We start from the raw sequence: 57,671 nt of genomic DNA, 5'->3' as shown, positions 1-57,671 counted from the left end.
CCACCGGAATAGCCGCGGATGTCCTTCATAAAAGTATCCCGCCTCAGGCTTCCTTTGGCGATCTTTGACAGGCGCATTTCCCAGTCTGCCGTCATCTCCGGTTTCTTCAGATCTTCCGGAACCAGCTCTAACAGCTGTTTTGCCTTTCCCGTAAGATAGATATCCTTTCCCCGCCTTTCAAGCAGGAAACTGGAAAATAATTTTTCAATAATATCCGCTCTGGTGGCAACCGTGCCCAGTCCCCCGGTCTCGCCCAAGGTCTTTGCCATGGCTTTATCCTGGTTTTCCAAGTAAGCGCTGGGATTTTCCATGGCGGATAAAAGGGTGGCTTCCGTAAATGGAGCCGGAGGCTTCGTTTTCCCCTCTGTCAGACGGAACTGGAGCCCTGAAATCTTCTGTCCCTTTTTCAGATCAGGAAGTGTCTGGCTTTTTACGTCTTCTTCCTCATCCTCGTCCTCCGCTTCCCCTTCATAAACGGCCTTCCAGCCCAGGCTCTTTACAATCGCACCACGGGCCGTAAAGTCCTCGCCTCCGATTGAACACGTCATAGTCGTCTGCTCGTATTCGTATGCAGGATACAGAACGGCCAGGAACCGGCGCACCACCAGGTCGTAGATTCTCCGCTCGTCAATGGTCATATGATCCAGCTGGACAAACTGCTCCGTCGGAATAATGGCATGATGATCGGATACTTTGCTGTCATTTACATATGCCGCTTTTGTGGAAAATGTAGTCTGCATCAGTTTTCCGGCCAGCTTTCTGTAAGGCCCCACCCCGCAGGCATCCAGCCTTTCCTTCAATGTGGGCACAATATCGCTGCTCAAATATCTGGAATCCGTTCTGGGATAGGTGAGCACCTTATGGTTTTCATAAAGCCTCTGCATGATATTGAGCGTTTCCTTCGCCGAATAGTCAAACCGCTTGTTGGCGTCCCTTTGAAGCTCCGTCAGATCATAGAGCATGGGGGCAAATGATTTTTTCGGCACTTTCTTAATCTCAGTGACAACCGCACTCTCTCCCTGAAGGGAACGGAATAAGGTTTCCATCCTCTCTTTATCGAAAGACCGGCTGCTTTTCGTCTTTTTATCCTGCCAGGTTAAAGACAGGGCCGGGTTTAAGCTTTTCGCGCCGATTCCGTAATAGGGCTGAGGCTTAAATTCCCTGATCTGCGCTTCCCTTTTTGCGATCATGGCCAAAGTCGGTGTCTGAACGCGGCCGCAGGAAAGCTGGGCGTTGTATTTGCAGGTCAGCGCCCTGGTGGCGTTGATTCCAACCAGCCAGTCCGCTTCCGCCCTGCACATGGCGGCGTCATACAGACTTTCATATTCCTTTCCATCCTTCAGATGGGCAAACCCTTCCCGGATGGCCTTATCCGTAACAGAAGAAATCCAGAGGCGCTTTAACGGCTTCTGGCTTCCTGCTTTTTTAAGAATCAGCCGGGCCACCAGTTCCCCTTCTCTTCCCGCATCCGTGGCAATGATGATCTGTCCCACATCTTTTCTGTGAATCTGGGATTTCACCGCCTGGTACTGCTTTGTGGTCTGTTTGATGACTTCCAGCTTAAATTCCTTAGGTATCATCGGAAGATGATCCATCTTCCATTCTTTATATTTCGTATCATAATCCTCCGGATCAGCCAGGGTCACTAGGTGGCCCAAGCCCCAGGTGACGATGTACTGGCTTCCTTCTATATAACCATTTCCCTTCTGGCCGCATTTGAGCACGCGGGCGATGTCCCGGGCTACCGAAGGTTTTTCCGCAATAACCAATGATTTCATTCAAATCCTCCTCACTATCCACTTCATTCTAGCATAGATTTCCGGAAATGTTAACCCTGCCACAAAAGCTTGCTCACCGTGGTTTCGGTTGAAAAGCCTGGAATCTGATATAAAATCAAAAGATTGGTCACCCCGTTTTCCTTTAGAAATCCTTCTATTCCCGCATTGAAATACCTTAAATCCACCATATAAACCGTCTCAAAATGGTTGGCTGCAAAAGGTGCAAAGCTGTGGGCAAAAGAATCCTTTACAATTAAAAGCTTTCTCCCTTCGTTCTGTAACGACTGGTTCTGAATCACGGTCAGTCCATGGTTCCCGTCCAGATAGACCGCATACTGATCCTTCCCCTCCAGCGCCTTTAAACTGTACAGGCTGTCGTATACCTTTGGAAGACCGTCGTAGGTCACCTGATATTCCTGTTCCTCCTTCGGCAGAAAAAGCTGTATGCTGTCCGGGCGGGTTGTCACGTTCACTTTGGAATACACAGTGCCCAGAAAATCCTCCGATACCGTTTCCACGGTAAACTTATCTTTTCCCCAAGGTTCCATGCCCATGGACTGCGCCCATGCCTGATATCCGTAATAAGCGCCTTCTGCCGTCCAATGATGGTCGGTTCTGTAAAAGATATCTTCTTCATTATGGCTGTCCAGCCAACTCAGAACCGGCACCATCATTTCTTTTCCGGCCCCTTCTTCCAAAAGCTTTTCTTCCATATTCCGTATAATGATTTCCTGGTCATAAGGTGCTGCAAACCGAGGCAGCTTATCCGTTAAAATCTGAGATGCGGACGGAACCATCATCACCCGCACCCGGTTCTGCCCCAGCTCCATTTCCATGCGTGAAGCAAACTTCGCCACTGCGTCCAGGTTCTTGTCAAGCTGCCCACCTTCCAGGTCCTCCCTCTCAAACTTCTCGATCAGATATCCGTCCTTTGCCAGATAAACGCCGTTTACGTCCCGTCTGAGCTGGGCCTGCTCCACCCTCACTTTAAGGCCGACCCAATGATCCCTCATAGGAAACTGATCCCCTAAGTAGGCTTCATACGCTTTCCCATAACTTCCGTCCGCCAGGCTTTGCAGGGAAAATTCCGGCTTTTTCTGCAGATACCGGTTTTCCGACTGGGAAAAGCCTTTCTCAGGCCAGAAAATACCGGCCGCCGATACGCCCAGCAAAAAGACCAGAAACACTCCTGTTATCAGCCTGCTGCCGCTTTTATTCATCCGCTTCACCTCCTTAAAAACGGAAATACAGGAATGGATTATACCCTGCATTTACCAGATAAGCGGTGGTTACGATGAGAACCGCCGCCGCAAACAGAGATATGGCCAGACCTTTTTGCAGAGAGAGACCTTCTTCAATCTCCCCATCCCCTGCAATTCCGGACAGCCGTCCCGCGATCCGGCTCATACAGCCGGTAGCTCCGGCCGCGCAGCAGATCATTAACGGCAGATTGGACCAAAACAGATACCAGGTCCGTCCCGTGGCCTTTAAGGAAACTCCTGACCCGAACAATTCTCCCAGGAACCGGATTCCCGCCCCCATGTCCTCATGTACAAACAATACCCAGCCCAGATACACCAGAAACATCGCATATCCATGGCGGAGCAAAGAGGGCCATTTCTCAAGAAAACGGTTCAAAAACAGCTTTTCTATCAAAAGCAGCACGCCGAAATAAACGCCCCACAGCAGATAATTCATCCCTGCGCCGTGCCAGATTCCGGTCAGCGTCCAGACAATCATGATGTTAAAGACCTGCCTCATTTTCCCCTTTTTATTGCCGCCTAACGGAATGTAGACGTATTCCTTAAACCAGGTTCCCAGAGAAATATGCCATCTTCTCCAAAAATCCGTGATGCTCTCAGCCATATAAGGATAGTTGAAATTCTTAGGAAAATGAAATCCGAACATATGGCCGAGTCCCACGGCCATATCCGAATATCCGGAAAAATCATAATAAATCTGCATTCCAAATGCAAAAATACCGATCCAGGCCATGAAAACGGAACGGTCCGGCTGCATCACACCCTGAATCTCCGTCCACAGCGCCCCCATCTGATTGGCTAAAAGCACCTTTTTCCCAAGGCCGATCACAAAATACCGGACACCCAGCGCGAATTGGGATACGCTTTCCTTCCTGCCCGTCAGTTCCTCTTCGATGGTGCTGTAGCGCACGATAGGCCCGGCTATCAGCTGCGGGAACATGGACACATAAGCGCCGAATGCGATGATATTATTCTGTACCTTCGCATTTCCCCGGTATACGTCTATGGTATAGGACATGGTCTGAAATGTATAAAATGAAATCCCCACCGGAAGAGGAAGCCCTGAAAAATATTTAAAAAATCCCAATAAGCCCAGATTAATCACCACAGAGGACAATAAAACCGCCCGGGCAAAAGCAGTCCTTCCCTCTTCCTTAAACCGCCCGATCAGCTTGCCGTGGGTGAAATCCACCGCCGTTGAAAACAGCAGAAGCACGATATAAACCGGTTCGCCCCAGCCATAAAAGAAGAGACTCCCAAGGAATAAAATCCCATTGCGAAGTCTCCCCGGCGCAGCGAAATATGCAATTAACATCACCGGCAAAAACCGGAATAAAAACAATAAGCTGCTGAATACCATATGATCTCCTGTTTATTTATGAAAAGAATCCGTCGATAATATCAATGGCTATCTGATTATTCTTTTTCGCGGATTCCAAAGCTTCCTCTTCTCCTTTGAGTTCCGCATCCTCATCCGGAGTTCCCAGCATCACAAAGAACACATAATCCCCGTGGCGCACAACCTGAGAGGAAGAAACCTTAGGAAGATTCATAGGATACTGAACCGAATCATTCACCTGTTTGTCACGGTAAGCGGTCAGCGCCTCTTCCACCGCATCAGCCTTTCCTTCCGCAGCTTTTACGGCTACAAATGTATCCACATGGACGCTGATCATCGGTCCCTGGGCGATATACTGCTCATACATATCCTCACCGATTCCAAATAAATCATTCATGGCCTGCCCATCGTAATCCATGCTTGGAATATAGGCCTCACCATATGCTTCCTGTATCTTTTTCTGTATTTCACTTATATCCACGTCTTTTTTCACTTCTTCGGAAGAGGCCTCCACAGTAGTCTCCTGTGCAGACGATTCCTGATTCTGAGTGGTCTTTGGCTGGCATGCGGTAACTGAAACTGCAATCAAGCCTGCCAGTACAATTAAATACGATTTTTTCATTCTTTACATTCTCCTCAAAAATTATTGATGAAACAACACTTTTATATTATAATGGGTTGTTAGATGCCAGTCAATTTACGATTCGCTTACATTGACCGTAAGATTTTCCTCTTTTTCTGGAAATCCGGGCGGTCCATAACGGCACAGCGAAAGAATGAGAGGGAAAAATGGGATTCCAATTCGTTAATAAATTACCAACCCCGGACGAAATCCGGGAACAGTTTCCGGTTCCAAAGGACGTAGCTTCAGCGAAACTGATAAGAGATGAAGAAATTAAAAAAGTATTTACAGGGGAAAGTGATAAGTTCATTGTCGTAATCGGCCCTTGTTCCGCAGACAACGAAGACTCCGTCTGCGATTACACCAGCCGCCTGGCTCCTGTTCAGGAAAAGGTTAAGGATAAGCTCATTCTTATCCCCCGTGTATACACCAACAAGCCAAGAACCACAGGCGAAGGCTATAAAGGCATGGTTCACCAACCCGATCCGGAGAAGAAACCGGATATGTACGAGGGAATCTTAGCCATCCGCAGAATGCATATGCGGGTTATCCAGGAAACCGGCTTAACCACGGCGGACGAGATGCTCTATCCGGAAAACTTAAATTATCTGTCCGATCTGATGTCCTATATCGCAGTAGGCGCCCGTTCGGTTGAAAACCAGCAGCACCGTTTAACCGTCAGCGGATGTGAAGTCCCTGTCGGCATGAAGAATCCTACCAGCGGAGACCTGTCCGTTATGCTCAACTCCGTGGTTGCAGCTCAGCAGGGCCATGATTTTATCTTCCGCGGCTGGGAAGTGAAGACAGAGGGCAACCCTCTGACCCATACCATTTTAAGGGGAGCGGTGAATAAGCATGGCCAGTGCCTGCCCAACTACCATTACGAGGACCTGATTCTGCTTCACCACTTATACAGCCAGAGAAATCTGAAGAATCCGGCCTGCATCGTGGACGCAAACCACTCCAATTCCAACAAACAGTATCAGGAGCAGATTCGTATTGTAAAAGAAGTGCTTCACAGCAGACGCCATTCCGCAGAGCTCAGCAATTTTGTCAAAGGCGTTATGATCGAAAGCTATATCGAGCCGGGCGGCCAGAAGGTTGGCGAACATTGTTACGGAAAATCCATCACCGATCCATGTCTGGGATGGGAAGATTCTGAGCGCCTGATCTATGAGATCGCCGAAGGTCTTGTATAAGGAACTGCCTGACGCGGCGGAGTTTCCTGATTTATAAACGAAATTCTTAGAGGATATGAAATTTTAATTAATTTTTACAAAAATTTCATATTCTCTTTTTCTTTTGGAACTTTATCAATATATTCTAAATTTTCAAACCAGTTTTGGGAATATTTTTGTCATTGGCTCTTTATTTTATTAAGACTTTATGAATTTTACATATATTTCCAGATATCGCTTGTACATTTTCCACAAAAGTGATAGAATTGTAATAGAAGTAGTTATAAATACTACGTTACTACTTTAAAGCGCTGTTACTTGTTAATGGATAGTTGCTATCCCCGGTTAAAAGGAGGTTGGGGTATGGTAAAAAGACGGGTAGACACGTTACAGAGATACAATCCGGTTCCTATATCTATGCTGATTAACACAGCGAACTCCTTTGCATGCGACATCTTTGTTGAATGCGGTAAAAACAAAGTGAATGCAAAGAATTATGACGAGATGAAGCGAAACCTTGTAACTCAATACGGACATTTATTATTTTATTTCAATGGAGTAGACGAAGATGATGCAGGGAAAAAGATCGAGCAGATGTTCCTGCCGTAGAAGAATGAGCAGGCATTAAAAAAGAAGGAAAACAGGCATTTAACCAGTTCCTTCTTTTTTATTTGTTTTTTATGAAACTGCCGATGTGATACCAAAATAAATCAATACAATAACACCCAGAACGATTCTGTAATATCCAAAGAACTTAAAGTCATTTTTTCTGATATATCCCATCAAAAACTTGATCGAATAAACGGAAACCACAAACGCGATCACCATTCCCAACAGCAGATAAAACATCTCCACCCCTGAAAAATGCAGGCCATGTTTTAAAAGCTTTAATAAACTTGCCCCAAACATAACCGGAATTCCAAGGAAAAATGAAAATTCTGCCGCAACGCTTCTGGAGCATCCCAACAGCATCGCCCCCAGAATCGTAGCGCCTGATCTGGAAGTCCCCGGCACCAGGGCCAGCACCTGAAACAATCCGATGTATAAAGCGGTCTGGTAATTCAGCTGTGTTGTCTTTGTAATCATGGGTTCCCTATACTGGTTTCTCATCTCGATTACGATGAAAAGCGCTCCGTAGAGGATCAGCATCGCCGCCACCACATAAGAGTTCATCAGATGCGCTTCCATCCACTCATCGATCAAAAATCCGAATATGGCCGCCGGAATACAAGCCACCACAATCTTGAGCCACAAAAACATGGTAGCTCTCTTCTGGCTGGGCTTTTTCGACCGGTCAAAAGGATTTAGTTTCTTAAAATATAAAACTACCACAGCCAGAATCGCGCCCAGCTGAATCACTACTAAAAAAACATTTCTGAATTCTTCCGTAATATTGAAATGAATGATCTCATCCACCAGAATCATATGTCCGGTACTGCTGATCGGAAGCCATTCGGTAAAGCCCTCCACGATGCCGAGCACGATCACCTTTAATATCTCAATCACTGACATATCTTCCCTCCTGTTCTTCTCTATGTATTTCCTGCATATCCTGTCTGCGGGCACTGAGGCCCCAGATTTTACAAGTTTTCAATCTGCCAGTCGATCGGTTCTGCACCGTTGGCCTTTAAAAATTCATTGGCCTGGCTGAAATGCTTGCATCCGAAGAATCCACGGTATGCGGACAGAGGGCTTGGATGAGACGCCTTCAAAATCAAATGTTTCGGGTTGGTTAACATCGGCGCCTTAGACTGAGCCGGTCTTCCCCAAAGCATATAAACGATGGGACGGTCCTGTTCGTTCACCGCATGGATGACCGCATCGGTAAACTGTTCCCATCCTCTCCCCTGATGGGAATTGGCCTGATGTGCGCGCACGGTCAGAACCGTGTTCAGCATCAGCACGCCCTGATCCGCCCATTTTTTCAGATAGCCGTTGTTTGGCATATAACAGCCCAGATCATCCTGTAATTCCTGATAGATATTGATTAAGGACGGAGGAATCTCCTTCTGCTCCGGCTTCACTGAAAAGCTGAGCCCATGCGCCTGGTTTACATTGTGGTAAGGGTCCTGTCCCAGGATCACGACCTTAACCTTGCTCAGCGGGGTAAAATGAAATGCATTAAATATGTCGTCTGCCGGGGGGTATATGACCCGGGTGCTGTATTCGTCTTTTACAAACTGATAGAGCTTTGCATAATATGGTTTCCTGAATTCACTGCCGATCTTATCTATCCAGTCATTCTGTATCATTCCCATGGTGTTATCTCTCCTCTGCGAATTAATTCAGTTACATTATATGCTATTTGACGACACATTTCAACAGGACAAATCCTAAAACCCCGCTTCTCCCCCAATCTCGCTTCTGATCTGCAGTTTTTCAATAGCAACCGTCATCTCGTCCCCGGTATCATACGGAAATTGATACACCGCTTCCTTCACGGTTTTATGATCATCCTCCATTCTGTAATAAGTGTACCCCAAAGATAAGGAAAACTCATCTCCGCCTGCGCCGCAGCCGTGGCTGGTATGAGCCTCATCCGACAAGCTGCCTCCTGATAGAACTCCCAAACTGGTATCCGGTTCGAAAAAGAGCGTTATATGATCTTCTTCACTTCTCTCGATTCTTTTCAGCCTCAGTTCCAGCCCGTCCACGGAAAGAATGTCGTCAGTCAGCAGATATCCCCCTCTTTCCGGAACACGGAATGTATAGGTCAAAAGCGCTCCATCTGTATTATACAGCTCATAAACAAGGCCCTCCGTTCCAAATCCCACAACGGCTTCCTGAGGCTTTTCAACGGCTTTCCATACTTGGTTTCCCTCCCCTATGCTTTCCGCCTCATATCTTCTTCCGCTCTCTCCAATAAAAGATGGCTGAAAAAGCTCCACACTGCATTGATTTTTTCCGGTTCCCCATACGTGATCCGTCTCCATGATGATTCCCACCATACTTTTGTCCGGTGTTAATGGAAAAACCGTCCACTGCACGCCCGATGTGTTCACGGTCATATCCTGGTTCAGAGCAGTTCGAAACGGCGCTTCTAAGCGGACCGTCACACTTTGTCCCTCCACCAAAAAGGTCATGTCACTGCTCATTTCCACCCCTGTGAAATGACACTGAAGCTCACTTTTTCCCTTCACCTCCTGTTCGGAGCCAGGCACTTGTTCCACCACAGTCATTCCTCTGCTGCTATTATCTGATTCTTCATAAGACCTGCCATTTACCACCAAGCTGGCTTTCCCGACTCCATCCGCATTGTTCCTGCTTATCACCGCATAAACGTCGCTCCCATCCCTGTATGCGAGTTCTAAACAATAGCTGCCGTCTGTTCCAAATGTCACGGCTTCTCTCAATACATAATAACCGTCTGTTTCCGATTCCGTAACCCTTCCTCCAAACAGAAATGCCGCAAGCCCCTTTGCTGCCGCAGTAATGCCGTTAACATTCCAGATGGCTAAGATAAAAAGCAGGCAGGCTGCGGCAGCCATCCCTTTTCCGGCGGTATTTTTCCAGATTCTCCCTCTCTTAGTTTTGGACAGACTCAGAGGTTTTTCCGGAAAAATATCTTTGGAAAGCAGCAATACCAGATCATCGTCTATGTAATTTTCTAATGATTCGAATTCTTTCATGTTATACCTCCTGTTTCCTGTTTTCCCGGATGGTGATTCCTTCCTCCGAGAAGATTTTTTCCAGTTTTTTTCTCAGGCGGCTGATCCTGATATCCACTGCGGCCCGGGAGGAACCGGACTGTTCTGCTATTTCTTCAATTGTCATGTGGTATAAAAATCTCATAGAAAACAGCTTTTGTTCTTTTGGTTTTAAAGACTTTAATATCTGTTTTATGAGATCCTTTAATTCCTCCCATTCCACCGCCCGGTTATCTTCCAGGCCGATTTCCAATACGCCTTCCATCGGAACCATTTTCAGCCGCGACAGCTTTTTTACCATGTTCAAAGCCCGGCTGCGGGCCACCACGGCCACATATGTTTTAAAGCTGGCCCTGCATTCATCATACTTTTCCGGGCAGGTTAAAAGTTCACACATCACATCCTGCACCACCTCTTCCACATCCTCCTTCGTTCCCAAAGGATACAGGATTCTTTGGCAGACCAGGCGGGCAGCCGGTGCATATGTGCGGTACAGTTCTTCCTGATCCATTCCTGATATCTGATAATCCACATTTCTTTTCCCGTCGTCCGGTAATTTGATTTTATTCTGTTTCATAGGTTTTTTGATTCCCTTTCGAGATATTGGTTTCAGCTGAAGGTTTATATAATACTATACCAGCAAAAAAGAAGATTTCTTTCACTTTTTCCCTTACTTTTTAATGAATTTCTTCTTCCCATTCAACGGATTCCTCCAACTGAAATGCCAATATTGACGCACGAAAAAAGCGTGGGCATGTATCAGGAGGCGGTAAACCCGCTTTCCTTCCTACAAATCCACGCTATTAAATCGGATCAATACACATCCAATCTCTTTATCTATATTCTGACATCCGCAGACAGCATTTCTTTGCTTCTGTCAATATCCAATAAACAGATCATCCTGTCATGTTTCCAATAAATCCCTTTGGCCGCCCACCGTTCGGGAATCACTGCGCCCGAATGATCTTTGGCAAGGTGTTTCTCTTCCACACTTTCCATCCACGGAGAACCGGGCAGAAGAATTCCGAACAAATCCGGCTTTCCTTTAACCACTAAAACCGTCGCATTTCCATCCGGCATTTCCTCTCTGCGTCCGCCCAGCCGCACCACGGGAACAATCATTCCTTTATAATAAAATACGCCGCAAAAATGTTCCGGCTGGCGGGGCACAAACTGTAACCTGATATGGATGCAGATTTCCACTATATCCAGAAAATCAACCGCATAATATGCGCCGTCAGAGGAAAAACACAGCAACTCCCTGGCCGTTTCAATTTCCATTCTGCATCCCTCCTTTTCCCTGTTCATATCCTGCAAGGGAAATCAAAGTCTCCACGTCGATGGACATGCATATGCTTCCATTTCCCAGCACGCTGCAGCCGTTCAATGCGGTCTGCCGTTGAAATCCGTTTCCGAACAAGTCGGGAAGCGGTTTCTGCACCAGTTTTTCTTCCCCATAGACCTTGTCTACCAGCAGGCACGCCTCTTTTTCCACACCTTTTATATGAATCAAAGTCTTTTTTGCCTCCGGATTATTCTTCAGTCCATAAAAGTCCGCAAGATCGATCACCGGAAAGATCTGGTTATCGTACAGGATAACCTGGCGCCCATACTCCTCATGAACCGCAGAATCGTCCGGCCGGTATTCAAAAAAGCGGCACACCTGATGGGAAAGCACGCTGAATATAGATCCGTCCACCTTAAAACGGATTGCCTCCACAATGGTATGTGCAAGGGGAAGATCCAGGATGATAGACGTTCCCTTCCCTTTTTTGCTCTCAATCCGCAGGTGGCCTCCATTGTCTTCCGTTATCTTTCTTACGATATCCATTCCGACCCCGCGGCCGGAATATTCGTCTGCCTGCTTTCTGGTGGACAGGCCCGGCAGAGTGGAGAGTTCGAAAATCTCTTCCAGCGTATACTCTTCTTCCGGTTTGGTAAACAGCTGTTTTTCTCTGGCTTTTTTTCTCAGCTGCTCTTCATCCATGCCCTGCCCGTCATCGCTGATCCTCACGATCATCTCGCCGCCGGAACTTTCCACGGAAAATGAAATGGTTCCAAAATCCGTTTTTCCGGCCTTTTTCCGCGCCTCTGCCGTCTCAATTCCATGATCGGCCGCATTGCGGATAACGTGCATGCTGGCCTCATACAGCTGCTCCACAATGTATTTGTCCGCTTCCACGTCCTGACCGGAAACGATAAACTCGATCTTCTTTCCCTGTTTCCTCCCCAAATCCCGGACAATGCGTTTCAGCTTGGGAATGATCTGAGCCACCGGCACCATTCTCATATGCATCACCGTCTTTTCCAAATCGCCCAAAATCTGTCCTGCCGAATATCCGTACAGTTCTTCCAGTTCCGCATATTCCGGTTTTCTCAGCTCATTGCGGAATGCCGACATCAGGATGATCAATTCTCCGGTCAGGTTCTGCAAATCGTCCAGACGGTCCAGGCGGACGCTGACATACTCCGTATCCACTCTGGACTGCGTTTCCACGTTCTCCCTGGTCTGCTGTGCATGGTCACTCTGTTCTTTCTGCCCTTTTTCCGTTTTCTCCCGTTCTTTATCCGCTTTCACAAAACCGGTATCCGGATTGCCGTGATCCGCGTCTGACTTCACAGGAGCTGCTTCCGGTTCCTGCGCCTCTTCCAGTTCACACCGGCTGACGAATAATCCTTTCTTTATCAATTCCAGTGCTTCGCTGACCCGCTCCTGCCCGATCCGTATCCTCAGTCCTTTTTCCCTGATGTCGTTCTCGGCTCCGGCGTCCTTTTCCGGACTTTCCGGAATACTGGCCGCTTCCGGAATCTGTTCCTTCAGCTGACGCATCAGCATATATGCCCGTATATGCTCCATCTTGCAGTCCGCTTCAAAAAAAACTTTGATCCAGGTGCCGGACGGCCCCTTCTGCTCTGTTTTCTCTGCCTCCGCCTGAACCTGAGAATCCAAGCGCACTTTGAGCTGGGCTAAAACGGAGGATATCTCCTGTTTCATCTCTTCCGGCGAGGTGGGATCATACTCCTCCTGAACCATCAATTCCAGCTCTTTTTGTATAAAGTCAGATGCAAAAAACAGCAAATTAAACAGTTCCGTCTGCTTCCCTTCCGCCAGGCAGAGATTATCCCGGAGTATGGCAAACAGATCCTCCAGGTTATGAGCGATCTCCGATAGCCCCGACAGCCCCATCATGGCGGATGAACTCTTTATCGTATGCATGATACGAAAAATGTGATTGATATCTTCTGCAGAAAATGTGGCTGTTTTTTCTCCTTCCATCAGAATCTCATCCAGGTTCTCCATGAGCTGTCTGGTTTCCAGCAGATAAATGTCCAACATTGCCAGTGTATCGCTGTCAAAATACCCCATACCGGTTTACTCCTCTAATCGTTTTTCATACCAGACACTGCAATTTTTCTGATGCCTCTTTCCATAGTACAGCGCTTTATCCGTGCGGGCGATATTTTCCTCCATGCTTACACTCCTGTCATAGGAATTAAGTCCCATGGTAATCGTGCACCGGAATCCCACGCCGTTGTGGGCAAACGGAAATTCCTCAATCTGTTTCCTTATCTTTTCACTGATATCAAAGGCCTCTTCCTCGGTCACGGAAAAAAGTACCAGCAAAAATTCCTCTCCGCCCCAGCGGATCACCTTATGGCGCTTGCAGACAGATTCCATAATATTGGAAATACAGACAAGAACCATATCTCCCGCCTCATGGCCATACTGGTCATTGACACGCTTAAAATTATCCACATCCGCCATAACGATCACATTGCTCACATTTTCCCGGCTTTCGTCCTCTATCTGATCCATTAAGTCATCCTGCACATAGCGCCGGTTGTATAAACCGGTAAGGCCGTCCCGAAATGCCATGTAATTCAGCTTTTCCATATTCATCTGCAGTTCTTTATTCATACGGTCCAGTTCGTCTTTCTGCTTCTTCATCTTGAGATGGGCCATAACTCTGGAACGCAGCTCCTCTTTTCCAAACGGTTTTTTAATATAATCACAAGCCCCCATGGAGAATCCCTTCACAACGTCCTCATCACTGTCCTTGGAGGTTATGAAGATAATCGCTGCATGGTTCTGGTCCTGTGCCTTGATCATCTGGCACAGCTCATATCCTTCCGTATCCGGAAGCACAACGTCCAGCAGGATCAGATCCGGCTTACACCGTTTCAGCTCCATTATAGCCTCCTCTCCGGAATGCGCCTCCGCAAGGATCAGATTCTCATCTTTCAGAATCATCTTAATCTGTCCGCATATGAATATGCTGTCATCCACTATTAAAACCGTTTGTTTATCCGCTTCACTCATAACCACTCCTCCAATAAGAGTATTTTTATAATCTTAGAATCTTTCCGCCTACCCGTTTCACTTCCAGTTCACCCGTTTCGGCAGAAAAACAGATGGTGCGCCCGTGATGGGCTCCCGTATCTTCCGCAGAGATGGGAATTCCGGCCAGACAGAGGGCCTCTTTCGCCGCATTGATATTGCGCTCCCCGATCTTCATATGAGCGCCGGCATGCTGAAACATCTCCGCTCCGCCCGCGATTTTTGCTGTCATTCTGGATCGTTGTCCTCCCAGGCTCTCCATCTCCTTTATCAGGGACAGCACGCCCGTATCTGCAAATTTATAAACATTATTCTGATTTACCGCACCACTTTGGTATGGCAGAAGAATATGAGCCATTCCCGCTATCTTGACGAGAGGATCATATAAACAGATGCCAACACAGGAACCCAATGCATATGATACCAGTTTGCCTGGATTTTTTACTGTTTTCCCATCTGCAATACCCACAATAACCGCGTCCATATCACACACCAAGAACTTTCAGTATTTTATCAAGGGATTCCAATTCCGGCAGGAACAACACATGGCTTGTAAACGATAACTGCTCAGCGCTGAACTTATTCTTAATCATCAGCAGCTCCTCGCTGACATTTACAAAATGTATCATGGGAACGCTTAAAATAGCGCCCGCCATGTCGCTGCAGATAGAAGGAACCGAAACATGGATTTTTACATTCATCAGTCTGGCAAGCGCATTGATATAAGCGCAGCACACCACATTGCCAACCTCGCAGACAGCCGACCGGCACATCTCGTCCATAGCCGTCAGATCCCTTACTTCCTCACCTAAAAGGGCATTCAGCACACTCTTTGTAAATTCTTCATCCAGCAAAAACATAAAAATACCCGACAAGTCTCCGCTGATCTCCAGCATAATTCCTGTTTCAAATACTTCCGCTCCGCCTAACAGCTCAGGAACATCCCTATATTCCACCAGCTCCACCTGGGGCAGCTCTACGTCAAACGTAAATCCCACCATGCTGGATAAAGAGGTGATTGCATTGCCGGTTCCGATATTGCCCAATTCTTTCAGAATATCCTGTGACATCTCGTCCAGTTCCGAATACTGTTTCATATCTCTATTCCACCTCCGTAATTCCCAGAGCAGCCTTTATGGATCTTATGATCTGTTCCGGCTTAAACGGCTTCACTATAAACTCATAAGCTCCGGCATCCATCGCTTCTATAATCATGGCCTCCTGGCCAACCGCAGAACACATAATCACCAACGCTTCAGGATCTCTCTTTTTTATCCGTTTCAGCGCCTCAATTCCGTTCAGTTTTGGCATGGAAATATCCATCAGAACCAGATCCGGCTTCTCTTTTTCATATACGAGGTCTGCTTCTTCACCATCTACAGCCTCTATTACCTGGTCAAAACCGGCTTCATTTAAAACTTTCTTCAGCATTGCTCTCATGAACAGCGCATCATCCACCACCAATATCTTTTTATCCATTCCTGTTTCTCCCTTATTCGTCAATTTCGAACTTCTCCACCAGATCTTTCAGAAGGTGAGCCTGTGCGGACAGCTCTTCGCTGGCAGCCGCGCTCTCTTCCGCAGTGGCCGAATTGCCCTGCACAATATCGGAGATCTGTTCAATGCTCTTTCTAATCTGGACAATGGCATCCGCCTGCTGCACCGATGCCTCGGAAATACGGTCTACCATGGATGTGACATCCTGCATGCCGTCCACCACTTTCATCAAAGACTGCGCCGTATCATCGGCCTCCTGCATTCCCTCGTCCACGGTTTCCGTATTCTTTAACGCAAGATCGGAAGTCAGTTTGGAAGCGCTGGATGTTTTCGATGCAAGCCTCCTTATCTCATTTGCCACCACGGAAAATCCCCGTCCTGCTTCACCGGCCCGGGCAGCTTCTACGGATGCATTCAGAGCCAGAATATTGGTCTGAAATGCGATGTCCTCTATCTCTTTTACGATTCCGCTGATCTCACCGGAATTCTTCTTTATCGCTTCAATTACCGCTATCATGCGCTTCATCTGCTGATTGCTGTCTAAAACCTGATTGCCCACCTGGTCCGCAAGCTGGCTGGATTTCACCGCATTCTCCGCATTGCTGTTTACGCCTTCAGAGATTTCGTTGATGCTTGCCGCCAGTTCTTCGATGGACGCGGCCTGCTCCGAAGCCCCCTGTGATAAAACCTGTGCTCCGTTGGACAGCTGTTCCGCTCCAACAGACAGCTGCTCCGCACTGCTTCCAATCTGCTGCATAGATCCCTGAAGAAGATTCTTAATGCTTTCAACCGCCTGGTTCAGCGTCACAAATTCACCCCTGAATTCCGAAGCCAGTTTGTATTTCAGCTGCCCATTTCCTACCGCTACAAGGGCTTTTTCGATTTCAGATACATAATCGTGGAGAGTGCTCACCGTAATACGGATATTTTCCGCCAGCTCTCCCAGCTCATCATCCGCCTGATAGGTAAGATTCGGGTGAAGATCTCCTGCCGCCACCTGTCTGGCTGCCCTTTGGATCTCTTTCACAGGAATCGTAATGCTTCTGGTGGTTATCATCCATACGATCACAGAAACGGTCATTACAACAGCAGCCAATACCAGAATGAAGGTATTCATAAGCATCTGCACTTCTTTTCCCGAATGGAGGTAATCATCCGCCTCTTTGGCAGAGCTTTCCACAAGCAGGTTAAGAGCGGCCCTGGCCTCTACAGCCATAGGTTCATAATCATTCCGGTAAACCTCCAGCGCCTGCTGCTTTTTACCTTCTTCCAAAAGCTCTATCACCTGATCCCTGTAAGGTTTCAGCTTAGTTACCTTTGCTTCCACATCCATGATAATTGTATTATCACCGGCTTCATTATCCAATAACTGAGGGATGCCGCTTTCAATCACCTTGGCAAACTCTCTCGCCTCATCCAGATACTTATGTCCTTCCTTTTCGTCCTCTATGACAATAAAACAGAGCAGATTCCTTCCAACTCCCTGGATGGAAGCCTGCATCCTTCGGGCCATTCCCACCACCTGATACGGTTTGTCATAGAAATTCTGCATGGCGGCCGAAATGCTGCGGATGGCGGTCAGTGCACCGATAATCGTAATAATATATAACAAGAAAATGCATGCAAATGATGACAGCAGCTTTTTTCCCACTTTCATATTCTTGTACTTCGTTTTCATCTTATAGTCCCCCGCGCATCCAAATTTCAACTCTGTTCCAGATACTTTTGCGCAATTGATACAATGCGCTCTCTCTGAAAGGGTTTCACAATAAAGTCAACTGCTCCGGCATGTGTGGCTCTTCGTATGGTTTCCTCCTGTCCGATGGAAGAACACATAACCACCTTTATATCAGGCTTAATCTCCAAAAGTTCTTTTAAAACCTCCATGCCCGATTTCCCCGGCATGGTAATATCTAAAAATACCAGAGACGGCCTTTGGTTTCTGCAGATTTTTACCGCTTCTTCTCCGTCCTTTGCCTCCAAAAGATTCTCAAACCCCTGCTCCTGCAGGCTCTCTCTGATAATGCGTCTCATAAACATCGCATCATCCACAATCAAAATTTCTTTTCCCATAATCTTTTAATCCTCTCTTCCGGAAAAGCTCAATATCTGATCCACGATCTGTTCCGGTGTACATTCTATTCTCACTGCTCCGGCTTTTTTCGCCTCATAAGGCATTCCGTAAACCGGGCTGCTGGCCTGATCCTGTCCGATGGTAAGTGCTCCTGCCTGATACATCTTAAAAAGGCCGTCCGCGCCGTCTCTTCCCATACCGCTCAGGATAATTCCCATGCCGTCTTTGCCCGCGCATGCAGCTGACGAAAACAGCACATCCGCAGATGGGCAGACTCCATTTCTCAGATCGCTGCCGCCGCATTTCAGATAGTATCCTTGGCCGCCCTTCATAATGCTCAGATGGGTTCCGCCGGAGGCAACATATACGGTTCCATTACAAACCGGTTCCAGATTCGCCGCTTCCTTCACCTTTATACGGCACTGGCTGTTCAGGAATTCGGACAGCCAGGCGGTAAAACCCTGGCTCAGATGCTGGACTACCACGATGCCGGGCACCGTTGCCGGCAGCTGTCTCAATATGCCCAGCAGAATGCCGGGGCCTCCCGCGGACGCCCCTATTGCAATCACCTTGCTGCTCAATACAACTGCACTGCCCTCATCCTTCTCCCGATCCATAAGCTACTCCTTTTTATAAACGGCCGGACCCACGCACATCAGAGACGTATTGCCCCTGGACAGCAGTTCCGAATGGCCTACAAGCAGATACCCGCCCTTTTTCAGACTGTCCTCCAGATTCTTAACAACGGCCTGCCTCACTTCCGAATCAAAATAAATCATAACATTCCGGCACAGAACCAAATCGTATTTCCTGAACTGCCGGAACGATTCCATCAAATTCTGTTTCCGGAACTGAATTTTTTCTCTTAACCTTTTCACCATCTGAAACGTGCCGTCATCCAATACGGTACAATATTTCTTCTGCCAGGAAACAGGAAATGCTTTCATCTCCTTCATCGGATAGACGCCTGTTTTGGCCTGTTCCAGCACCGCCGCCGACACGTCCGTGGCCACAATCTGATACGGGGGCAGATGGCCTCCCATATCCTTATAATCCTCCAAAACCATGGCTAACGTATAGCTTTCCTCTCCGGTGGCGCAGCCGGCGCACCAGATATAATAACTGTCTCCCGGACCATTTTTTTCCACCTCAGGAAGAATCTTATCTCTGATGAAGTCAAAATGAAGGGATTCCCGTAAAAAATATGTATAATGTGTCGTGAGACGGTGGATCATCTCGTCGGCCATCTTTTTACTCTTGTCGGCTTCCACCATCTGAAAATACGTTCCAAATGAATCCGCCCCGCATTTTTCCAGCTCTTTTTTCAGCCTGCATTCGATGAGAACCCTTTTCTTCTCCAGGGCGATCCCATAGTTATCCTTTACAAACTGAACAATATATGAAAATTCTCTGTCCGACAGCCTTATCACAACAGCAATTCCCTCCAAATTTGATATTTCAACCCTTCTGACTGTTCTTCCAGCGCCTGATGGGAAATCTCTGAAAGATCGCCTATCTCATCAACAGCCATTCCAATCTCTCTTCCATCCCTCTGTTTCAGTAAAATTCCGCATTTTACAGGCTGAAATTCCATCTCCTCCGCATCCAGATACAGATATGGGACGGTTTTTCCCTGGTGTATGGCAATTCCGATCACTTCCTCCGGTGAATCCGGCACCGGCATTACCACAGGGGCTGTCTGAATCGTCTCTATAAGGTTAAACGGCACTAAATAGGTGTGATCCCTGCATCTTACAGAAATCACGGATAGCCGTTTTTCCTCTGCCGCAGCGCTTTCACTCATATTCCCCTCCTTAAATATATGAAACGGTATTCACTTTTCTCACATCCAATAGGATGGTTCTGTTTCCACCGCTTTCTTATATAATTCCAATACATTCACGCAGTATGCCGCAGGGCATTCTTCCCTGTCTATGGGAACCGCCGCTTCCAGATACTGATTCGCCCTGCATCTCACTTCCTCCGGCAAAAACAATTGATCCGTATCCTTCACGTTTAAAAGCCCCTCGGCCATCTCGACCGCAATCCCGAACTTCGCGTCCCCGGCATTCAAAAGAAGAACGTATTCATTTTCCCCATCTCCCGTTAAGCCGCACAAACGGTCTAATAAAAAAACCGGAACTTCGCCGCTCATTCTCTTCTGACGGGACACCACGGCTTCGATCCGGTCTGTTTCTATCAGGAAATATAAATTTCCCGTATAAATCAACATATATGGAGTTTCCATATCTCTCCTTTATTCCCGATTATTTGCTTACTTATAAGTGTACTAAATTCGCCGCATAAGAGCAAGCAGTCTTTCTCCTTTCAAGGGAAGGCCCGGTTAGTATTCACGGCCCCGGGAACCTCTGCCGTGAATACTAACAAGGCCCGGCTGCCGCAAATCCGGTCAGGCTTTTATTGCCCATCTCATCTTAGTGGACTTGGCCCGGCTGTTCAGGCTGCATTCCTCTGCCGACGGCCTGATAACATCCTTAGCGATTTCGCTGTAAACTCCCTCGCGGAAAAACCGTTTAAAGAACTGCTTCACAAGCCGGTCCTCTCCTGAATGAAAGGTCAAAATCGCCACACGCCCGCCCGGAGCCAACACCCCCGGAAGCTTTTCCAGAAACTCTTCCAACACTTCAAATTCGCTGTTTACATCAATCCGCAGCGCCTGAAATGTTCTCTGGCAGGATTTTTTCACCGCTTCTTTCCTCTTATCTTCCGGAATAAAATGAAGCGCGTCCTCAATTACCTGCTGAAGCCTTGTGGTTGTGGAAATCTCTCTTCCCTTTTTTAACTCCGACATCACGGCACGCGCAATCTCTTTCGCATAAGGCTCATCCGAATTTTCTGTCAGCATTCCTTCCAGTTCTTCCCGGTCAAGCTCTTTTAACCGTTCCGCCGCTGAAATTCCTTTTTGGGGATTCAGCCTAAGATCCAGAGGGCCTTCGTGTTTATAAGAAAATCCCCGTTCCGGATTATCAATCTGCATGGAAGAAACGCCCAGATCAGCCAGCACGAAATCAAAGGGGCCGCCTTCGGCCGCCACTTCGTCGATATTGGCAAAATTAATCTGCTTGATGGTCAGAATCTCAGGGCCGTATCCTTTGTCCGCCAGACGTTTTCTGGTCTTTTCCAGCTCTATAGGGTCCACATCCAGCGCGTAGATATGGCCTTTGGATTCCAGGCATTTTAACATCTCCAACGTGTGCCCTCCATATCCCAAGGTGGCGTCCAAACCGGTTTGTCCCGGTTTTATCTGTAGAAATTCCAGAATTTCTTTCACGCATATGGAGATATGCATGCCGGCAGGAGTACTTCCCTTTTTTATTACTTTTTCAATTGTATCCGCATATTTCTGCGGCTGGAGTTCTTTATATTTTTCTTGATATTTTTTAGGATGGGTGCCTTTATAGCGCACGCGCCTCTTGTGTTTTTGCTCCTGTTCCTGATTATCCATTCTTTACCTCACTGATTTCACTTACTTCGATATTATGACTACTATTATATTCTAAATTCTGAGATTTTCCAAACACTTTAAAAAATATCTGTTAAAAGACGAAATCGAACTGAAATCTTCTTGACGTACCCTTCGTTCTGAACTATGTTTATATTATAGGAAAGTGAATTTTAAACGGGAGTTAAAGGAGGTATTCATTTATCATGGAACAGACATTCAACGCGATTTTAATCCATCCGGAAGACAATGTGGCTACGGTGACGGAAGAACTGCACGACGGAGACTTGGTCTGCTACCGGAACGGCGTCGATATATGTACGCTGACAACCAGCGGAGTTCCCATCTATCACAAGGTTGCGGTAACGGATATTCCGGAGGGACAGCCGGTTCTAAAATATGGGGAAATCATGGCGGTGGCTACGAAACATATCGCCAAAGGCAGCCATGTACATACGCATAATGCGGCCAGCGCCGTTTCGTAAAGAAAGGATGGAACTTATATGAAATTTATGGGATACCGCCGGCCGGACGGCACGGTGGGAATTAGAAATCATGTTTTAATTATGGCTACCGTGGGATGTGCGGCAGAAGTTGCCAGAAAAACAGCCGACGGCCTATACGGAGCCGTATCATTTATCAACCAGAACGGCTGCGGGGAAACCGCCAAAAATCTTCAGCGCACCAGGGATATTATCGTAGGCCTCTGCGCCAATCCGAATATATACGGGGTAGTTGCCATCGGCTTAGGTTGTGAACTGAACAAAATGGAGGATTTTCTGGCCTTGGTAAGACAGCGGACCAAAAAACCGATTGAAGGACTGCTGATCCAGCAGGAAGGCGGCACTATCAACACCATCGCCAAAGCGACTCATATCGCACAGAAGATGATCACCGATGCGTCCACCTGCATGCGTGAAGAATGCGACATCTCCGAGCTGATGCTGGGCGTGGAATGCGGCGGTTCGGATGCCACCTCAGGTCTCGTGGCAAATCCGGTTATGGGTCTTGTAAGCGACCGTCTGATCGGTATGGGCGGAATCTCCATGTTCAGTGAAACCGTGGAAATGATCGGCGCCGAACACCTTCTCGCCAAACGCGCCGCTACGCCGGAGCTTGGACAGCGGATTCTGGATATCGTCCATGGACGGGAACAGGAGCAGATCGACGCCGGTGAGGATATCCGGAAAACGCAGCCTTCTCCCGGCAACCAAGATGGCGGAATCACCACTTTGGAAGAAAAATCCCTGGGCTGTATTCACAAAGGCGGACATACGCCGATTATGGAGATGGTGGATTACGCCCAGCCGCCTACAAAAAAGGGCCTGATTCTGATGGATACCCCATGTTATGACATGATCTCCACCACAGCCAAGATAGCGGCCGGCTGCCAGCTGGTAGTCTTCACCACAGGCCGTGGCAATTCTATCGGCAATCCGGTTGCTCCGGTTTTAAAAGTGACCGGAAACGGGGAAACCTACCGCCGCATGGAGGATAACCATGATATCAATATGGGAGATGTGCTGGAAAAACATGTGTCTTTAGAAGAGATGGCCGATTTCACCATGAAGGAAATCGTGGCCACTTTAAATGGAAAGCTGACGAAAGCGGAAATCTACGGTTTTGGATATTCAGACGTAATTATCAGTAGAGCCTGCGAATACTGCTGACGGCAGGCTCTGATAATAATAAATAGATTGGCAGGAACTATTTTCTCCATTCGATGATGTCATTCAGGTTCTTTCGGGGTCTCGGATGAGGTGACTCATCGGCATAGCCGATTGTCATGGCCGCATATAGCTGGCCTTCTGAGGATAACCAACTGCACAGCTCCTTATAGGCAAAATAGGTATCGCAGATCCAGAGGCTTCCAAGGCCCAGTTCAGCCGCCGTTAATGTCATGTTTTCTATGGCTGCGCCGATTGACTGGGCATTGCAGATTTCATATATCCTCTGTTCGGCGTTAAGCGGAGTGTTCAGGTCCTGGCCCAAAGTGTTCATGATAAAAATGACGGCCGGGGCCTGTTTCATTATGTTTAATGTATATTCTGCTCCTTTCAGATGTTCTGCGCTTTCGGGAAGGAGGGGATCGCTTTTTTCTCTTTCTAATCCTCTCTCCATGGCCGAAAGCATATCTTCTTTTGAATCGCCTGTAACGATTATGAACTTCCACGGCTGCCTGTTTTTTGAAGACGGTGCCAGTGTTCCTGCTCTCACGATTTCTTCAATTACGGACCGGGGCACGCTGTCCGGTTTGTATTTACGAATGCTGCGTCTGTCCGATATGGCTTTTATCATCTTAAATTCCTCTCTTCTTCCTGGCGTTTTTCTGATATTAAAAATTACTAACCAAGCAATTTCTCAGCCATCTCCATCCGCTCTGCCACCGGAACTCCAAATGGGCACCGTTCCTCGCATCCTTTGCATCCGATACAGTCTTTTGCGTTTACGGTAAGGCATTCATAATGAGCGCGGATCGTGGCAGGCACTTCCTCCTGCATGGTGGCAAGATCGTACAGCTTATTCACCATAGCGATATCAATTCCCACCGGACACGGCGCACAATGACCGCAGTAAGTGCACTGGCCGAAATACGCGTGGCGCGGTGCGCCTGCCAGCACGCTGGCATAATCTTTTTCTTCTTCCGAAGCGGTTTCGTAAGCCACAGCGGCGTCCACATGCTCCGTGGTGTCATATCCGACCATAATGCTGGCTACCGCAGGGCGCGTCAGGGCGTAGTGAATACACTGAACAGGAGTTAACGCCACTCCAAATGGCGAGGCTTCTGCTGAAAAAAGCCTTCCCCCCGCATATCCTTTCATAACCGTAATTCCAACGCCTTCCCGCTCGCAGATCCGGTAAAGCTCCGACCGCTCCGGCGCAATTCCGCCCACTTCTTCCGCATAGGTATCTTTAAAATACTCGCTCAGGTCTTCGCTGGCAGGCAGCATATCGAACGCCGGATTAATACTGAAGAGAATCATCTCGATCTCCCCATGAAGCGCAGCCATCTTGGCCACATCCGGATTATGTGTGCTGAGGCCGACATGACGGATAACTCCCTTACTCTTCAATTCCCTTATGTAATCCATAAATTCGCCGCCGGTAATCCGCTCAAATTCCGCCTTTTCGTCCACAAAATGAATCATTCCCAAATCCACGTAATCGGTCTGAAGACGCGTCAGAAGATCCTGAAATGCTTCCTTCACCTTCGGCAGCTCACGGGTTCTGACATATTGGCCATCCTGCCAGGTAGATCCCAGATGCCCCTGTATGATCCAATGATCCCGATGTTCCTTTATGGCCGCTCCGATATTCGAACGGACATTAGGCTCAGACATCCAGCAGTCCAGGATATTGATTCCAGATTTCCTGCAATGCTCAATTACTTCTTTAACTTCTTCCGCATTATGGCGCTCTAACCATTCGGCGCCCAGACCGATCTCACTGACCCTGAGACCTGTTTTTCCTAATTCTCTGTACTGCATAGCGATTGCTCCTTTCCTATTGCCTGTGTCATCCGCATTTTTAATGATAATGAGTATATTATATCATTAACGCCGGAAACCTTCCTCACCTTTTATTCCACTATTACATATTTTTCCTAAGCCACTCCTCCAGCGCCTCCGACTGATCCATATCCTCCCGCAAATTATAGCGTTCCAAATCTTCACTCATGGGAAATGCTTCCATAAACGCCTCCGCTAATCCCTCATTTTTACTCATAAACAGGGTACAGCTGCTGTCCCATGCCACAATCTCTATTTCCGCCAGAGGATGCTGGATGCCGGCCGGATTGTTCCAAAAATCAGGATTTCCGTCCGCATAAGGAAGCTCATATCTTAAAATGTCACTCAACGTGACACTCTTATGAAAACCTGACAAAACGGCCCAAACCCATTGCTCCCGGTTCGTCCCTGCAACGGCAGTGAGCTCTTCTCCTGTCATCCAGCAGTATTTGCGCCTCCCGTGCATTTTACTATCCGCCTCTATCTGCCCGGGCACCCCGTCCCAGTCCGTAATCAGCCAGTTGTAATTACTTTGCGCCTGGCCGATTCCATGAAAAACATCGGATAAAATGGTGTAGTATGGTTCACCTTTTTCAAGAATTACGGCTTTCATTTTTCCATTTCCTCTCCCGCCGGTTGTTCTCTCCCCATATACAAAGCTCATCCAGAATTTTCATCAGGCTTTGGCCTCTGGGGCTTAAACTGTACTCCACTTTAGGCGGAATCTGCGGATATTCTTTGCGTATGATCAGCTCATCCGCCTCCAATTCCTTTAAGGACAGGCTCAGCGTCTTGTCGGATATGGTGCCAATGGAACGTTTCAGTTCATTGTACCTTATCACGTTGAACTCCATAACACAGTAGAGGATCACCATCTTATACTTACCGCTAATCAATGACAGCGTATAGCTGAAACCGGTATCCTGGAAGTTAAATTTCTCCAAACAGTCGTTTCGCATTTATACTTTCCTTTCAGTTAGTACCTTACAATAATGTGGGTACTTGTTTATTATCAGGTTTATAGTTACAATAAATCACAGATAGCTAAATGTCAATCATTCTTCATCAATCAGGAGGCATACAATGGGTAAAAAGATTATCATTTTAAATGGCAGTCCAAGGCCAAACGGCAATACAGCCGCACTAATCGAAGCATTTAAAAAGGGAGCTGAAAAAAGCGGGCATACGGTACAGCGCATCGACCTGCAAAAGATGAATATTCATCCTTGCCTGGGGTGCTGCGGAGGTGGAAAGAACCCTGACAGTCCCTGTGTTCAAAAGGACGATATGGATATGATCTATCCTGTATACAAAGAAGCCGACGTCGTTGTTTTCGCCTCTCCCCTCTACTATTGGACCATCAGCGGCCAATTAAAATGCGCTATAGACCGGTTATTTGCAGTGGCCGAATGCATTGCAGATTATGCCAATCCTCAAAAGGAAAGCGTCTTGTTAATGGCTGCAGAAGGCCATGATTTTGAAGAATCCGTCTATTGGTATGAACGCCTTATGGGACATCTGGGCTGGAAGAATCTGGGCAAAGTTCTGTGCGGAGGTGTGATGAATATAGGTGATATCGATGGAAATCCCAAACTTTTAGAAGCGGAAGAATTGGGACGCTGCATCTAATTAAAAAAGGGAGCGGCGGATGAAAATGCAGAATCTTCACAGATTTACATACTCATGCGTCACTCCCTGACAAATACTTCCCTATTCAGTTATCCACAGGACGGACAATTCCTATTTTTTAAGCATCTGGCTGAATTCTATCCGTTCATGGTTCGGTCCCAGAATCGTGAAGAACCGGACTCCCGCTTCCCAAAATGGCAGAAAGCGGATCTCAGGATCAAGCATCTCATATCCCAAAGTTTTCACCCAGGAAAATGCCTCTTCAATGTCCAGCACATCCAGCGCTATATGATCCACAGCCCCGTCTTTTCCGACAGCCTGGTGATTCTCATAAGCCTCTACCACCAGATTTTTGCATCTTAAAAATACAACCTTTTCCCCTGCTTCTTCATTGATCGTCTCAAAAGCGGTTTCAAATCCCAGCGCATGATAAAATTCCAATGTTTTTTCCATATCATTGGTTGGTATCCCTATATGCTGAACTCCTGTAATATTCTCTGACTTCATAGCCGATCCCCCTTTATTCCTGAACGTTAATGATAACCTTCATGGTGCTTTCCCTGTTTTCATCTATGTACTGATATGCCTTCAGGTAATCCTGGAACGCAAAATGCTGGGAGATAAGCGGTTCCAAAACCACTTTTTTCTCATTAACCAGGCGGATGGCATCCAGATAATCCTCATTGCGGTACATCATACTGGTGTTTAAATCAAGCTCATGGTCATTGAGCACTGCCAGATCAATCTGTCCTAAATCAGCGAACACAGCTACCAGGATGATAGTGCTTCCTTTTCGTGCGTATTTCACCGCCTGGCCCATGGTAATATTGTTTCCTGCACAGTCGTAGATAACATCCGCCTTATCCGGCCCGAAATTCTGAAGCATCGCCTCTCCAAAATCTTTATTTCTGGTGTTCACACAGAAATCCACGCCGCATTCTTTTGCTTTTTCCAGACGCAGATCGCTGACATCTGTGATCATAACGCTCTCCGCTCCCAGTCCCTTGGCGGTCTGGGCTACCAGGATGCCGATAGGCCCTGCTCCTAAAACCGCGATTTTCGCTCCCTTTACGTCCCCGGCTCTCTTCACAGCATGAACCGCAACTGCCAAAGGTTCAATCATCGCGCCCTCATCAAAGCTCATCTCTTCCGGAAGAGGCGTCACCTTAGCCGCATCCACCGCAAAGTAGTGAGATGCCATTCCGGTTGTCTGAAATCCCATCACCTTCAGCTCTTCACACAGATTATATTTGCCGTGACGGCAGGGATAGCATTCTCCGCAGACAACCTGAGGCTGGATGGTAACCTTCTGGCCCTCTGCTAAACCCGTCACCTCGCCGCCTGTCTTCACCACTTCCCCCGACACTTCATGTCCCTGGGTTACAGGATAGCTGGTAAATGGGTGCTCACCATGATAGACATGGATATCGGAACCGCATACGCCAATTTTAATAATTTTAACTAACACTTCATTCGGTTTGATTTCCGGTACCGGGATTTCATGGAATTCGATTTTGCCCGGAGCCGTCATTACTTGCTGTAACATGGCACATTCTCCTTTTCTTGTTCGCACATTTCTATTGGTTTGAATCTTTCATAAAATGTTTTATTAAAGTATTTATATTATTGCACTTTCCCATGCCGTTTGTCAATAACCTTATTCAATTTTTATATTCTTTTTATAGGATTCGCCGTGCTGCACAGCCTTGGTAATCTCCGCCGAAAAACGGCTGTGACCACATAATTTATAGAAATGCCATTGAATCTATGGTAAAATGGGGCATTATCAGAAGAAAAGAAACGGGCTGAAAGAAAGCGTTGTTTCATCAACGCCTTAGAAGGAGCAGAACATGGATTATATCAAAAGCAATAAAGAAGCTTGGGAAGAAGCATTCGACCATAGACAGGAAGGATGGGGAGAAGAAAACCATATCCGTCTGAAGAATGAAAATCTCCCCTTTTTCTGTGCCGATGCGGCGGCCAAACTCAGGGAAATCGATTTTAACGGTAAAAGAATTGCCCAGTTTTGCTGCAATAACGGACGGGAATTATTATCCCTCATGCAGCTGGGCGCAAAAGACGGCGTCGGTTTCGATATCGCCGAAAACATCATTAAGCAGGCGGAAGACACGGCAAAAAAAGCCGGCATTCAAAACTGCCGTTTTCTCTCCTGTAATATTTTGGACATCGACGAAACATATAACGGTCAATTTGATTTCATCCTGTTTACAATCGGCGCGATTACATGGTTTAAAGATTTGAAACCGCTCTTTCAAAAAGCGGCGGACTGTCTGAAACCGGGCGGAATTTTATTCATCCATGATTTTCATCCGATGATGAATATGCTGCCGATGCCCGGAGAACCGGAATTTGATGAAAACCAGTTGGACCGGATCGCCTATTCGTATTTCAGAAAGGAACCCTGGATTGAAAATGAGGGAATGGGATATATGTCCGTATCATATCCTTCCAAAACATTTACCAGCTTTTCCCATACCATGTCCGGCATAATTAATTCGGTCTGCGATTCACAGATGAGAATCGTCAGTTTGGATGAATTTGACTATGATATCGGCTTATCCGAAGTGTATGATGGTAAAGGATTTCCCCTGTCTTACCTTCTTGTGGCGGAAAAGCAGCAAACGTTCTGACCCGTTAAAGCATAATCGATCCCGGTCTTTCGAACCGGAATCGATTATGCAAAACCTATTAAGGCCCCTTTATGAAAGCCTCCTGTGAAAACTCAGATCCATCCTCTTCCCTATATGATCACGTCAAAATACTCCTCCAAAAATGTCATCGCAATCCCCACCGCAGAAGCCTCTTTTTCATAAATACAATTTCTCAGATAAAGCGCATCGTTGTCAAACTTATTATACTCCAGCACCTTAGCGCCCAATTTTGACATATGATTTTTCAGATAACCGCCCACATAACCGCCTAAGACAATATCGCAGTCAAACGCCATTCTGATATTTGTGACCACAATTGCCAGATCATCCAGATACTTGTCCCATACTTTCACGGCTTCCGGCTCATTCTGATCCACAGCATAGAAAAATTCCGCCAGATCCGCATCCTCTCCGATATAGGAAGTCAGCACTCTTGCGGAGCAATAGGCGTCCGCACAGCCGCATTTTCCGCAGTAACAGGCCTTTCCTCCGGGATTGATGATCATATGCCCAAATTCCGCGCTTCTGAAATGATCTCCCACATAAATATCATTGTTCAGATAGATGGACCCCCCAACCGTATTGCTGAGGGAGAGAAAAACAGCATTCTGATCCATACCCTGAAGTTCTGCAATGGCCGCGCTGTTGGCGTCATTTTCAAAATGAACCGGATAGGGAATCAGCCTGCTGATGGATACTAGATTAATATCACGAACCTGTAAAATGTGAGAGCGCAGGAGCTTTTGATTTTCTTTATCGATAATTCCCGGCAAAGAAATCCCAACGCCCAAAACCTTCTGCCTGTCCACCCGGTTTTCATCCAGAAAACAGTCCAGCCCTTTAACCACCTCTTCATAATATCCCGGCAGATTTGCATATCTTTGCCGGCTCCGTTTCAGGCAGACCGTGTCTCCTTTTAAATTGATCACCACATAGCTGACATGATTGGCCGTAATATCAATGCCCGCCGCATATTTGATATCGCTGACCACGGATAATGCTTTTGCTTTTCTACCGCCTGTGGATTCGTATTCTCCTACTTCCTCCACAATCCCGTCTTCCATCAGTTCTTTCACATTTTGAAGCACCGTGGGCATGCTGATTCTCAGCTCCGACGCCAGTTCCGGCCTGGATATCTGCTTTCTGTGAAGAATATGGCGGGCGATTCTTATCTTATTCTGGAGTTTCTTTTCACCTGGTTTTTCATTCATTTTCATTGTTGGAAGCTGCTCACTTTCATAAAGTCTTTCATAAAAGTAATCATACATTTTTTATGCAGCTATTGCAACCCTGATTATAATTTTTCCGCTTTGGCTAATTTTACAATCCGGCTGGTTCCTAAACGGTCCGCGCCCAATTCCATGAATTTTTCAGCGTCTTCAAAAGAGCTGATTCCGCCTGCCGCCTTGATCTTCACTCCATTTCCCACATGTTCTGCAAATAATCTGATATCCTCAAAAGTGGCTCCTGCCGTTGAAAACCCTGTGGAAGTTTTGATAAAATCCGCTCCTGCATCCGTAACGGCCCTGCACATGCATATCTTCTCTTCATCCGTCAGAAGACAGGTCTCTATAATCACTTTCAGCACTTTATCACCGCATGCTGCTTTTACTGCTTTTATCTCTTCTGCCGCCAGATCATACCGGCCCGATTTGACGTGGCCTATGTTTATCACCATATCGATCTCATCCGCGCCGTTTTTTATGGCGTCTTCGGTTTCAAATACTTTTACGGCCGTCGTATTGTATCCGTTTGGGAATCCGATTACCGTACAGATTTCCATCTGATCCTTCACATATTCCTTGGCCTGTTTTACAAAGGAGGGAGGGATACAGACGGAAGCCGTCCGGTAAGTTATTGCATCGTCGCATATCTGTTTAATCTCGTCCCACACAGCCGTTTGGGCCAGCAATGTGTGATCCACCGCATGAAAAATTTTCTCTTTATCCATTTTTTCTCCATTCCTGATTTTATTTCTGTCTCATCTGCGGCCTGCAGACCGGGCCGCAGCGGCCGCAGTCATTTTCAATTAAACCATTCTTCAGGAGACCGGTTAAAGTAATGGGCCTCAAATTCCGTCACCTTATATTCCTGTATTCCAAATACCTTAAACGGCTCGTTTTGCAGATATGTCTCTATCTTTTCAATGGAATCCGACTTCATGATGAAGATTCCTCCGCTCATATCTTCTTTTAACCCGGACAACAGAACCATGCCGTCATCCATAGCTTTTTGCGTGTATGCCATATGGGTTTTCATAATGTCATCGCTCATCTTATCCGCATCCAATATGGTTCCTTCAACCATAAAATATTTCATTCGTTTTACCTCTTCCTCTATATTTTTAGTAACGGAATCCGTTCCTGCCGTTCGCCTTTATTCAGATTCCAACAGCCATTTCACGATTCCCCGCTGCGCCTTTTCGTCATAGAAAAACACATCATATTCATTTCCCTTTTCACTCAAGCGCTTCTCCACGATGATCCCGAACGCCTCTCCTGTCTCAGTCAGTTTCCTCCGTCTCAGTCCGTTGATAAACCGTTCTTCAAAATATCCCTCATCCATCAGCTTTTGTTCCACTGATTTAATGGTCAGGCGCTTCATGACCTCCTCGTCGCGCATATCATTGATTTGTCCCACAAAATCGCTGATAGACACCCGGTCTGAATAATGAAGCTGCTCTGCAAGCTCCTCTGTCATCACAAAATCCGTCTTTGTGGCTTTGCTCTTTTTCTTTTTAACAGCGGCGGCTTCAACCGTCGGTTCGGCCTGTTTAACCGGTTCCGTACTGCCATTCTCCCATGCAGCCATAGCGTCGTCTATGGACCAATCGTCAAATTCTCCGCTGTCACTGACAAAATACAGATCATCTTCCCCTATATCATATCCCATAGCGTTTGCCTGCATACCGCCGTCGGCAGATCCGTATGCATGTTCCTCCGCTCTCACCTGAGGCGGTGCAGCTTCTTCTATGCATTTCAGGAACCGCTCTCCGTATTTTTCAAATTTGAATTCACCAACGCCGGAAACCGACAGCATATCCGCTTTCGTCCTCGGCTTCACCATGCTCATATGTACCAGGGTTTTATCAGAAAAGACGATATACGGCGGCACCTTTTCCTCTTTTGCGATCTCGCTGCGGAGCGCTCTCAGCTTGTCAAATACCTCTTCATCCGCCGCAGATAAGTCGACTCCAGCCATTTTGCTCTTCTTTGGCTTCTTCTCACTCTTCTCTTTCGCCACATGTTCCTGCTCTTTTGCCATCTTCATGACAACCGGCTCGCCCTCTTCCAAAATGCGCCCGGAATTGGCGGTCAGCTTGACAATGGCATATTCGTCATTGGTCACCGTCAGAAAATCCTGCAGCATCAGGTAATTAATCACCTGCCTCAACTTAAATACAGGAACTTTAGCCAGCGCTCCGTAATAGGGATTGCCGTCCATCCGGTACTGCCGTATCTTAGCCGTATTCGCCCCATGAACCGTATCCACGATCACATTGACCCCATACCTCTGATGGCTGGAAAATGCACAGCCAATCAATGCCTTCGCAATATCCGTCACATCAACAGTTTCAAACTGGCTCAGACAGTTCACACAGTTTCCGCAGTAATTGGAACCGTATTCACCAAAATAGCGCAATATATAATCCCGCAGGCATTCATTCGTAAAGCAGTAGAATGTCATCTTGCGCAGCCTGTCCCTATCCCGCTCCGCCACAATCTGCCGTGTTACCGGATCAAGCTCCTGATTATCCGTATTATTATCGATAAAGAACTGATTCGTTACCACATCCTGTCCGCTGTAAAACAGTATGCATTCTCCCGGCTCCTGATCCCTCGCACATCGCCCGATCTCCTGATAAAATGCCTCAATGCTCTTAGGCATATTATAATGGATAACAAACCTAACGTTGGATTTATCAATTCCCATGCCGAATGCGTTGGTAGCGACCATGACCTGATACCGGTCATAGATAAAATCGTCCTGATTCTGCCGCCTCTCCTTATCGCTCAGCCCCGCATGGTATCTCGTCACAGAAATTCCGTCTTCTCTCAGCCTGTCGCTGACTTCCTCCACAAGCTTTCTCGTCAAACAGTACACGATTCCGCACTGATCCGGATGCGTTTCCACAAAATTCTTCAAAGCCGCATACTTATCTTTCGGCGCCTGAACCCCCAGAAACAGGTTCGGCCTGTCGTAACCAGTGGTCACAACCGTAGGCTCCCGCAGCATGAGAATATCAATGATATCCTCCCGCACCTCTTTTGTAGCCGTTGCCGTAAATGCGCTGACAACCGGCCTCTTTGGCAGCTTCTTAATAAATTCCACGATCTTTAAATAGCTTGAACGGAAATCCTGCCCCCACTGTGAAACGCAGTGGGCCTCATCCACAGCCACCATGGAAATCTTCGTATGCAGTGCAAAATCCAGAAATGCATCCGTTTCCAACCGCTCCGGAGCCACATAGATGATCGGATATCTCCCCTCCCTTGCATACTCCAGCGCTTTATAATACTGCCCCGCCGTCAGGGAACTGTTTAAAAATGCGGCGTGAATGCCAACCTGATTCAGAGTTGCCACCTGGTCCTTCATCAATGAAATGAGCGGAGAGATCACCAGCGTGACTCCATCCATCATCAATGCCGGAATCTGAAAACACAGGGACTTTCCCGATCCGGTGGGCATAATTCCCATAACATCATTTCCGTCCAAAATACTGTTAATAAGCAGCTCCTGGCCGTCACGGAACTCATCATAGCCAAAATACTGTTTTAAGATCTCATATTGGGTCATAATTTTCCTTTGTTATCTCCATCAATAATATTTTATTTCACAAGTTGTTTTTGGCAATTCATCCTCCACATGTAGAGGTGGAGAAAACCTCGCTTATTTTGTTAAACAGACCATAAGCACTTCAGCTCAATATTTACATCAAGGGTGAAGGCATTTTCGAAAATGCCTTCACCCTTGATGTAAAACTCTTCTCCGAATCTCCTACAACCTGACCGCAATTCCCCTGTCCCTCAAATATCGTTTCAATTCCACGATCTCCAATTCCTTATAATGGAACAGAGAAGCCGCCAAAGCCGCATCCGCCTTCCCAACAGTAAGCGTATCATAAAAATGTTCCATAGTTCCCGCACCGCCCGACGCGATCACAGGCACGGAAACCGTTTCCGCAATCAGCGCCGTCAGCTCGTTATCGTATCCTGCCTTTGTCCCGTCACAGTCCATGCTGGTGAGAAGAATCTCTCCGGCTCCCAAACGGTCCGCTTTCGCAGCCCATTCCACGGCGTCCAATCCCGTATCGATTCTTCCGCCGTTTTTATATACATTCCAGCCGGAACCGTCTTCCCGTCTTCTGGCGTCAATGGCCACCACCACGCACTGACTTCCGAATTTATCAGCTGCTTCACTGATTAATTCAGGCGTATTAATGGCAGAGGAATTGATGGATATCTTATCCGCACCTTCCCTGAGAAGCATTCTGAAATCATCCACCGTGCGGATTCCTCCGCCCACGGTAAATGGAATGAATACCTTTTCCGCAACCCTGCGGACCATATCGACCACCGTCGCCCTGGCGTCCGAAGACGCCGTAATATCTAAAAAGACAAGCTCGTCCGCGCCGGCTTTATCATATGCCGCAGCGATTTCCACCGGATCTCCGGCATCCCGCAGGTTCACAAAATTGACGCCTTTTACTACGCGGCCATTATGTACATCCAGACAAGGAATAATTCTTTTTGTAAACATATCAGTCTCCTATCCGCACCTGCGTGCTTTTATAATTGAATGAAATTCTGTAAGATTTTCAAGCCCACGTCGCTGCTCTTTTCCGGATGGAACTGGCAGGCAAACAGACTGCCTGATTCCACCGACGCATGGATATGAGCGCTGTACTGTGTGGACGCTGCCACAATCCCCTCATCCTCCGCCTTCAAATAGTAAGAATGTACAAAATAAACATAGGCGCCGTCTTCAATTCCTTTATAAAGCTTGGCTCCCGGCCGGATTTCCAGCGAATTCCACCCCATATGAGGGATTTTAAGCCCGGGACAGTCCGGTATCCTTAAAATTTCCCCTTTTAACAGACCAAGCCCTTCCACCCCCGGCGCTTCATCGCTTCGTTCAAACATCAGCTGAAGTCCCAGACAAATGCCTAAAAATGGTATCTGCTTCTCCGCCACCTGACGGATCACATCCACAAGGCCATACTGATGCAGCTTTCCCATCGCATCACCAAAAGACCCAACCCCCGGCAGAATCACCTTATCCGCCGATAATATAAGCTCCGGGTCTCTGGTTATCACCGGCTGTTCTCCCAAAGCGGCCAGCGCCTTTTCCACACTCTTCAAATTTCCTGCGTCATAATCAATAATCGCTATCATGCGTTGCTCCTTGTCTTCTGGCTTTTTTCAACATTTTATCACAGGCATTTTCATTCTACAATGAAACTACTGCAATTTATTGATAAATTCCACCGAGTTCTCCGCGATTCCTTCCGCCCGGCCCTTTAATTCTTCCGTAATCTGGGAAAATTTTTCATTGATCCGGTACATATAGGATTTCTGGTTGAAAAATGCGGTCTTTTCAAATGGCCATCTCACCACGGTCGGCGTCTGGAAGCCAACTCCCAGTTCCAGAATCACCAGCTTTTTATTCAATGTCCCGGTCAGCCATTTGGTATAGACAGACCACTGCGGAAGGTAACCTTCCTCAATATACTGGTCCGCCTTAATGGTGTTGCCCGTCAGCGGCGCTTTGCAGTGAGGACATAGGCCGTCCGGTACCTCTCCCATCTCCCAAATGTCTTTTGTGCAGGATTTGGAACACTGCCTCCACGTCTCATTGCCGCAGGGAGCCACAATCTTTGCCGGATCGAGACCGCTTTCTAATATCTTACCATCCGTAACCGTGGTCACTATAAAATAATCCCTGCCCTGTAAAAGCTCCTTCATTTTTTCATAAGAAACGCCTCTCCATTCCCCGCCAAGGCCCACCAGCACCTTTTCACTGTCCTCAAGTCTCTCTCTGATCCCGTTCATCCGTCACACTCCTCTTATCTCTCACCTAAAATATTTCCGGCAAAATGCTCTTCGGCATACAAAAACGAGCCGTTCTCTCAGGATCTACCACCTGGCATATCTGAACGTCGCCAGCAGCGCTTAAAAGCATTCCTGCCTTATTATAATCAAGCCCCAGCTTTTTCTGCACAATTTCATGCATATCCTCAACCGCCTTTTTTACCGCCTCTTCCAAATTCTGTTCCGACGCGATGGTATAAAATGCGTGCTCATCTTCCAAAGCCGGATTATTCAGGGTTTTTCCCTTAATCACATCGATCCTTACAGTTACCGAAGCCGAAATCTCAACGCCCGATACCATAATTTCACCATCGCCCATACACGCATGAACATCTCCCATGGCAAACAAAGCTCCCTCCTGAAAAACAGGAAGGTACAGCACGGAACCTTCTGAAATTCTTGTATTGTCCATATTTCCGCCGTGCGCCCCAGGCGTTCCGCACGGTATTTTTTCACCTGCCGGAGCCACCCCAATCACGCCGATCATAGGCCTTTTTGGCAGTTTAATATTTTCTCCAAATTCCACATATCCGTCTTTGACCGGCATCCGGCGCACTTCCGGATGAGGAACTTTACCGCCCAGCACCCCTTCCATAGGAAGCGCTGCCATAATTCCAAGCTCCCCGGTCTCTATCTTTATAATCTCCACTTTTAAAATGTCTCCCGGCTTCGCATTCTCCACCCAGACAGGCCCGGTGGCCGGATTGATCCTGTCCCAATCCAAAGCGCCGATCTCCGTTCCTTCTTCCGTCATCTGGCCTCCGAAGCAGTCAACCGTTTCAAATGTAACCGTTTCTCCGGGTGTAACCCGGTCCACAGGCTTTTCCTCTTTATCCATAAAATAGACATAATTTCCCGATATTATTTTGCTCATATGACCTCCATTTTTAACCCTGACTTCTGGTTTTGTGATACAATTAACTATAATCAAACCAGCAAGATATTTCAACCCTAAAAGGAGATATGATCATGATAATCAGCGCCAGCCGCCGCACCGATATCCCGGCCTGCCACAGTGAATGGTTTTTCAACCGTCTGAAAGAAGGATTTGTGCTGACCCGCAATCCAATGAATTATCACCAGGTCAGCCGGATTCCTCTGTCCCCGGACGTTGTGGACGGAATCGTTTTCTGGAGCAAAAATCCCGCTCCCATGATTCCCAAATTAGATCTTCTGAACGGCCGCGCATATTATTTCCAGTTCACTCTGACCCCTTACGGCCCGGAGATCGAAAAAAATCTGCCGTCCAAATCAGAAGCACTGATTCCCACATTTCAAAAGCTGTCGGAACGCATCGGCCCCGACCGGGTGATTTGGAGATACGACCCAATTCTTTTAAACGACGCCTGGACAGCCGACCGCCATATCCAGCAATTCGGCCAGTTTGCCCATCGTCTGAGCAATTATACAAAACAAGTGGTGATCAGTTTCATCGACCTATATCAAAATGTCATGCGCCACAGCCGGGAACTGTCCTTAAAATCATTAAATGAAGAAGATATGAAAACCATTGCCTCCGCATTTTCCCAAATAGCGGCCGAATACCACCTGACCCTCACCACCTGCTCCGAAACCATCGATCTGAGCGAATTCGGCATATACCATGGAAGCTGCATCGATAAAATGCTTCTGGAGCGCATTTTAGACTGCTCCCTCTCCCTGGAAAAAGATAAAAACCAGCGATCTCAATGCGGCTGTGCTTCCAGCATCGATATCGGCTCTTACAACACCTGCTTCAACGGATGCGCCTACTGCTACGCCAACTACAGCCCGTCTCTTCTGAGCAGAAATAAAGAAGAATGCGATCCCATTTCACCGCTCCTTTGCAGTACCTTAACAGAAGAAGATCTGGTAAAACCAAGAGCAGTTTCCACCGCCAAAGATTTTCAGCTGAAACTGCCCATTTTTCGCCCATAAATCAAATACCCTCAGGTATTTACTTTAAACGTCAAGGCATTTCGCAAAATGACCTCACCCTTTACATTAAATCGTCAAGGCATTTCGCAAAATGACCTCACCCTTTACATTAAATCGTGAAGGCATTTCACCAAAAGCCTTCACCCTTTACATAAATTTTTTTACTCAGCTAGCCAAACAACAGCCGGAAAGAAGGGGAAACCTGGGCGGGCGGCGGAACTGATAAGAGATAGGGGATCGTTTGCAGACCCTTAGAGGTACTTGGTCGGCAGAAACGGAAAAAGGCAGACAAATACTGAATTCCGAATCAGTATTTGAGGCGCCCTTGAGCGATGAAGTCATAAAGAGTTCATCGCGAATGGCGCCGCGCTGCCTTTTTCCGTTTCTGACGGCCTTAGTACCTCTTAGGGTCGAAACTCGAATCCCCTATCTCTTATCAGTTCCGCCGCCCGCCCAGGTTTCCCCTTCTTTCCGGCGTTTCTTAGTCAGTTAAATAAAACATTTACATTAAAGATTTATAAAGTGCAATAATGTCCTCCAGGCTTGCATCTTTTGGATTTCCAGGTGCACATGCATCAGCCACTGCTGATTCAGCCAGGAACTGAATATCCTCTTCCTTCACGATCGCTTTTAAGTCAGCCGGAATACCAACATCCTGAGACAGTTTTTTCACCGCTTCAACAGCTGCTTTTCTGTATTCTTCCTGAGTCATGCTGTCAACGCCTTCAACTCCCATAGCTTTTGCGATGTCTTTGTATTTTTCTCCTGTTTCTTCCGCATTGAATTCCATAACGGTTGGAAGCAGGATTGCATTTGCAACACCGTGAGGAGTATCATAAACTGCGCCTAATGCGTGAGCCATGGAGTGAACGATTCCCAGTCCGCAGTTGGAGAATCCCATACCTGTCAGATACTGTCCGAGAGCCATGTCAGTGCGGCCTTCCGGTGTATTGTTCACTGCTCCTCTTAAAGAGCGGGCGATCACTTCGATTGCCTTTAAGTTGAACATATCTGTCATTTCCCATGCGCCTTTTGTTGTGTATCCTTCGATTGCATGAGTTAATGCATCCATTCCTGTAGATGCGGTCAGGCCCTTTGGCATGGAAGACATCATCTCAGGGTCAACAACAGCCACTACCGGGATATCATGAGTGTCAACGCATACGAATTTACGTTTTTTCTCAACATCTGTGATTACATAGTTGATGGTAACTTCTGCAGCCGTACCTGCGGTTGTAGGAACTGCGATAATCGGAACGCATGGGTTCTTTGTAGGAGCAACTCCCTCTAAGCTTCTGACATCTTCAAATTCTGGGTTTGTGATGATCGTTCCAATTGCTTTTGCTGTATCCATGGAAGAACCGCCGCCGATTGCTATGATATAGTCAGCGCCGGATGCTTTAAATGCAGCCACACCGGTCTGTACATTTTCAATTGTTGGGTTTGGTTTGATGTTTGAATAAATTTCATACTGAAGTCCGGCTTTTTCCAGAACATCGGTTACTTTTGAAGTTACATTGAATTTGATTAAATCCGGATCAGAGCATACAAATGCTTTCTTAAATCCTCTTTTGTTCACTTCTGCTGCGATCTCCTGAATCGCGCCTGCGCCGTGGTAAGATGTTTCATTCAATACAATTCTGTTTGCCATGATTTCATTTCTCCTTTTTTATGTACGTGTTTATTGCTTTCTCTTTGTTATATTGTAACTATTCAGAGGGGGCATCTTCTTGCATGGCCTACGGCCATACAAGAAGCATCGGAGATTCCTCCGATGGAAATATTGATATAAAAATCCGCTTACAAGCAAGCTTGACACTGATTTTTATATCAATATTTCCGCCCTCTGAACAGTTACGTTATGTTATTATTTTAACAACAATGCACAAAAAAAGAAAGTGACATTTAAATGGATTTGTCAAATATGTTACAAATCGCCTCAAATGTCACAATGTATACAACAAAATTTCCCTAATACAAAAATCATATTTTAAGACAGCAGATTCAGCTTTGTCAGCACCTCTCCCAATTTGGGCGGAACCGCCTCCACCAAAGCCTTTGACATCTCTTCGGGCGTTTTTTTCATCCCGCCCAGCACCCATTTCACGGTCATGTATACAGATCCACGGCAGTACATTTCCAGCAGAAATTGCATATCCTCGCTGAGAGGCATCTTGGTCTTTCTGGTGATCAGATCCGTATAAAACTGCAGGATCAGCTCAAAATCATGTTCCTTCAGAGAATTATAATCATCCGAGCGGAATGCTCCCGTAAAAAACACCTTTTCATTCTGTATAAATTCAAACTTCTGGGTCAAACTTTCTCCAATCGTCTTCTCCACGCCAATCTGTTCAAAGGATTCCAGCACCAATTTGTCAAAATACCAATTGATCAGATCATATTTATCCTTAAAATTCCGGTAAAATGTCTGGCGCGTCATCTCGCAGCCGTCCACAATATTCTTTACCGTAATCTTGTCCACCGGTATGGTCTTCATACATTCCTTCATCGAATCAGCCAGCCGGTACTTGGTTCTGTCTGTCTTCTTTAATGTTTCAAGCATAAACTTCTCCCATATTTTCTTCTATAGTTGTGATTCACAGTCCCGGGCGGCAGAGGCCGCCGGGGCTGTGAATCGTAACCTTTCTATCTGGTTCTGAACTTCTCCACGATTCTGCCGGAATAATACGCCTCCAAAAGCTGTTCCAAATCCCTGATTTTCTCCTTCAGCTCTTTTCCGATATCCGTATCCCCCACCAGTTTTCTGGCCGAAACCCGCTTAATGATAATGCTTTCCGACCGGATATCGCTTTCCTTTTCAATGGCCGCTTCCGTGGATTCAAATGGTTCATGAGCCGCTAAAATCAGCCCGTAGGAATTATAGATCAGCGTATATCCCGCAATTCCCGTTTCATTCTGATAAGCCCTGGAAAATCCTCCGTCAATAACCAAAACCTTGCCGTTACATTTGACCGGATTCTCCCCGTCCTTTCTCTTCACAGGCACATGGCCGTTAATGATGTGGCTTCCTTCCCCCAATAGCCCGAATTCCTCCAAAATGTGATCGACCACGGATTCATCTTCCAGCAGGCAATAATAAGGATTTTTCCTTTCCTTATGCGTCTCCTTATCCGCCAGAAAATACCGTTCAAACGTGGCCATCTTATCTTTTCCAAACAGCGGTGAATTCTCGTGGAGCCAGATATACCACATCATATCCCGGCCCCTCTCACGCTCCTTGCTGTCCTTGGACACGAATCCCTTTCTCACATAGTTATCCAGCACCTCATAAAGCGCCTTTCCCTTGTAAGTCTTTCCGAAGATATCCACCTCTTTAAAGCTTCCGTCCTCATTCAGCGGAATGCAGCCATGGTACAGAAGATTTCCGTTGTACACTTTATAAAGGCTTCCCTTCGCCAGCAGAAAACGCATATGCTGCTGCAGTTTTTCACAATTTAAAAACGCCCGTTCCAGCCGCTCCATAATATCCGCTTCCTGTTCGATAAACGCATAAGGATCTTCAGGGTTCACCGTTGGGAAATTGTGATCCAGCAGCTCGTATTCCTTTCCCTCTATGCAGATGGTTCCCTTTTCAAAATCGATCCGATGAAGCAGATTCCGTTTTTCCAGCTGAAATGACGGATTTTTCCTGATTAACTGGCCTTCTGCCTTAAACTGAATGATGGATATGGCCTTATGCATCCGTATATCGATTTCCAGCTCATTGGAATTGTAGGGTCCGGCTCCTTTCAACTGAAAACACTTGCATGGATCGTCTTTATAGGTATTGATGGCAAATGTAGCCAGCGGTAGCAGGTTGATCCCATATCCGTCCTCCAAGATGTCCAGATTTCCATATCTGGCGCAGATGCGGATCACATTGGCAATGCAGCCCATCTGTCCCGCGGCAGCCCCCATCCACAGCACATCATGATTTCCCCACTGGATATCCACAGAATGATGCTCCATCAGCTTGTCCATGATGATGTGAGGCCCCGGCCCCCGGTCATAGATATCCCCCACAATATGAAGATGATCCACAGCCAATCTCTGAATCAGTTCGCACATGGCGATGATACACTCCTCGGCCCGGCCTACCCGGATGATCGTCTTAACAATGGCATTATAATAGGATTCTTTATCCGAAACATCCACCTTTTCCGTAATCAGTTCTTCCAAAACATATGCAAATTCAGGAGGCAGCGCTTTTCTGACCTTGGACCTGGTGTATTTGCTGGCCGTCCGCTTGCACACTTCGATCAGGCGGTAGAGGGTCACTTTATACCAGTCTTCCTTATTCTTTCTGGTCTTTAAGATCTGAACCATCTTCTCCCTCGGATAATAGATCAGAGTCGCCAGGGTCTGCTTGTCCTCATTGCTCAGCGTGTTGCCGAATATATCGTTGATTTTTCTGCGCACCGCGCCGGAACCATTTTTCAGCACATGGGAAAATGCTTCGTATTCCCCGTGGATATCCGTCAAAAAATGCTCCGTCCCTTTTGGAAGGTTCAGAATCGCTTCCAGGTTGATCACCTCTGTGGACGCAGATGCTATGGTAGGATACAACTCAGCCAGGCGTTCCAGATATCTTTGTTCCAACATACTCATGTTAAAGCTCCTCCCGGTTATCTTTGTAACCATTTTACCACAAGCCACCTTAGAATGCCACACCCGGTTCCTATTCCGGTTTTGTATTGTTATGAGATTTCAGGTATGTTATAATAAGCTGCACCTATGCCAAACGGCACAAAAAAAGACCGGTCTGCATGTTCCCGCATGCAAAATGTGAAAGGATAACTATGGAAAAAGCGATTGTAAAAGTAAAAAAAGGCGAAGCCCGCTCATTAAAAGCAGGCGGTTTATGGATATATGACAATGAAATCGACAAAATCGAAGGGGAATTTGAAAACGGAGACATGGTTTTCGTGGAAGATTTTGACGGCTATCCCCTGGGGCACGGATTCATCAACACGAAATCCAAGATCACAGTCCGCATGATGTCACGGAAAAAAGACACCGTCATAGACGATGCGTTCATAGAGATGCGCGTCCGCAACGCCTGGGAATACAGAAAAACTACGGTGGACACGTCCAGCTGCCGCGTGATCTTCGGAGAGGCCGACTTCCTCCCCGGAATCGTCATCGACAAATTTTCTGATGTTTTAGTGGTGGAGTCCCTTGCCCTCGGCATCGACCGCTGGAAGCCAATAATCGTAGAAAAATTAAAACAGATTCTGAAAGAAGACGGAATAACAATCCGCGGCGTTTACGAACGCAGCGATGCAAAAGTGCGCCTTCAGGAAGGGATGGAACGGATCAAGGGATTTATCGGCGAACCGTTTGATACCAAGGTGGAAATTATAGAAAATGGAGTCAAATACATGGTAGACGTCCAGGACGGCCAGAAAACCGGCTTTTTCCTGGATCAGAAATACAACCGGCTTGCCATTCAGCGGCTTTGTAAGGGAAAAAAGGTTCTGGACTGCTTCACCCATACGGGATCATTTGCATTAAACGCCGGCATCGCCGGCGCAGCCTCTGTTTTAGGCACTGACGCATCGGAATTAGCCATCAGTCAGGCCCGGGAAAACGCCGGATTAAACGGACTTTCCGACCGGGTACAGTTTGTATGTGCGGATGTATTTGAACTACTTCCTGAGTTGGAAAAGAAAGGTGAGAAATTCGACGTTGTGATCCTGGACCCGCCCGCCTTTACCAAATCCAGAAATTCCATTAAAAATGCGGTGAAAGGCTACCGGGAAATCAACCTCCGGGGCATGAAGCTGGTGAAAGACGGCGGGTATCTGGCAACCTGTTCCTGCTCTCACTTTATGGACCCGGAATTATTTACAAAAACCATAAGAGAAGCCGCCGGAAACGTGCATAAAAGGCTGCGCCAGGTGGAGTACCGCACCCAGGCGGCGGATCATCCGATTCTTTGGGCGGCGGATTCTTCTTATTATTTGAAATTTTATATTTTTCAGGTGTGCGATGAGCATTAATATCTAATTATCTAAGAGTACGCAAGAAATAAGGGGAGGCTCAGACGGGCCTCCCCTATTTCATTACAAATAAACTTCCTTATTCTTAGCAAACTCTTCCTTCACACGCCTCAGCGCCTCATCGTCAGCTATCAGATCCATAGCCGTCCCGGCAATCGTCTTCGCCGCATAAATCACACATTTATGCGCGTCCTCACTCTTTCCCGCATCCACAAATGCCTGCGTATGGGAAGAAGTTCCGGTAGGAACGAATTTCACACGGATACAGCTTCCCGGAATCTCATGCATAACATTGCCAAAATCCGTAGATCCTGTCTTCTCTCTCGGCGGCTTAATTCCAGGCGCACCGGCTTCCTTTGCGTTGGCGATCATCAGATCATTCAGCGCCAGCACCGGTATCTTATTGGCCAGAGCTTTTCTGTCCACGATATCATAAGTAACGCCAGCCATCAGAGCCGCTCCCTGAATAACGTCTCTAAACCGGGCCACCACCTCGTCTAAATACTCCCTTGAAAAGGAGCGGAGAGAAAAACGCCCCACCGCCTTGGACGGCACCACATTTTCCGGGCCAGGCAGTTCTGCGATGGTATAGTGCATCCGCACATCATCCCTCACGTGCTCCCTCATGCATTCAATTCCGTGAAATGCCAGGTTTAAAGCGTCTAATGCGCTGCGCCCATCCTCGGGTTTTAATGCGGCATGGGCTGATTTTCCGTGAAATGTGACCACAAAGGAAGATGAAGCCAGACATTTCACATCCGTACATGTATCCGGCGCTCCATGCATCATGAGCGCTACGTCCAAATCGGTCAGGTATCCGGCTTTCAGCATCACCAGTTTGCCGCTGAAAGTCTCTTCAGCAGGAGTTCCATAAACCACCAGCGTATAGGGTTTGTCTTTATAAATCTGTTTTAATGCAACGGCAGCTCCCAGACAGGCCGGGCCCTGCATGTGGTGGCCGCAGCCGTGTCCCAAACCTTCCAGCGCATCGTATTCACAGAGAATTCCAATTCTCGGTCCGCCCTCTCCCTGCTGATAGGTAGCCCGGAATGCGGTGTCCAGACCGGCCAGCCCCCGTTCTACAGTAAAACCATTGGATTCCAGATAATCGGTGAGAAGGCCGCTGGCAAACCGCTCCTCTCCTCCCATTTCCGGATGGTCGAAAATCTGATCCGCCATATCCCATAAAATATTGGCGTTATTGTCTATTTCCTGAAAAAGCAGTTGTTTCATCAGACAGCTCCTTTCTTACATCTCGCTGACTTCCTTCAGCACTGTAGCAGTGAGTTCAATTCCTTTCAAATAATTTTCCAGTGTCAAATGCTCATTTGGCGCATGGTTATCCGAAGTTGCATCGCACCACCGGACCTGAATAGTCGGCAGACCCAGGATATTGGTCCAGAGATAATCAGGAGCTGTGGACGGACGGTTTGGATAAATCATGTAATTTCCGAAAACTTTTCCGGTTGCCGCTTCCACCGGAGCCAGATACGGAGTATCTACCGGAGTTTTGGCCGGTTCCGTAATTCCGTGGCAGATCACCTCCACATTGTCATATCCCAATTCCTTGATATAGCTGCGGAGATTTTCCAATATCTTATTGCCGTCCTGATGGGCAACCAGACGCATATCGATCTTGGCAACCGCTTTGGATGTCAGGACTGTGGCAGTTCCCTGTCCGGTATGGCCGGAATAAATGCCGGATATGTTAAAGCTTGGCGTTCCATTGAGCTGAATATAATATCCTTTTTCTTTCGGATAAACAGGATATGCTCCGTATCCGGCTTTCAGATTTTCATCCACATTAGGAAGGGATGCATAGATCTCCTTCTCTTTTTCCGTAGGCGCAACCACATCATCATAGAAGCCCGGTACATGCACCACACCGTCTTCTGTTTTCAGCTTGTTAAGAAGCTGAACCATCTGCCATGCTGCACTCGGAAGCACAGGCGCATACTGGGAATGCAGATCTCTTGTCATAGTGGTGAGCACCAGCTCTACATAGAGCATTCCCTTCACACCGAGGGCAATGATCGGCTGGTCATTGTGGTTCTTTGATCCGTCGCTGAAATAAACCATATCCGCTTTCAGCAGCTCCTTGTTATCCCGCAGGAAATCGGGAAGCCCCTCGCTGTTGCTCTCCTCCGAGCCCTCCAGTATGACCTTTAAATTGACCGGAAGCTCTCCGTATTCCCTGAGCCAGTATTCCACCGCGCTTAAATGAGCCATCAGCGGCCCTTTATTGTCCGCAGTTCCTCTTCCGTACATCACCCCGTCTATAATGGCAGGATCAAATGGCTGAGTTCTCCACGCTTCCAATTTTCCCTGAGGCTGCACATCATAATGGGCGTAAATCAAAACCGTTTTTTTCTCAGGATCATTGCCCCAGCTGGCTGTAATGGCCGGATGAGGTTTTACCGGCTGCTTTACCACATCCAGTCCCATCTTTTTCATCTTATCCACCAGCATGTCACAGCATTCTTCCACCCCTTCGCTGGTGCTGCTGACGCTGGGCTGTGCCACCAGCGCGGCCAGATTGTCAACCAGCTCTTTTTCATGCGTCTTAATATATTCCCTTAATTTAGGTGTGAAATTTGTATAATCCATATCGTTACATCCTTTCTGTGCTGACTTATAAGTGTGTAGTAACTGTACCGTTTCATGAGGCCAAATGACCTTTTACCCCACCTCATGAATTTAGAAAGAATCCCGCCTGCGGGATTCTCCGCCTGCGGTGGGGCGCTTCAGCGACATTATACCTCACCACCCCAGTGCGCTCCTGCCCGGAGGGCTTTTTATATCATAGGACCCCTTTCCTATGATATAAAAAAAGCCCGACCCCAAACAGCTCTGAGGCCAGACTTTGTAAATGCAGATCAGGCAAATGACCGCATAAATAACAGAGCCTGGCCCCGAGGACCCGCTCCCTTTATCCGTCTGAAATTAGTTCTTATCTTTGTTTATTATTACACAATAATATAAATTTTGTCAATAGTAGAAAACTTTTTATTGATAATTTCACAGTTTCAGGCGCTGAATGGGAATAATTTGCTTCCTAATCAGGCCTTGCCCTTCCATACAAATCTTGGCCCTTCCTCTCCTGTCACACCATTTGGTACGAATCCTGATTTTTCAAGGACTCTTTGTGAAGCGCTATTGCCGGGATCTGTTTCTGATTCGATACAGGATACGCCCTCTTGAGCAATCGCCCACTTAGCCATAGCGGCAACAGCCTCGGTCATCAAGCCTCTGCCTTCATAATCCGGGTTCATGCCGTAGCCGATCTCTACGCTTCCATTATCATTTATCCCCTTAAAACACAGGTCCCCAACGATTTGTCTGCTGCCGTCATTAAGCTGCATTAACCATATTGCATACCAAATACGTTGTTCGGGATTCCGTTTACAGCAGGCAAGCATTTCCGTATATGCACTTTTTATTTCTTCGTTCGTTTCCTGTTCGATTTTTATCTTCATTTCTTCATCGGAAATTGGGAATATAGACATTCTTTCGGTTGATACCATTATCATTTCCATAACTTCCTCTCAAAATTTAACAATCTAATAAGACCAAGACCTGTCCAATAGATCCGCCTATGGAAAAACACAAATAGCAGGAAGCCGAACCGTTACTGTGACAAAATAAAGCGGATCATCTCTAAAAAGCGGTCAAAAACAGTGGAATTATATTTATTTTTCGGGTAAACCGCCACATATTCCGTTACTACCACAGGATCTCCCACAACAAAATACTTTGGCTGCCGGGCCAAATTAAAATAGGACACATAACTTTCCAATACAAACGCCACGCCCAAACCGGCCGCCGCCATATGTACCGTCGTCTCAGTCCTGGGGTAAATTTCCTTCGTTCTCGGACTCCACCCTAAGGATTTAAACAATTGATCGGCAAAATATCTGGTGCTGAATCCGGGAGGCGGAAGAATAAATGTTTCCTGCCTGAACAAATTCAAATCAATCCAGGGATATTTTTCATTGGTTTTTCGCTGTTTTGACAGATAGGGGTGATTGGCAGGCGCGACAAACAGCAGCTTTTCTTTCATCAGGCAGACATATTCCATATCCGGCCAAGTTTCACGCTTGTTGCATAGTATTAAATCCAATCTGCCCTCTCTCAGCATTTCATACAAAATTGTCCCGCTGTTTTCGTAAAAAATTACTTCCAGATTGGGGAATTCCTGCTTCATAGCCATGGTGAGAGGCGTGATAATATGGGGCGCCCGGATCTGCTGAAGCCCCACGCGGATCTGAGCCGGGTGGCTGTTCACCAGATGGGTCAGTTCCAAATCGAATTGTGCCTTCAATTCCAACATTTGCTCCGCTTTCCGCACATAAAGTTCCCCCGCCTGGGTCAAACGCATGGGTTTTTCCTTCCGATCAAATAATTTAATCCCCAATGAATTCTCCAGATTATTCAAAAATGTGCTCATGGCCGGCTGGCTCAGCCCTAATTTTTCAGCTGCTTTCGTGATATTTTTATACTTTGCAAGCATTAATACATAAACCTGTTCCTTTAACTGCATCTTTTTTCCCCGCTTCCTCTAATGCAACAACAGCTTACCATTCAAAAAATTTATACCTGCCATTTTACCATAAATAAATTATATCTTTACGTTAAAACTTTAATTCATTATACTATGTTAAAATCCCTCCTGCAATGAGGAAATAGCTTCCTTTCCGTGGAAATTCCGGTTCTTATCTAACTGTTTATATTTCACTTAAAGAAATGCCGAAGCGTTCATTGCAGTCAACAATTCTATGTATTCCGGCATTTTCAATGTATTACTGGCCGCTCATGCGGCGGAATGGAGGAAAGTATGAATTCATCTGGCACACCAAAAGCAAAAAAGTTATTTAAAGTTCCCCATACCTTTGTCATTATTCTGGGGATCGTCCTGGTCACCTCTATTTTGACCTGGATCGTTCCTGCCGGCGAATTTGCCCGCGTGGAAAATGCCCAAGGTATTAAAGTCGTAGTTCCGGATCAGTTTTCTTATATAGAAAAAACTCCGGTTAACCCACTCAGAATCCCTAACTATGTAATTAAAGGATTTGAATCCAGCGCATCCCTGATCTTCATGGTTATCATCTCCGGCGGCGCATTCAATGTTTTGGTAAATACAGGCGCGCTTCAGGTGCTGATCGCAAAAGTTGTTAAAAAATTCGGCAGTAAAGAGGCTATTTTTATCCCTGTACTGCTCCTGCTGTTTGCAGCCATAGCTACAACACAGTCCGTAACGGTATTCATCGGGTTCACGCCGGTCATTATCATGATGGCCCGGGCCATGGGCTTTGACTCCATAACGGGAGCTGCCCTACCTCTGCTCGGCGGCGCAATCGGATTCTCTACCGGTACATTAAATACATCCACCACCATCGTTGCGCAAAAGATTGCAGACCTGCCGCTGTATTCCGGCATCGGTTACCGTTTCTTCTGTCTTTTCGTATTCTGGATTATCACCAGCATTGCTCTGGTACAGTATGCCCGTAAAGTACGAGCTACCCCAACCCTCAGCCCGATGTACGATTTAGACAGCCAGACCACAGTTTCCGCATCCGACGCAGGCATGGACGATCATCATATGGATCTGCGGAAAATCCTCTGCCTTCTCACATTAGTGGGCTGTCTGGTCGTTTTAGTTTGGGGCTGTGTAACCCGCGGATGGGATCTTCCGGAAATCTCCGTTGTATTCATCTGGCTGGCTCTGCTTTCCGGTATCTGCGCAGGCTTTGGCCCGAGTAAAATCGCAACTCATTTCGCAGAAGGATGTAAGAGGCTTACGGTTTCCGCCCTGATTCTGGGACTGGCCCGCGCTACCTCAGGCGTTCTTTCAGCAGCTCATATTCTGGATACTATCGTTTATGGATGTACTCTTGTATTAAAGGTGTTCCCGTCTTATCTGCGCGGCATGTGCATGTACTGGGTTAACTTCTTAATCAATGCATTAGTAACTTCCGGTTCCGGCCAGGCGGCTGTGGTTATGCCGATCTTCACTCCTGTAGCCGACATGGTTGGTATTACGCGTCAGACATCGATTCTGGCATTTAACTTCGGAGACGGATTCTGTAACTATATCCTTCCGATGTCCACCGCTCTTATGGGAAATTTAAGCGTTGCGAACATTCCTTATGACCGTTGGATGAGATTTATGTGGAGAATTTGTCTGATTTGGATCGTGACGGGCAGCGTGCTGGTATTTATTGCTCAGATGATTCATTTGGGGCCGATGTAAAAAAAATTTCAATTAAGTAAAATACACTTGAAAAGGGGAAGTTGGAGTGGACGATCCACATCAGCTTCCCCATCCATCTCTTCTGCACGTCCCCTCTCTCTAAATAAATTGTGATAGGTCACAAAATATAAAATCATAGTAGCAATCAAATATGTCATGAGAAACAATAATTATTGATTTTTCATTTGCATACTCCATTAAGTTATCAAGCACCTCTTGTCTCATATCTCTATCTAAGGCATTTACAGGTTCATCAAGCAAAACTATATCATAATCATTAATAAATACCCTTGCAAGCAATAATCTTTGGCGCTGGCCCCCAGACATCAACGATCCATTTATCCCTACAAACGTATCATAACCCTCTTTACTGCTCTTTATATATTCAAATAACCCCGCCCTCTTGCACGCATTATCCATGTCTTTAAGAGTAGCATCATTCTTTGCATAAAGCAGATTTTCTTTAATAGTTCCAGCAAACAATCGGCTAGTCTGAAGCACCACACCAATTTTTTCATATATACAGGATTGTTTAATATCCGATATACTATTCTGATTTATTAATAAATCACCATCAAACTGTTTATGTAGTCCAAGAATACATTTAAGTAACGTGCTTTTTCCAATCCCGCTTCTTCCCGTTATAAAGACATGATCTCCGTTGCATATATTGTAATTTAACTCCTTAAATAACCTCTTATCGTCAATATAAAGTTCAAATTTCTTAAATTTTATCGAATCTATCTTTTCAACAACTATTCCGTCTTGTGAATTATCACTGCTATTATAGTTATCTATAATAGCAGAATAATGAACCGCATTGGCCTGTATATCCATACATGCCTGAAATACAAGATTTAAATTTTTCTGAAACAAATTAAATAGTACTGTAAACCCCAGTAAAGTTCCAAGCGCTATCTGGTCAGCCATAATCAGAATACCGCCAACAATATATACCAAAAGCTGCATAATTAATTCATTTTTTATTAAAGGCATTACTCTAAATCGTGTTATATTATAAACAGCATATTTTAGCTGCAGCCATAAATTCTTCTCTTTATAAATATCAAATATTTCTTTCGTATTTTTAAGTTCATAATCTAATATTTTAACTTGATCACTATTTTCAATTATATTTGCTAAAAACTTCTCTGTATCTTTATCATTATCCCGAATTATTTTATTTGCATCACTTTCCCCTTTTAAAACTACTTGGTTAAGATAATATGTGATCGGAATTGTCACCATACATACCAAAGTAAGGATTAAGTTATAATTTATCATTGCTGCAAAACAAATAATCACAGCTAAAGAATTTACGCAAAACACCATTAAAACTTTATCAATAAATTCATAGATCAAAGGCAGTTCATCAATTAAAATTTTGCGAAACTCCACATATTCATCAGTAATATCAAAATGAAGATATTTGCCTAATATTGTATTACGCGTTTTCTGAACCGCTTGGGATGATATTTTAATATTACGTTTATAAGCAGCATAATCCATAATATTTGAAATTATAAATAAAATGCTATAACCCATTAAAGTGATTATTAAATATTCCTTTTTTTGCTCAATAATTACTATGTCGATAAAATAGCGGTAAATATAAGAATTAATTATCAAGCATATCTGTGATATCAACGCCAAAAATACACTGACGAACAAAAACAGCCATAATTTTTTCTTGAATGAAAATAAAGTCATAATATTCTTAGTTGTATTAAATACGTTTTTTAACATAACCTCATCCCATTCTATACTATTTATTTACATAATATTTTATATCGCATAATTTAATAATATTTTCATCGTGAGAAATAATTAAAATAGTTTTCCCCTTAAAAACCTTAAAAATCACGTCTAAAACTTGTTTGCCGGTTTCTGTGTCTAATGAATTTGTGGGTTCATCAAGAAAAATTAAATTAGTTTTCTTTAAAAGTACTCTGGCAATGCAAATTAACTGCTGCTGCCCTATGGATAATTGAACGCCATCTTGTCCGATTATAGTATTTAATCCTTTTGGCAGTAACGCAATATTTTTCAATAATCCGACCTGTTCACAAACATCGCATATCATACGATCATTAAACACGGTATTACCAAAACATACATTATCTTTTACTGTACCATTAATAATAAAAGGCTTTTGAGCAACATAGCCTATATTATTAAAGATTGATGAAACGGAGCATTTACTGAGATTTTGATTATCTATGAAAATATTTCCCTTTAATAACGGGTATTGCTGCAGAATCAGCTTGAACAATGTAGTCTTTCCAGAGCCGCTTGCTCCAACTATTACACACGACTTCCCCGACGGAACATTAATTGACCGGTAAGACAGTGTTTTCTGATCTTGTTCATAGTTAAAGCAAATATCTTCAATTCTCAGCTCACCTTTTTTAACTTTTAATACACCGGTGCGCATTCTTATATCATCCTGCTTTAATAATAAAAAATAGTTTAACTGATTAATATTTGCAGTACGCTGCATAGCTTCCAGCTTATTTGAAAGAATAGCATTCATATTTGATATGATTTTGGAATAAAACGCTAAAATAACAATTAAATCACCTATAAAAATTTTGTTTTTTGTTACTAAGACAGCAATGCAATATAAGAAAACATTACTGGATAAAAAGTTAAGAACAGCCATCATCTTCTGATACTTCTTTTTTAAAATATTTACTAAATTTATTTGACACATCATTTGGCTCTGTCTGGACTGATCTTGGCTCAATATAAACGTTTGAGCATTTAATAATTTAATATCCATACCACCTTGTAATTGATCATAAAGCCAATCCGTATACTTTTTTTCTTCTTGTCTAGCATTTTGGGAATATAATTTTACCTTTTTCCCTACAAAATGAGAGATAATTAATGTTGATACTGCCAAAAACAACGTTATAATTCCAAGAATAATATTAATATTAAATATATAAAATATGTAAATACATACGAATACTAAAAATAAAGTAATGCGGACATGATTGCGTATGATATAATTCACGCACTCTACTGAATCCTTTTGAATTGTACTGATACAATCCCCTATATCAACACTATTTCTCTCTTTTCTATCCGCATTAATAATTCGTTTAAACAATTCATACTTTATATTCCATACATAATTGCTTAATAGATACGAATGCTGAGTATATATAAAATAGTATTGAACGCTAATAAGCAAAAAAATTATAATAAACGCCATAGCCAGTTCAATAATCACATCATAATTTCTATAATAAACGATCATATTTATCATAATTCCTAAAATAATAGGTATTGTCGATTCCAATAACATGATAATAAACCAGCCCACAGTATAATGCGCAATTGGTTTCCAATGATCCTTTAATAATGGTATTTTAAATTTCGGCATATTTTCAGCCCCTTCCAAGCGACATTAAGAGAGAGGTCTTTTTAATCGGCACATCTAAGTATAGTATTTCTTCATCGTGCAATATTAAGTTGTCATTATTTATCTCTAATAAATAGTTAAAATTGCTAATTTGAACAATTTTAACTCGAATGCGTTTATTATTACTGTTATCATACAAATACGCATAATCTGAACACGATTCTTCAATCGCTTCCTGCGATGCGAATAATAAACCATAGTCACTGTCTTTTGTTATCGTTCCACTGTAAGATTTATATACTGGGATTGTGATATTGTCCAAATAAATCAGCGCCATTAAAAAAAATACAGCGTAGAAAATCCAAAAATATAATGGATGCACTTGAAACACATTATGAAAAATTTTTAATAACTTTCCCCTATCTTTCATCATACATTAACCCCATACCAAGCTTTTAAAACAGTTCTTGCACCTTGTACTGCAATGCAAACTCTATGTATTATTATAATTATAAGATAAATATCCTTTTATTTTTATATAATTCATATTGTTATCTAACAAATATGTTGTATTTCTATATATATTTAACATTTAATATATGCACAATAATATCACGCGCATTTTTTATAGTCAATATTTATAATTTTTAAATGTTTTCAGAATATTTTACAATTAAAAATATTAACTGTTTTTCAATTATTGCTCAGATGATTCATTTGTGGCCTATGAAAAAATAAGGGACTGTAAAAAAACATCCTAAAAAACGGAAGTTTTTCACAGCCCCTTTCAGCATTTTTTATTCACTTAATTATATTACTCTTATGTCGTTCCGCTGCCTTTAGGCATAATCCCTGCCTTCATCAATTAAGTCCTGTCTTTAATATTAGCAATCATAGCATGAACAAATTTTTCGCTATCGATTTTATTGTCTTTATAACTTTCAATCCATATGTTATTCATTGCCTACATTTTTATAGTCTAATATTTGTTCATTATATAGCTTTATGTAAACATCACAGCCGGACAGCAGTTCCCTATGTGTGCCTATAGCTGCTATTTTCCCATCATCAATAACGAAAATTTTGTCCAAATTAAATACTGATGTTAGTTTGTGAGTTATTATAATTACTGTTTTATTTTCTGCAGCATCCATTATTTCTTTTTGAACATTTTCTGCCATCTTGGAATCTAACGCTGACATTGCCTCATCCAAAACAATGATCTCAGGCATACTTAGTAATAATCGTGCTAAATTAAGGCATTGCTTCTGGCCACCAGATAACTGGACTCCTTTTTCACCTATGATTGTGTTATATTTATCTGGTAACTGTTCAATAAAATCATTTAAATGAACCATTTTGCATGCATTTATTATCTGATTTTCAGAAGCATCCGGTTTAATCAAAAGAAGATTTTCCTTTATGGATATATTAAACAAAATGCTTTCCTGCATAATTGATTTAATATTCTTTCTAAGTAATTTATCATTTATATGCTCTATATTTTCTCCATTAATATAGATACTGCCTTCTAAAGGACTATGTATCTTAAGTAAGAGTTTCACAATTGTTGATTTTCCACTTCCGCTTTTACCAACAAATGCAACCTTTTCGCCTTGTTTTATGGAGAAGGAAATATGATCCAGCATAAATTGGGAAGTTGCAGAGTATCGAAATGATACATTATTGAACGATATATCTCCATTGTTGAAACTATTTTGAATCTCCTCTTCTTTTTTATCTGAAAGGATATTTATTATTTTTGAAAAAGAGGGGAGATCACTATGAAATTCATAGTCGCTGGAACTTATAAAAATTATTTTACTATAGAAAATAGTATAATAATTAAGAAAAACCAATAAACTGCCGATTGAAAAATCACCTCTCATAACCAGTAATCCGCCAAAAAAGTAAATAGACAATTTTATTAAAAAAGATTCATTAATAAAATCCACCATTTCTTTTATATAATCACAATAACCGCTGCGTATATCATATTTAGCGATTTTTCGTCTATAATCCAGAAAAACATAAAGTTGTTGTTTTTCCAGGGATAGCGACTTTATTTCTTTCCATGACTGTAAACTAAAATGCAAAAAATTTTCATACTCTCCAAACAATTCCCGCTTCTTTTTAGCCCTTTTATAATTAATCTTTCCAATAATAATTCCTGCGATGTAAGGCAGGGGTATGATCGCACAGCAAACAAAAGTTAATGGAATACTTATTTTAAATAGCCCTACTCCAAAAATAAAGATGAAAAATATCGAAACTATATAATCAATAATCTGTTTTGAAATAAATTTTTCTATAAGCTCAAAATCGCCAAATATAATTTGTTTTAAATCACCTGCACTGTATTTATTAAAGTGGCTCTCTTTAAAATTCAGAAAACTATTAAAAATATCATTTCGAATTTTATATAAAACAGAATTAATCAAATTAAATTTTATATTCTTGTTCAAATAAAGTATAAGTGTATATATTAAAAATATAAGTAATTGTCCGCAAATTACATACTTTAAATAATTGATCTCTTTATCCAGTAAAGCTTTATCTATATAGTATTTATAAAATAGGGGATTTATAAACAAGTAACCTACTAACATTATTTCAGATACAAACAAAAAAAGTATTTGTAATTTTTTTTGCATAAAATAACCTTTAAAATTGGATATTAGCTTTAACTTTTTAATCAGGATATTATTATTCAATTATAAGACCGCCCCTTCTAACTATTTTTACAATATTGATTATGAAACAGATCATAGTAGTATGGACAGTTCTCCAATAAGACAGCATGTTGGTCAAATGCTATGATTTTACCATTTTCTAACACTGCAACATAATCAGTGTTAATAATAGACGATAAGTTATGTGCTATAATAATCGATGTTTTTTTATCACTCAATGATAACCATGCTTGTTGTACTAAATTCGATGATTCACTGTCCAATGAAGCAGTTGCCTCGTCCAGAATCAATATTGGAGGATTTCTCAGTATTATTCTGGCAATTGCAATCCTCTGCCGCTGCCCTCCTGATAAGTTAAACCCATCTTTTCCTATTACGGTCTCTAATCCCATTGGCAAGCTATCAATAACTTTATCAATAGCAGCTTTTCTGCAGACTTCCCAAATCATTGAGTCCGTATAATTTTCACCTAAAGTAATATTATATCTTAAACTGTCATTATAAATTAAAACATCTTGTTGAACAAATCCAATAGATCGTCTTAATTCTTTATAGGGAATATTTTTAATCGGTATATGATCTAATGTTATCTCACCCTCCAACGGTTCGTAAAATCGTAATAACAAATAAGCTAATGTGCTCTTCCCCGCACCATTTTTTCCAACTATTGCTACTTTTTTCCCTGGAGGTATCTGTAAATTGATATTCTTTAAAAGTTGATTCTTATTATATGAAAATGAAACATTTTGGAAATTTATTTCCCCCTTACTTATTATAAAATCTTTATCTGCCGGTTCAGAACTTTCCGAAGGCAAATTCAAATAATTCTGAACGCGCTCTAAACTCGCCCTTCTGGACTGTAATAAAACAAAAAAATTACATAAGCGCGATAAATTCCCGTTTAGTACTGCTAATAAAGATCTAATAGTAATATAAGATCCAATCGTTATTTCATCTCTATAAACCAAATAGGCTCCCAATATGTAGAAAGCAAATTCAGATGCTATAACTACAGCAGCGCTTGACCGCTCCAAAAATAAATTCATCATATTAATTTTTTTGTTCAATTTAATAATTGTTTTATAGCGTTGCTGAAATATTTTTATTACACCTGTTTCTCCTGACAACAATTGAATATCACGTATCCCTTTTATTATTTCAAATACCCAACTTGTAAAATTACCTTCTTGATTTCTTAATTCAGAAGACAATTTTCTGGAAATCTTACCAAAAATGTAAGACAAAAATACAGTTAAAGGCACTAACACAAGAATAAAAAATAATGCAGTTTTACTAATATATCCGACATATCCAAATACAAAGATACAACTGGCAATTG

Annotated in this window: 56 protein-coding genes (2 of these 56 running past the window's edge); 9 read left to right on the top strand and 47 right to left on the bottom strand. The window is 44.7% G+C overall.

All coding sequences use genetic code 11. From position 1 onward, the window contains the following. The 4 genes in view from C0033_RS10780 to C0033_RS10765 are tightly spaced (at most 50 nt apart) and all read right to left on the bottom strand, a layout consistent with a single transcriptional unit that may run on beyond the window. Nucleotides 1-1,778, bottom strand: the 5' portion of a protein-coding gene (locus tag C0033_RS10780) for a DNA topoisomerase III (protein ID WP_103227878.1). 421 nt of this gene lie to the left of the window's left edge; the window shows 1,778 of its 2,199 coding nt (coding positions 1-1,778); its start codon is at nt 1,776-1,778; the stop codon falls past the left edge of the window. A gap of 50 nt (nt 1,779-1,828) precedes the next feature. Beyond that, complete coding sequence (locus C0033_RS10775; protein WP_103227877.1) at nt 1,829-2,998, bottom strand: DHHW family protein; 1,170 nt, start codon at nt 2,996-2,998, stop codon at nt 1,829-1,831. Nucleotides 2,999-3,011: 13 nt separating this feature from the next. After that, nucleotides 3,012-4,400: an MBOAT family O-acyltransferase gene (locus C0033_RS10770; protein WP_103227876.1), complete on the bottom strand. Its 1,389-nt coding sequence runs from the start codon at nt 4,398-4,400 to the stop codon at nt 3,012-3,014. A 16-nt stretch (nt 4,401-4,416) separates the two neighbouring features. After that, nucleotides 4,417-5,001, bottom strand: a complete 585-nt coding sequence (locus tag C0033_RS10765) for a DUF4358 domain-containing protein (RefSeq protein WP_103227875.1) — start codon at nt 4,999-5,001, stop codon at nt 4,417-4,419. Nucleotides 5,002-5,168: 167 nt separating this feature from the next. Between C0033_RS10765 and C0033_RS10760 the strand changes: the two genes are divergently transcribed. Together C0033_RS10760 and C0033_RS10755 are read left to right on the top strand one after the other, a co-directional pair. Then, nucleotides 5,169-6,200, top strand: a complete 1,032-nt coding sequence (locus C0033_RS10760) for a 3-deoxy-7-phosphoheptulonate synthase (RefSeq protein WP_103227874.1) — start codon at nt 5,169-5,171, stop codon at nt 6,198-6,200. Nucleotides 6,201-6,542: 342 nt separating this feature from the next. Continuing rightward, the gene (locus C0033_RS10755) at nt 6,543-6,788 is read left to right on the top strand and encodes an HPr family phosphocarrier protein (protein WP_103227873.1); all 246 of its coding nucleotides are present in this window, start codon (nt 6,543-6,545) and stop codon (nt 6,786-6,788) included. Between the two features lie 69 nt (nt 6,789-6,857). Here the strand turns inward: C0033_RS10755 and C0033_RS10750 are convergent, their stop codons facing one another. The 17 genes from C0033_RS10750 to rsmH all read right to left on the bottom strand — a co-directional run bounded on the left by C0033_RS10750 (nt 6,858) and on the right by rsmH (nt 21,202). Beyond that, nucleotides 6,858-7,691: an undecaprenyl-diphosphate phosphatase gene (locus C0033_RS10750; protein WP_103227872.1), complete on the bottom strand. Its 834-nt coding sequence runs from the start codon at nt 7,689-7,691 to the stop codon at nt 6,858-6,860. 68 nt (nt 7,692-7,759) lie between these two features. Next, a complete protein-coding gene (locus tag C0033_RS10745; RefSeq protein WP_103227871.1) occupies nt 7,760-8,437 on the bottom strand; it encodes a uracil-DNA glycosylase in 678 nt (225 codons plus the stop codon). 75 nt (nt 8,438-8,512) lie between these two features. Beyond that, entirely contained in the window at nt 8,513-9,808 is a 1,296-nt protein-coding gene (locus C0033_RS10740) for a hypothetical protein (RefSeq protein ID WP_103227870.1), read from the bottom strand. A gap of 1 nt (nt 9,809) precedes the next feature. Continuing rightward, nucleotides 9,810-10,403 (bottom strand): sigma-70 family RNA polymerase sigma factor, encoded by a 594-nt coding sequence (locus C0033_RS10735; protein WP_103227869.1) that lies wholly within the window; start codon nt 10,401-10,403, stop codon nt 9,810-9,812. Between the two features lie 260 nt (nt 10,404-10,663). After that, entirely contained in the window at nt 10,664-11,107 is a 444-nt protein-coding gene (locus C0033_RS10730; RefSeq protein WP_180994677.1) for a chemotaxis protein CheW, read from the bottom strand. Beyond that, entirely contained in the window at nt 11,097-13,193 is a 2,097-nt protein-coding gene (locus C0033_RS10725) for a chemotaxis protein CheA (protein ID WP_103227867.1), read from the bottom strand. The genes C0033_RS10730 and C0033_RS10725 overlap by 11 nt, the downstream gene beginning before the upstream one ends. A 6-nt stretch (nt 13,194-13,199) precedes the next feature. Next, entirely contained in the window at nt 13,200-14,147 is a 948-nt protein-coding gene (locus C0033_RS10720; RefSeq protein ID WP_103227866.1) for a diguanylate cyclase, read from the bottom strand. 25 nt (nt 14,148-14,172) lie between these two features. Further along, entirely contained in the window at nt 14,173-14,649 is a 477-nt protein-coding gene (locus tag C0033_RS10715; RefSeq protein WP_103227865.1) for a chemotaxis protein CheD, read from the bottom strand. A gap of 1 nt (nt 14,650) precedes the next feature. Continuing rightward, nucleotides 14,651-15,262 (bottom strand): chemotaxis protein CheC, encoded by a 612-nt coding sequence (locus C0033_RS10710; RefSeq protein WP_103227864.1) that lies wholly within the window; start codon nt 15,260-15,262, stop codon nt 14,651-14,653. Between the two features lie 4 nt (nt 15,263-15,266). Further along, nucleotides 15,267-15,644, bottom strand: coding sequence for a response regulator (locus tag C0033_RS10705; protein WP_103227943.1), 378 nt, complete (start codon nt 15,642-15,644; stop codon nt 15,267-15,269). 13 nt (nt 15,645-15,657) lie between these two features. Continuing rightward, a complete protein-coding gene (locus C0033_RS10700) occupies nt 15,658-17,340 on the bottom strand; it encodes a HAMP domain-containing methyl-accepting chemotaxis protein (protein WP_103227863.1) in 1,683 nt (560 codons plus the stop codon). 26 nt (nt 17,341-17,366) lie between these two features. Then, entirely contained in the window at nt 17,367-17,735 is a 369-nt protein-coding gene (locus tag C0033_RS10695; protein ID WP_103227862.1) for a response regulator, read from the bottom strand. Between the two features lie 6 nt (nt 17,736-17,741). Beyond that, nucleotides 17,742-18,353 (bottom strand): CheB methylesterase domain-containing protein, encoded by a 612-nt coding sequence (locus tag C0033_RS10690; protein WP_103227861.1) that lies wholly within the window; start codon nt 18,351-18,353, stop codon nt 17,742-17,744. A gap of 3 nt (nt 18,354-18,356) precedes the next feature. Continuing rightward, nucleotides 18,357-19,184, bottom strand: coding sequence for a protein-glutamate O-methyltransferase CheR (locus C0033_RS10685; RefSeq protein WP_242984471.1), 828 nt, complete (start codon nt 19,182-19,184; stop codon nt 18,357-18,359). Further along, on the bottom strand, nt 19,163-19,540 hold the full coding sequence (locus C0033_RS10680; RefSeq protein ID WP_103227859.1) for a chemotaxis protein CheW: 378 nt from the start codon (nt 19,538-19,540) through the stop codon (nt 19,163-19,165). Before C0033_RS10680 ends, C0033_RS10685 begins: the two co-directional genes overlap by 22 nt. Before the next feature lie 39 nt (nt 19,541-19,579). Beyond that, nucleotides 19,580-19,984 (bottom strand): hypothetical protein, encoded by a 405-nt coding sequence (locus C0033_RS10675; protein WP_103227858.1) that lies wholly within the window; start codon nt 19,982-19,984, stop codon nt 19,580-19,582. Nucleotides 19,985-20,146: 162 nt separating this feature from the next. Beyond that, the gene (gene rsmH / locus C0033_RS10670) at nt 20,147-21,202 is read right to left on the bottom strand and encodes a 16S rRNA (cytosine(1402)-N(4))-methyltransferase RsmH (RefSeq protein ID WP_103227857.1); all 1,056 of its coding nucleotides are present in this window, start codon (nt 21,200-21,202) and stop codon (nt 20,147-20,149) included. Nucleotides 21,203-21,405: 203 nt separating this feature from the next. On the opposite strand from rsmH, the gene C0033_RS10665 reads away from it, so the two are divergent. Both C0033_RS10665 and C0033_RS10660 read left to right on the top strand, forming a co-directional pair. After that, nucleotides 21,406-21,684, top strand: coding sequence for a UxaA family hydrolase (locus tag C0033_RS10665; RefSeq protein WP_103227856.1), 279 nt, complete (start codon nt 21,406-21,408; stop codon nt 21,682-21,684). Between the two features lie 27 nt (nt 21,685-21,711). Beyond that, nucleotides 21,712-22,869 carry a UxaA family hydrolase gene (locus C0033_RS10660; RefSeq protein ID WP_242984470.1) on the top strand — a complete coding sequence of 386 codons (1,158 nt, stop codon included), beginning with the start codon at nt 21,712-21,714 and terminating at the stop codon, nt 22,867-22,869. 37 nt (nt 22,870-22,906) lie between these two features. Here C0033_RS10660 and C0033_RS10655 read toward each other — a convergent pair whose 3' ends face one another. From C0033_RS10655 to C0033_RS10640, 4 genes are all read right to left on the bottom strand, one after another. Further along, nucleotides 22,907-23,497 carry a nitroreductase family protein gene (locus tag C0033_RS10655; RefSeq protein ID WP_103227854.1) on the bottom strand — a complete coding sequence of 197 codons (591 nt, stop codon included), beginning with the start codon at nt 23,495-23,497 and terminating at the stop codon, nt 22,907-22,909. A gap of 47 nt (nt 23,498-23,544) precedes the next feature. Further along, nucleotides 23,545-24,687 carry an aldo/keto reductase gene (locus C0033_RS10650; RefSeq protein ID WP_103227853.1) on the bottom strand — a complete coding sequence of 381 codons (1,143 nt, stop codon included), beginning with the start codon at nt 24,685-24,687 and terminating at the stop codon, nt 23,545-23,547. Nucleotides 24,688-24,790: 103 nt separating this feature from the next. Then, nucleotides 24,791-25,321, bottom strand: a complete 531-nt coding sequence (locus C0033_RS10645) for a hypothetical protein (protein WP_103227852.1) — start codon at nt 25,319-25,321, stop codon at nt 24,791-24,793. Continuing rightward, the gene (locus C0033_RS10640; protein ID WP_103227851.1) at nt 25,302-25,667 is read right to left on the bottom strand and encodes a helix-turn-helix domain-containing protein; all 366 of its coding nucleotides are present in this window, start codon (nt 25,665-25,667) and stop codon (nt 25,302-25,304) included. Before C0033_RS10640 ends, C0033_RS10645 begins: the two co-directional genes overlap by 20 nt. Nucleotides 25,668-25,791: 124 nt before the next feature. Between C0033_RS10640 and C0033_RS10635 the strand changes: the two genes are divergently transcribed. Beyond that, nucleotides 25,792-26,337, top strand: coding sequence for a flavodoxin family protein (locus C0033_RS10635; protein ID WP_103227850.1), 546 nt, complete (start codon nt 25,792-25,794; stop codon nt 26,335-26,337). Between the two features lie 111 nt (nt 26,338-26,448). Here the strand turns inward: C0033_RS10635 and C0033_RS10630 are convergent, their stop codons facing one another. Beyond that, nucleotides 26,449-26,844 carry a VOC family protein gene (locus tag C0033_RS10630; protein ID WP_103227849.1) on the bottom strand — a complete coding sequence of 132 codons (396 nt, stop codon included), beginning with the start codon at nt 26,842-26,844 and terminating at the stop codon, nt 26,449-26,451. A 13-nt stretch (nt 26,845-26,857) separates the two neighbouring features. Next, nucleotides 26,858-27,883 carry an alcohol dehydrogenase catalytic domain-containing protein gene (locus C0033_RS10625; protein WP_103227848.1) on the bottom strand — a complete coding sequence of 342 codons (1,026 nt, stop codon included), beginning with the start codon at nt 27,881-27,883 and terminating at the stop codon, nt 26,858-26,860. A 304-nt stretch (nt 27,884-28,187) separates the two neighbouring features. Here C0033_RS10625 and C0033_RS10620 point away from each other — a divergent pair, with 304 nt between their 5' ends. Beyond that, the gene (locus C0033_RS10620; protein ID WP_103227847.1) at nt 28,188-28,988 is read left to right on the top strand and encodes a class I SAM-dependent methyltransferase; all 801 of its coding nucleotides are present in this window, start codon (nt 28,188-28,190) and stop codon (nt 28,986-28,988) included. A 110-nt stretch (nt 28,989-29,098) separates the two neighbouring features. On the opposite strand, the gene C0033_RS10615 is transcribed toward C0033_RS10620, so the two are convergent. The 8 genes from C0033_RS10615 to C0033_RS10580 form a co-directional block, all read right to left on the bottom strand. Further along, entirely contained in the window at nt 29,099-30,220 is a 1,122-nt protein-coding gene (locus tag C0033_RS10615) for an ROK family transcriptional regulator (protein ID WP_347501089.1), read from the bottom strand. Nucleotides 30,221-30,303: 83 nt separating this feature from the next. After that, the gene (gene deoC / locus C0033_RS10610) at nt 30,304-30,960 is read right to left on the bottom strand and encodes a deoxyribose-phosphate aldolase (RefSeq protein ID WP_103227846.1); all 657 of its coding nucleotides are present in this window, start codon (nt 30,958-30,960) and stop codon (nt 30,304-30,306) included. Between the two features lie 74 nt (nt 30,961-31,034). Further along, on the bottom strand, nt 31,035-31,328 hold the full coding sequence (locus C0033_RS10605) for a YciI family protein (protein WP_103227845.1): 294 nt from the start codon (nt 31,326-31,328) through the stop codon (nt 31,035-31,037). Between the two features lie 57 nt (nt 31,329-31,385). Further along, entirely contained in the window at nt 31,386-33,806 is a 2,421-nt protein-coding gene (recQ, locus tag C0033_RS10600) for a DNA helicase RecQ (RefSeq protein WP_103227844.1), read from the bottom strand. A gap of 201 nt (nt 33,807-34,007) precedes the next feature. Continuing rightward, nucleotides 34,008-34,769 carry an imidazole glycerol phosphate synthase subunit HisF gene (gene hisF / locus C0033_RS10595; RefSeq protein WP_103227843.1) on the bottom strand — a complete coding sequence of 254 codons (762 nt, stop codon included), beginning with the start codon at nt 34,767-34,769 and terminating at the stop codon, nt 34,008-34,010. 29 nt (nt 34,770-34,798) lie between these two features. After that, a complete protein-coding gene (hisH, locus tag C0033_RS10590; protein WP_103227842.1) occupies nt 34,799-35,404 on the bottom strand; it encodes an imidazole glycerol phosphate synthase subunit HisH in 606 nt (201 codons plus the stop codon). Nucleotides 35,405-35,470: 66 nt separating this feature from the next. Continuing rightward, nucleotides 35,471-36,061 (bottom strand): hypothetical protein, encoded by a 591-nt coding sequence (locus C0033_RS10585; RefSeq protein WP_103227841.1) that lies wholly within the window; start codon nt 36,059-36,061, stop codon nt 35,471-35,473. Between the two features lie 25 nt (nt 36,062-36,086). Further along, nucleotides 36,087-36,974 carry an acetamidase/formamidase family protein gene (locus C0033_RS10580; protein ID WP_103227840.1) on the bottom strand — a complete coding sequence of 296 codons (888 nt, stop codon included), beginning with the start codon at nt 36,972-36,974 and terminating at the stop codon, nt 36,087-36,089. 95 nt (nt 36,975-37,069) lie between these two features. Here C0033_RS10580 and C0033_RS10575 point away from each other — a divergent pair, with 95 nt between their 5' ends. After that, the gene (locus C0033_RS10575) at nt 37,070-38,017 is read left to right on the top strand and encodes a DUF1848 domain-containing protein (RefSeq protein WP_103227839.1); all 948 of its coding nucleotides are present in this window, start codon (nt 37,070-37,072) and stop codon (nt 38,015-38,017) included. A gap of 502 nt (nt 38,018-38,519) precedes the next feature. Here the strand turns inward: C0033_RS10575 and fucO are convergent. From fucO to C0033_RS10560, 3 genes are all read right to left on the bottom strand, one after another. Next, a complete protein-coding gene (fucO, locus tag C0033_RS10570) occupies nt 38,520-39,668 on the bottom strand; it encodes a lactaldehyde reductase (RefSeq protein WP_103227838.1) in 1,149 nt (382 codons plus the stop codon). Between the two features lie 339 nt (nt 39,669-40,007). Further along, nucleotides 40,008-40,580, bottom strand: a complete 573-nt coding sequence (locus C0033_RS10565) for a TetR/AcrR family transcriptional regulator C-terminal domain-containing protein (protein ID WP_103227837.1) — start codon at nt 40,578-40,580, stop codon at nt 40,008-40,010. An 83-nt stretch (nt 40,581-40,663) separates the two neighbouring features. Next, on the bottom strand, nt 40,664-42,625 hold the full coding sequence (locus tag C0033_RS10560; RefSeq protein WP_103227836.1) for a fructose-1,6-bisphosphatase: 1,962 nt from the start codon (nt 42,623-42,625) through the stop codon (nt 40,664-40,666). 191 nt (nt 42,626-42,816) lie between these two features. On the opposite strand from C0033_RS10560, the gene C0033_RS10555 reads away from it, so the two are divergent. Continuing rightward, nucleotides 42,817-44,019, top strand: coding sequence for a class I SAM-dependent rRNA methyltransferase (locus C0033_RS10555; protein WP_103227835.1), 1,203 nt, complete (start codon nt 42,817-42,819; stop codon nt 44,017-44,019). A 63-nt stretch (nt 44,020-44,082) separates the two neighbouring features. On the opposite strand, the gene C0033_RS10550 is transcribed toward C0033_RS10555, so the two are convergent. The 4 genes from C0033_RS10550 to C0033_RS10535 form a co-directional block, all read right to left on the bottom strand. Then, on the bottom strand, nt 44,083-45,252 hold the full coding sequence (locus C0033_RS10550) for a M20 family metallopeptidase (protein WP_103227834.1): 1,170 nt from the start codon (nt 45,250-45,252) through the stop codon (nt 44,083-44,085). Nucleotides 45,253-45,267: 15 nt separating this feature from the next. After that, nucleotides 45,268-46,626, bottom strand: coding sequence for a M20/M25/M40 family metallo-hydrolase (locus tag C0033_RS10545; RefSeq protein ID WP_103227833.1), 1,359 nt, complete (start codon nt 46,624-46,626; stop codon nt 45,268-45,270). A 452-nt stretch (nt 46,627-47,078) separates the two neighbouring features. Beyond that, nucleotides 47,079-47,555: a GNAT family N-acetyltransferase gene (locus C0033_RS10540; protein WP_242984469.1), complete on the bottom strand. Its 477-nt coding sequence runs from the start codon at nt 47,553-47,555 to the stop codon at nt 47,079-47,081. Between the two features lie 92 nt (nt 47,556-47,647). After that, the gene (locus C0033_RS10535) at nt 47,648-48,529 is read right to left on the bottom strand and encodes a LysR family transcriptional regulator (RefSeq protein ID WP_180994676.1); all 882 of its coding nucleotides are present in this window, start codon (nt 48,527-48,529) and stop codon (nt 47,648-47,650) included. Nucleotides 48,530-48,853: 324 nt separating this feature from the next. On the opposite strand from C0033_RS10535, the gene C0033_RS10530 reads away from it, so the two are divergent. Beyond that, on the top strand, nt 48,854-50,269 hold the full coding sequence (locus C0033_RS10530; RefSeq protein ID WP_103227830.1) for an AbgT family transporter: 1,416 nt from the start codon (nt 48,854-48,856) through the stop codon (nt 50,267-50,269). Between the two features lie 99 nt (nt 50,270-50,368). On the opposite strand, the gene C0033_RS10525 is transcribed toward C0033_RS10530, so the two are convergent. The 5 genes from C0033_RS10525 to C0033_RS10505 form a co-directional block, all read right to left on the bottom strand. Beyond that, nucleotides 50,369-52,015: an ABC transporter ATP-binding protein gene (locus tag C0033_RS10525; RefSeq protein ID WP_103227829.1), complete on the bottom strand. Its 1,647-nt coding sequence runs from the start codon at nt 52,013-52,015 to the stop codon at nt 50,369-50,371. Nucleotides 52,016-52,034: 19 nt separating this feature from the next. Continuing rightward, the gene (locus C0033_RS10520) at nt 52,035-53,660 is read right to left on the bottom strand and encodes an ABC transporter ATP-binding protein (RefSeq protein WP_103227828.1); all 1,626 of its coding nucleotides are present in this window, start codon (nt 53,658-53,660) and stop codon (nt 52,035-52,037) included. 4 nt (nt 53,661-53,664) lie between these two features. Next, on the bottom strand, nt 53,665-54,072 hold the full coding sequence (locus C0033_RS10515) for a hypothetical protein (RefSeq protein ID WP_103227827.1): 408 nt from the start codon (nt 54,070-54,072) through the stop codon (nt 53,665-53,667). A gap of 520 nt (nt 54,073-54,592) precedes the next feature. Next, nucleotides 54,593-56,293, bottom strand: a complete 1,701-nt coding sequence (locus tag C0033_RS10510; protein WP_180994675.1) for an ABC transporter ATP-binding protein — start codon at nt 56,291-56,293, stop codon at nt 54,593-54,595. 77 nt (nt 56,294-56,370) lie between these two features. Then, nucleotides 56,371-57,671, bottom strand: the 3' portion of a protein-coding gene (locus tag C0033_RS10505; RefSeq protein WP_103227825.1) for an ABC transporter ATP-binding protein. 430 nt of this gene lie beyond the right edge of the window; only the last 1,301 of its 1,731 coding nucleotides appear in the window; the start codon falls outside the window, past its right edge; the stop codon is at nt 56,371-56,373.

It is taken from the genome of Clostridium sp. chh4-2, from assembly GCF_002899675.1.
In the GTDB taxonomy this organism is placed as follows: domain Bacteria; phylum Bacillota; class Clostridia; order Lachnospirales; family Lachnospiraceae; genus CHH4-2.
This window is presented reverse-complemented; position numbering and strand designations above follow the sequence as displayed.

What these genes read in the sequence shown, in the direction of transcription:
- C0033_RS10775 (WP_103227877.1), bottom strand. Translation starts at nt 2,998, where the DNA reads ATGAATAAAAGCGGCAGCAGGCTGATAACAGGAGTGTTTCTGGTCTTT.
- C0033_RS10770 (WP_103227876.1), bottom strand. Translation starts at nt 4,400, where the DNA reads ATGGTATTCAGCAGCTTATTGTTTTTATTCCGGTTTTTGCCGGTGATG.
- C0033_RS10765 (WP_103227875.1), bottom strand. Translation starts at nt 5,001, where the DNA reads ATGAAAAAATCGTATTTAATTGTACTGGCAGGCTTGATTGCAGTTTCA.
- C0033_RS10760 (WP_103227874.1), top strand. Translation starts at nt 5,169, where the DNA reads ATGGGATTCCAATTCGTTAATAAATTACCAACCCCGGACGAAATCCGG.
- C0033_RS10755 (WP_103227873.1), top strand. Translation starts at nt 6,543, where the DNA reads ATGGTAAAAAGACGGGTAGACACGTTACAGAGATACAATCCGGTTCCT.
- C0033_RS10750 (WP_103227872.1), bottom strand. Translation starts at nt 7,691, where the DNA reads ATGTCAGTGATTGAGATATTAAAGGTGATCGTGCTCGGCATCGTGGAG.
- C0033_RS10745 (WP_103227871.1), bottom strand. Translation starts at nt 8,437, where the DNA reads ATGGGAATGATACAGAATGACTGGATAGATAAGATCGGCAGTGAATTC.
- C0033_RS10740 (WP_103227870.1), bottom strand. Translation starts at nt 9,808, where the DNA reads ATGAAAGAATTCGAATCATTAGAAAATTACATAGACGATGATCTGGTA.
- C0033_RS10735 (WP_103227869.1), bottom strand. Translation starts at nt 10,403, where the DNA reads ATGAAACAGAATAAAATCAAATTACCGGACGACGGGAAAAGAAATGTG.
- C0033_RS10730 (WP_180994677.1), bottom strand. Translation starts at nt 11,107, where the DNA reads ATGGAAATTGAAACGGCCAGGGAGTTGCTGTGTTTTTCCTCTGACGGC.
- C0033_RS10725 (WP_103227867.1), bottom strand. Translation starts at nt 13,193, where the DNA reads ATGGGGTATTTTGACAGCGATACACTGGCAATGTTGGACATTTATCTG.
- C0033_RS10720 (WP_103227866.1), bottom strand. Translation starts at nt 14,147, where the DNA reads ATGAGTGAAGCGGATAAACAAACGGTTTTAATAGTGGATGACAGCATA.
- C0033_RS10715 (WP_103227865.1), bottom strand. Translation starts at nt 14,649, where the DNA reads ATGGACGCGGTTATTGTGGGTATTGCAGATGGGAAAACAGTAAAAAAT.
- C0033_RS10710 (WP_103227864.1), bottom strand. Translation starts at nt 15,262, where the DNA reads ATGAAACAGTATTCGGAACTGGACGAGATGTCACAGGATATTCTGAAA.
- C0033_RS10705 (WP_103227943.1), bottom strand. Translation starts at nt 15,644, where the DNA reads ATGGATAAAAAGATATTGGTGGTGGATGATGCGCTGTTCATGAGAGCA.
- C0033_RS10700 (WP_103227863.1), bottom strand. Translation starts at nt 17,340, where the DNA reads ATGAAAACGAAGTACAAGAATATGAAAGTGGGAAAAAAGCTGCTGTCA.
- C0033_RS10695 (WP_103227862.1), bottom strand. Translation starts at nt 17,735, where the DNA reads ATGGGAAAAGAAATTTTGATTGTGGATGATGCGATGTTTATGAGACGC.
- C0033_RS10690 (WP_103227861.1), bottom strand. Translation starts at nt 18,353, where the DNA reads ATGGATCGGGAGAAGGATGAGGGCAGTGCAGTTGTATTGAGCAGCAAG.
- C0033_RS10680 (WP_103227859.1), bottom strand. Translation starts at nt 19,540, where the DNA reads ATGAGTGAAAGCGCTGCGGCAGAGGAAAAACGGCTATCCGTGATTTCT.
- C0033_RS10675 (WP_103227858.1), bottom strand. Translation starts at nt 19,984, where the DNA reads ATGGAAACTCCATATATGTTGATTTATACGGGAAATTTATATTTCCTG.
- rsmH (WP_103227857.1), bottom strand. Translation starts at nt 21,202, where the DNA reads ATGGATAATCAGGAACAGGAGCAAAAACACAAGAGGCGCGTGCGCTAT.
- C0033_RS10665 (WP_103227856.1), top strand. Translation starts at nt 21,406, where the DNA reads ATGGAACAGACATTCAACGCGATTTTAATCCATCCGGAAGACAATGTG.
- C0033_RS10660 (WP_242984470.1), top strand. Translation starts at nt 21,712, where the DNA reads ATGGGATACCGCCGGCCGGACGGCACGGTGGGAATTAGAAATCATGTT.
- C0033_RS10655 (WP_103227854.1), bottom strand. Translation starts at nt 23,497, where the DNA reads ATGATAAAAGCCATATCGGACAGACGCAGCATTCGTAAATACAAACCG.
- C0033_RS10650 (WP_103227853.1), bottom strand. Translation starts at nt 24,687, where the DNA reads ATGCAGTACAGAGAATTAGGAAAAACAGGTCTCAGGGTCAGTGAGATC.
- C0033_RS10645 (WP_103227852.1), bottom strand. Translation starts at nt 25,321, where the DNA reads ATGAAAGCCGTAATTCTTGAAAAAGGTGAACCATACTACACCATTTTA.
- C0033_RS10640 (WP_103227851.1), bottom strand. Translation starts at nt 25,667, where the DNA reads ATGCGAAACGACTGTTTGGAGAAATTTAACTTCCAGGATACCGGTTTC.
- C0033_RS10635 (WP_103227850.1), top strand. Translation starts at nt 25,792, where the DNA reads ATGGGTAAAAAGATTATCATTTTAAATGGCAGTCCAAGGCCAAACGGC.
- C0033_RS10630 (WP_103227849.1), bottom strand. Translation starts at nt 26,844, where the DNA reads ATGAAGTCAGAGAATATTACAGGAGTTCAGCATATAGGGATACCAACC.
- C0033_RS10625 (WP_103227848.1), bottom strand. Translation starts at nt 27,883, where the DNA reads ATGTTACAGCAAGTAATGACGGCTCCGGGCAAAATCGAATTCCATGAA.
- C0033_RS10620 (WP_103227847.1), top strand. Translation starts at nt 28,188, where the DNA reads ATGGATTATATCAAAAGCAATAAAGAAGCTTGGGAAGAAGCATTCGAC.
- C0033_RS10615 (WP_347501089.1), bottom strand. Translation starts at nt 30,220, where the DNA reads ATGAATGAAAAACCAGGTGAAAAGAAACTCCAGAATAAGATAAGAATC.
- deoC (WP_103227846.1), bottom strand. Translation starts at nt 30,960, where the DNA reads ATGGATAAAGAGAAAATTTTTCATGCGGTGGATCACACATTGCTGGCC.
- C0033_RS10605 (WP_103227845.1), bottom strand. Translation starts at nt 31,328, where the DNA reads ATGAAATATTTTATGGTTGAAGGAACCATATTGGATGCGGATAAGATG.
- recQ (WP_103227844.1), bottom strand. Translation starts at nt 33,806, where the DNA reads ATGACCCAATATGAGATCTTAAAACAGTATTTTGGCTATGATGAGTTC.
- hisF (WP_103227843.1), bottom strand. Translation starts at nt 34,769, where the DNA reads ATGTTTACAAAAAGAATTATTCCTTGTCTGGATGTACATAATGGCCGC.
- hisH (WP_103227842.1), bottom strand. Translation starts at nt 35,404, where the DNA reads ATGATAGCGATTATTGATTATGACGCAGGAAATTTGAAGAGTGTGGAA.
- C0033_RS10585 (WP_103227841.1), bottom strand. Translation starts at nt 36,061, where the DNA reads ATGAACGGGATCAGAGAGAGACTTGAGGACAGTGAAAAGGTGCTGGTG.
- C0033_RS10580 (WP_103227840.1), bottom strand. Translation starts at nt 36,974, where the DNA reads ATGAGCAAAATAATATCGGGAAATTATGTCTATTTTATGGATAAAGAG.
- C0033_RS10575 (WP_103227839.1), top strand. Translation starts at nt 37,070, where the DNA reads ATGATAATCAGCGCCAGCCGCCGCACCGATATCCCGGCCTGCCACAGT.
- fucO (WP_103227838.1), bottom strand. Translation starts at nt 39,668, where the DNA reads ATGGCAAACAGAATTGTATTGAATGAAACATCTTACCACGGCGCAGGC.
- C0033_RS10565 (WP_103227837.1), bottom strand. Translation starts at nt 40,580, where the DNA reads ATGCTTGAAACATTAAAGAAGACAGACAGAACCAAGTACCGGCTGGCT.
- C0033_RS10560 (WP_103227836.1), bottom strand. Translation starts at nt 42,625, where the DNA reads ATGAGTATGTTGGAACAAAGATATCTGGAACGCCTGGCTGAGTTGTAT.
- C0033_RS10555 (WP_103227835.1), top strand. Translation starts at nt 42,817, where the DNA reads ATGGAAAAAGCGATTGTAAAAGTAAAAAAAGGCGAAGCCCGCTCATTA.
- C0033_RS10550 (WP_103227834.1), bottom strand. Translation starts at nt 45,252, where the DNA reads ATGAAACAACTGCTTTTTCAGGAAATAGACAATAACGCCAATATTTTA.
- C0033_RS10545 (WP_103227833.1), bottom strand. Translation starts at nt 46,626, where the DNA reads ATGGATTATACAAATTTCACACCTAAATTAAGGGAATATATTAAGACG.
- C0033_RS10540 (WP_242984469.1), bottom strand. Translation starts at nt 47,555, where the DNA reads ATGGAAATGATAATGGTATCAACCGAAAGAATGTCTATATTCCCAATT.
- C0033_RS10535 (WP_180994676.1), bottom strand. Translation starts at nt 48,529, where the DNA reads ATGCTTGCAAAGTATAAAAATATCACGAAAGCAGCTGAAAAATTAGGG.
- C0033_RS10530 (WP_103227830.1), top strand. Translation starts at nt 48,854, where the DNA reads ATGAATTCATCTGGCACACCAAAAGCAAAAAAGTTATTTAAAGTTCCC.
- C0033_RS10525 (WP_103227829.1), bottom strand. Translation starts at nt 52,015, where the DNA reads ATGTTAAAAAACGTATTTAATACAACTAAGAATATTATGACTTTATTT.
- C0033_RS10520 (WP_103227828.1), bottom strand. Translation starts at nt 53,660, where the DNA reads ATGCCGAAATTTAAAATACCATTATTAAAGGATCATTGGAAACCAATT.
- C0033_RS10515 (WP_103227827.1), bottom strand. Translation starts at nt 54,072, where the DNA reads ATGATGAAAGATAGGGGAAAGTTATTAAAAATTTTTCATAATGTGTTT.
- C0033_RS10510 (WP_180994675.1), bottom strand. Translation starts at nt 56,293, where the DNA reads ATGCAAAAAAAATTACAAATACTTTTTTTGTTTGTATCTGAAATAATG.